The sequence below is a fragment of the Lonsdalea populi genome, from assembly GCF_015999465.1.
GTDB lineage: Bacteria > Pseudomonadota > Gammaproteobacteria > Enterobacterales > Enterobacteriaceae > Lonsdalea > Lonsdalea populi.
In genome coordinates, this window is the sequence record NZ_CP065534.1 from 3,575,201 (window position 1) to 3,632,871 (window position 57,671).

General features: G+C 53.8%; 42 protein-coding genes, 7 tRNA genes, 6 rRNA genes and 1 riboswitch (2 of these 56 running past the window's edge). Of the genes, 20 read left to right on the forward strand and 35 right to left on the reverse strand.

Translation table 11 applies throughout. From position 1 onward, the window contains the following. Positions 1-256 carry the 3' portion of a DNA-binding transcriptional regulator Fis gene (gene fis, locus I6N93_RS15835; RefSeq protein ID WP_012883002.1) on the forward strand. 41 nt of this gene lie to the left of the window's left edge, so only the last 256 of its 297 coding nucleotides appear in the window; its start codon lies off the left edge, out of view; the stop codon is at positions 254-256. Between the two features lie 153 nt (positions 257-409). On the opposite strand, the gene I6N93_RS15840 is transcribed toward fis, so the two are convergent. Further along, positions 410-718, reverse strand: a complete 309-nt coding sequence (locus I6N93_RS15840) for a DUF3892 domain-containing protein (RefSeq protein ID WP_085685899.1) — start codon at positions 716-718, stop codon at positions 410-412. Between the two features lie 340 nt (positions 719-1,058). Then, on the reverse strand, positions 1,059-1,508 hold the full coding sequence (locus I6N93_RS15845; protein ID WP_085685901.1) for an RcnB family protein: 450 nt from the start codon (positions 1,506-1,508) through the stop codon (positions 1,059-1,061). Positions 1,509-1,854: 346 nt separating this feature from the next. Here I6N93_RS15845 and I6N93_RS15850 point away from each other — a divergent pair, with 346 nt between their 5' ends. The 7 genes from I6N93_RS15850 to I6N93_RS15880 all read left to right on the forward strand — a co-directional run bounded on the left by I6N93_RS15850 (position 1,855) and on the right by I6N93_RS15880 (position 9,355). Beyond that, complete coding sequence (locus tag I6N93_RS15850; protein ID WP_085685904.1) at positions 1,855-3,030, forward strand: uroporphyrinogen decarboxylase/cobalamine-independent methonine synthase family protein; 1,176 nt, start codon at positions 1,855-1,857, stop codon at positions 3,028-3,030. A 260-nt stretch (positions 3,031-3,290) separates the two neighbouring features. After that, on the forward strand, positions 3,291-4,061 hold the full coding sequence (locus tag I6N93_RS15855; protein WP_085685906.1) for an amino acid ABC transporter substrate-binding protein: 771 nt from the start codon (positions 3,291-3,293) through the stop codon (positions 4,059-4,061). Between the two features lie 25 nt (positions 4,062-4,086). Further along, positions 4,087-4,752: an amino acid ABC transporter permease gene (locus I6N93_RS15860; RefSeq protein ID WP_085685908.1), complete on the forward strand. Its 666-nt coding sequence runs from the start codon at positions 4,087-4,089 to the stop codon at positions 4,750-4,752. A 459-nt stretch (positions 4,753-5,211) separates the two neighbouring features. Beyond that, positions 5,212-6,237 carry an amino acid ABC transporter substrate-binding protein gene (locus tag I6N93_RS15865; protein ID WP_085685934.1) on the forward strand — a complete coding sequence of 342 codons (1,026 nt, stop codon included), beginning with the start codon at positions 5,212-5,214 and terminating at the stop codon, positions 6,235-6,237. 65 nt (positions 6,238-6,302) lie between these two features. Continuing rightward, positions 6,303-7,481, forward strand: a complete 1,179-nt coding sequence (locus tag I6N93_RS15870) for an amino acid ABC transporter permease (protein ID WP_085685909.1) — start codon at positions 6,303-6,305, stop codon at positions 7,479-7,481. A gap of 15 nt (positions 7,482-7,496) precedes the next feature. Then, positions 7,497-8,585: an amino acid ABC transporter permease gene (locus tag I6N93_RS15875; protein WP_085685911.1), complete on the forward strand. Its 1,089-nt coding sequence runs from the start codon at positions 7,497-7,499 to the stop codon at positions 8,583-8,585. An 8-nt stretch (positions 8,586-8,593) separates the two neighbouring features. Continuing rightward, positions 8,594-9,355 carry an amino acid ABC transporter ATP-binding protein gene (locus I6N93_RS15880; RefSeq protein WP_085685913.1) on the forward strand — a complete coding sequence of 254 codons (762 nt, stop codon included), beginning with the start codon at positions 8,594-8,596 and terminating at the stop codon, positions 9,353-9,355. A gap of 470 nt (positions 9,356-9,825) precedes the next feature. Here the strand turns inward: I6N93_RS15880 and rrf (I6N93_RS15885) are convergent. From rrf (I6N93_RS15885) to I6N93_RS15900, 4 genes are all read right to left on the reverse strand, one after another. After that, positions 9,826-9,941: ribosomal RNA gene (rrf, locus tag I6N93_RS15885) — 5S ribosomal RNA — on the reverse strand. A 110-nt stretch (positions 9,942-10,051) separates the two neighbouring features. Continuing rightward, positions 10,052-12,958: ribosomal RNA gene (locus I6N93_RS15890) — 23S ribosomal RNA — on the reverse strand. 224 nt (positions 12,959-13,182) lie between these two features. Further along, a tRNA-Glu gene (locus tag I6N93_RS15895) sits at positions 13,183-13,258 on the reverse strand. A 137-nt stretch (positions 13,259-13,395) separates the two neighbouring features. Continuing rightward, positions 13,396-14,938, reverse strand: a 16S ribosomal RNA gene (locus I6N93_RS15900). Together the 16S, 23S and 5S rRNA genes with 1 tRNA gene alongside form the textbook arrangement of a ribosomal RNA operon. Before the next feature lie 595 nt (positions 14,939-15,533). Between I6N93_RS15900 and purH the strand changes: the two genes are divergently transcribed. Continuing rightward, positions 15,534-17,123 (forward strand): bifunctional phosphoribosylaminoimidazolecarboxamide formyltransferase/IMP cyclohydrolase, encoded by a 1,590-nt coding sequence (purH, locus tag I6N93_RS15905; protein WP_085689844.1) that lies wholly within the window; start codon positions 15,534-15,536, stop codon positions 17,121-17,123. A gap of 18 nt (positions 17,124-17,141) precedes the next feature. Beyond that, positions 17,142-18,434 (forward strand): phosphoribosylamine--glycine ligase, encoded by a 1,293-nt coding sequence (gene purD, locus I6N93_RS15910; protein WP_085689846.1) that lies wholly within the window; start codon positions 17,142-17,144, stop codon positions 18,432-18,434. 66 nt (positions 18,435-18,500) lie between these two features. Here the strand turns inward: purD and I6N93_RS15915 are convergent, their stop codons facing one another. The 6 genes from I6N93_RS15915 to nudC all read right to left on the reverse strand — a co-directional run bounded on the left by I6N93_RS15915 (position 18,501) and on the right by nudC (position 22,982). After that, entirely contained in the window at positions 18,501-19,115 is a 615-nt protein-coding gene (locus I6N93_RS15915) for a DUF1481 domain-containing protein (protein WP_309251036.1), read from the reverse strand. Between the two features lie 91 nt (positions 19,116-19,206). Further along, positions 19,207-19,479 carry a nucleoid-associated protein HU-alpha gene (gene hupA, locus I6N93_RS15920; protein WP_012882985.1) on the reverse strand — a complete coding sequence of 91 codons (273 nt, stop codon included), beginning with the start codon at positions 19,477-19,479 and terminating at the stop codon, positions 19,207-19,209. 185 nt (positions 19,480-19,664) lie between these two features. Next, a complete protein-coding gene (locus I6N93_RS15925; protein ID WP_085689850.1) occupies positions 19,665-20,255 on the reverse strand; it encodes a YjaG family protein in 591 nt (196 codons plus the stop codon). A 90-nt stretch (positions 20,256-20,345) separates the two neighbouring features. Beyond that, the gene (nfi, locus tag I6N93_RS15930; RefSeq protein WP_085689852.1) at positions 20,346-21,023 is read right to left on the reverse strand and encodes a deoxyribonuclease V; all 678 of its coding nucleotides are present in this window, start codon (positions 21,021-21,023) and stop codon (positions 20,346-20,348) included. Further along, entirely contained in the window at positions 21,020-22,093 is a 1,074-nt protein-coding gene (hemE, locus tag I6N93_RS15935; RefSeq protein ID WP_085689853.1) for a uroporphyrinogen decarboxylase, read from the reverse strand. The genes nfi and hemE overlap by 4 nt, the downstream gene beginning before the upstream one ends. 115 nt (positions 22,094-22,208) lie before the next feature. Beyond that, positions 22,209-22,982 (reverse strand): NAD(+) diphosphatase, encoded by a 774-nt coding sequence (gene nudC / locus I6N93_RS15940; protein ID WP_085689855.1) that lies wholly within the window; start codon positions 22,980-22,982, stop codon positions 22,209-22,211. Positions 22,983-23,355: 373 nt separating this feature from the next. Continuing rightward, positions 23,356-23,472: riboswitch (TPP riboswitch) on the forward strand. Between the two features lie 108 nt (positions 23,473-23,580). Between nudC and thiC the strand changes: the two genes are divergently transcribed. The 6 genes from thiC to thiH are packed head-to-tail and all read left to right on the forward strand — an operon-like array spanning position 23,581 to position 29,017. Then, complete coding sequence (thiC, locus tag I6N93_RS15945; protein WP_085689857.1) at positions 23,581-25,497, forward strand: phosphomethylpyrimidine synthase ThiC; 1,917 nt, start codon at positions 23,581-23,583, stop codon at positions 25,495-25,497. Next, positions 25,497-26,141 (forward strand): thiamine phosphate synthase, encoded by a 645-nt coding sequence (gene thiE / locus I6N93_RS15950; protein ID WP_085689859.1) that lies wholly within the window; start codon positions 25,497-25,499, stop codon positions 26,139-26,141. Before thiC ends, thiE begins: the two co-directional genes overlap by 1 nt. Before the next feature lies 1 nt (position 26,142). Further along, the gene (locus I6N93_RS15955; protein ID WP_085689861.1) at positions 26,143-26,892 is read left to right on the forward strand and encodes a HesA/MoeB/ThiF family protein; all 750 of its coding nucleotides are present in this window, start codon (positions 26,143-26,145) and stop codon (positions 26,890-26,892) included. Further along, positions 26,889-27,089, forward strand: a complete 201-nt coding sequence (gene thiS / locus I6N93_RS15960) for a sulfur carrier protein ThiS (protein ID WP_085689863.1) — start codon at positions 26,889-26,891, stop codon at positions 27,087-27,089. Before I6N93_RS15955 ends, thiS begins: the two co-directional genes overlap by 4 nt. Next, positions 27,090-27,875, forward strand: coding sequence for a thiazole synthase (locus tag I6N93_RS15965; protein WP_085689865.1), 786 nt, complete (start codon positions 27,090-27,092; stop codon positions 27,873-27,875). Next, the gene (thiH, locus tag I6N93_RS15970) at positions 27,872-29,017 is read left to right on the forward strand and encodes a 2-iminoacetate synthase ThiH (RefSeq protein ID WP_085689867.1); all 1,146 of its coding nucleotides are present in this window, start codon (positions 27,872-27,874) and stop codon (positions 29,015-29,017) included. Before I6N93_RS15965 ends, thiH begins: the two co-directional genes overlap by 4 nt. Positions 29,018-29,077: 60 nt before the next feature. Here thiH and I6N93_RS15975 read toward each other — a convergent pair whose 3' ends face one another. Beyond that, positions 29,078-30,505 (reverse strand): aminotransferase-like domain-containing protein, encoded by a 1,428-nt coding sequence (locus I6N93_RS15975; RefSeq protein ID WP_085689869.1) that lies wholly within the window; start codon positions 30,503-30,505, stop codon positions 29,078-29,080. Between the two features lie 175 nt (positions 30,506-30,680). Between I6N93_RS15975 and I6N93_RS15980 the strand changes: the two genes are divergently transcribed. After that, complete coding sequence (locus I6N93_RS15980; RefSeq protein ID WP_085689870.1) at positions 30,681-30,929, forward strand: DUF1127 domain-containing protein; 249 nt, start codon at positions 30,681-30,683, stop codon at positions 30,927-30,929. A 194-nt stretch (positions 30,930-31,123) separates the two neighbouring features. Here the strand turns inward: I6N93_RS15980 and I6N93_RS15985 are convergent, their stop codons facing one another. The 14 genes from I6N93_RS15985 to I6N93_RS16050 form a co-directional block, all read right to left on the reverse strand. After that, positions 31,124-32,194, reverse strand: a complete 1,071-nt coding sequence (locus I6N93_RS15985; RefSeq protein WP_085689872.1) for a DUF1176 domain-containing protein — start codon at positions 32,192-32,194, stop codon at positions 31,124-31,126. Between the two features lie 98 nt (positions 32,195-32,292). Continuing rightward, positions 32,293-36,516 (reverse strand): DNA-directed RNA polymerase subunit beta', encoded by a 4,224-nt coding sequence (rpoC, locus tag I6N93_RS15990; RefSeq protein ID WP_085689874.1) that lies wholly within the window; start codon positions 36,514-36,516, stop codon positions 32,293-32,295. Positions 36,517-36,608: 92 nt separating this feature from the next. Next, a complete protein-coding gene (gene rpoB / locus I6N93_RS15995) occupies positions 36,609-40,637 on the reverse strand; it encodes a DNA-directed RNA polymerase subunit beta (protein WP_197669174.1) in 4,029 nt (1,342 codons plus the stop codon). Between the two features lie 331 nt (positions 40,638-40,968). Beyond that, complete coding sequence (gene rplL, locus I6N93_RS16000) at positions 40,969-41,337, reverse strand: 50S ribosomal protein L7/L12 (RefSeq protein ID WP_026740922.1); 369 nt, start codon at positions 41,335-41,337, stop codon at positions 40,969-40,971. Positions 41,338-41,405: 68 nt separating this feature from the next. After that, the gene (gene rplJ / locus I6N93_RS16005) at positions 41,406-41,903 is read right to left on the reverse strand and encodes a 50S ribosomal protein L10 (RefSeq protein ID WP_085689878.1); all 498 of its coding nucleotides are present in this window, start codon (positions 41,901-41,903) and stop codon (positions 41,406-41,408) included. Positions 41,904-42,205: 302 nt separating this feature from the next. Beyond that, on the reverse strand, positions 42,206-42,910 hold the full coding sequence (gene rplA / locus I6N93_RS16010; protein ID WP_026740924.1) for a 50S ribosomal protein L1: 705 nt from the start codon (positions 42,908-42,910) through the stop codon (positions 42,206-42,208). 3 nt (positions 42,911-42,913) lie between these two features. Continuing rightward, the gene (gene rplK, locus I6N93_RS16015; RefSeq protein ID WP_004929911.1) at positions 42,914-43,342 is read right to left on the reverse strand and encodes a 50S ribosomal protein L11; all 429 of its coding nucleotides are present in this window, start codon (positions 43,340-43,342) and stop codon (positions 42,914-42,916) included. Between the two features lie 159 nt (positions 43,343-43,501). After that, on the reverse strand, positions 43,502-44,047 hold the full coding sequence (gene nusG / locus I6N93_RS16020) for a transcription termination/antitermination protein NusG (RefSeq protein WP_085689879.1): 546 nt from the start codon (positions 44,045-44,047) through the stop codon (positions 43,502-43,504). Position 44,048: 1 nt separating this feature from the next. Then, positions 44,049-44,432, reverse strand: a complete 384-nt coding sequence (secE, locus tag I6N93_RS16025; RefSeq protein WP_026744200.1) for a preprotein translocase subunit SecE — start codon at positions 44,430-44,432, stop codon at positions 44,049-44,051. 233 nt (positions 44,433-44,665) lie between these two features. Next, a complete protein-coding gene (gene tuf / locus I6N93_RS16030; RefSeq protein ID WP_197669175.1) occupies positions 44,666-45,850 on the reverse strand; it encodes an elongation factor Tu in 1,185 nt (394 codons plus the stop codon). A 104-nt stretch (positions 45,851-45,954) separates the two neighbouring features. Further along, positions 45,955-46,030: transfer RNA gene (locus tag I6N93_RS16035), tRNA-Thr, on the reverse strand. Between the two features lie 10 nt (positions 46,031-46,040). Further along, positions 46,041-46,115 (reverse strand) — tRNA-Gly (locus I6N93_RS16040). Between the two features lie 231 nt (positions 46,116-46,346). After that, positions 46,347-46,431, reverse strand: a tRNA-Tyr gene (locus I6N93_RS16045). A gap of 15 nt (positions 46,432-46,446) precedes the next feature. Next, a tRNA-Thr gene (locus I6N93_RS16050) sits at positions 46,447-46,522 on the reverse strand. Positions 46,523-46,872: 350 nt separating this feature from the next. Here I6N93_RS16050 and I6N93_RS16055 point away from each other — a divergent pair. Both I6N93_RS16055 and coaA read left to right on the forward strand, forming a co-directional pair. After that, the gene (locus I6N93_RS16055; protein WP_085690254.1) at positions 46,873-47,145 is read left to right on the forward strand and encodes a hypothetical protein; all 273 of its coding nucleotides are present in this window, start codon (positions 46,873-46,875) and stop codon (positions 47,143-47,145) included. A gap of 220 nt (positions 47,146-47,365) precedes the next feature. Further along, on the forward strand, positions 47,366-48,316 hold the full coding sequence (gene coaA, locus I6N93_RS16060; RefSeq protein WP_085690256.1) for a type I pantothenate kinase: 951 nt from the start codon (positions 47,366-47,368) through the stop codon (positions 48,314-48,316). 27 nt (positions 48,317-48,343) lie between these two features. On the opposite strand, the gene birA is transcribed toward coaA, so the two are convergent. From birA to murI, 8 genes are all read right to left on the reverse strand, one after another. Further along, complete coding sequence (birA, locus tag I6N93_RS16065; protein WP_085690258.1) at positions 48,344-49,309, reverse strand: bifunctional biotin--[acetyl-CoA-carboxylase] ligase/biotin operon repressor BirA; 966 nt, start codon at positions 49,307-49,309, stop codon at positions 48,344-48,346. Further along, entirely contained in the window at positions 49,306-50,355 is a 1,050-nt protein-coding gene (gene murB, locus I6N93_RS16070) for a UDP-N-acetylmuramate dehydrogenase (protein WP_085690260.1), read from the reverse strand. The genes birA and murB overlap by 4 nt, the downstream gene beginning before the upstream one ends. A 166-nt stretch (positions 50,356-50,521) precedes the next feature. Beyond that, positions 50,522-50,637, reverse strand: a 5S ribosomal RNA gene (gene rrf / locus I6N93_RS16075). 110 nt (positions 50,638-50,747) lie between these two features. Next, positions 50,748-53,654: ribosomal RNA gene (locus I6N93_RS16080) — 23S ribosomal RNA — on the reverse strand. Between the two features lie 198 nt (positions 53,655-53,852). Further along, a tRNA-Ala gene (locus I6N93_RS16085) sits at positions 53,853-53,928 on the reverse strand. A 127-nt stretch (positions 53,929-54,055) separates the two neighbouring features. After that, positions 54,056-54,132: transfer RNA gene (locus I6N93_RS16090), tRNA-Ile, on the reverse strand. A gap of 71 nt (positions 54,133-54,203) precedes the next feature. Beyond that, a 16S ribosomal RNA gene (locus tag I6N93_RS16095) occupies positions 54,204-55,746 on the reverse strand. 356 nt (positions 55,747-56,102) lie between these two features. Further along, positions 56,103-56,972, reverse strand: coding sequence for a glutamate racemase (murI, locus tag I6N93_RS16100; RefSeq protein ID WP_085689922.1), 870 nt, complete (start codon positions 56,970-56,972; stop codon positions 56,103-56,105). A 191-nt stretch (positions 56,973-57,163) separates the two neighbouring features. On the opposite strand from murI, the gene trmA reads away from it, so the two are divergent. Next, positions 57,164-57,671, forward strand: partial view of a tRNA (uridine(54)-C5)-methyltransferase TrmA gene (gene trmA, locus I6N93_RS16105; RefSeq protein WP_085689924.1) — the beginning only. Its footprint extends 596 nt past the window's final position; the window shows 508 of its 1,104 coding nt (coding positions 1-508); the start codon lies at positions 57,164-57,166; the stop codon falls past the right edge of the window.

The following is a 57,671-nucleotide window of genomic DNA, read 5'->3' on the forward strand; positions in this document are numbered from 1 at the left end:
CACCGTAAACTCTCAGGCTCAGGTAACCCAAAAACCCCTGCGCGACTCGGTTAAACAGGCACTGAAGAACTATTTTGCTCAACTGAACGGTCAGGATGTGAATGACTTGTATGAGCTGGTACTGGCTGAAGTTGAGCAACCACTGTTGGACATGGTGATGCAATATACTCGCGGTAACCAGACCCGTGCAGCACTGATGATGGGTATCAACCGCGGCACTTTGCGTAAGAAACTGAAAAAATACGGCATGAACTGATACAATTCAGCTATGTCATTGAATAAAAAGGCGCTACTCAGCATGGGGGAGCGCCTTTTTTATTATTTATACAGATGGTTATACATCTTTGGCTGAACATACAAAAAAGCACCAGAACAATTCTGATGCTTTGTATTTTAGTTATCAAAGTGTCTAGTACTCAGGAAGGTTTTCCAAGTTATCCTTGGATGTGCCGTTAGGTCTGGTCGTAATGTAATCAGTGCCGTTAACACGGTCCTTGACCACTTTTTGCCCTTTCTTCCACTTACCGTCATCACCTTTGAAAATGGTGTAAAACGTATAACCGCTATCGATTTTATTCACTACCCACTGCCGTGTTTCTGACGTCCCTCCTCCCACGGTGTCTCCATTATCGACGTACGCATACACATGTGTAATGTGAGTGTGTTTATCGTTATATCGGACTTTTGAAATAAGGTAGTCAGCCCATTTATCAGTCATATTTCACCAGAGTTTGAACAGTAAAAGCCCTGCAATATTTTTATAGACAACAAAACGGACTCTTCCTATGACACCAGTTCGATACATTGATTAAGAGCAATTTATCATGCTGGACTGCCCCTGCTTACGGTAGATAATCCAAGAGCAATCCAGGCGCTCTAGACACCGTCAGCCTGTATATTAACGACGAGGTCAAACAGCAGACGCGCGATAAACTCGCCGATTGGGTCAATTGATCATCGGACCCAACTTGTTCGGATTCACGAAAAACCATGATGAAGGCGGTAAAGAAAAAGGAAAGGTAATGCGTGCCGGAGACCCGCTCCGGCACGCGCCAGCATCAATGTTGCAGAGCGCTGTTGAGAATAATAGAGGTGATGATGCCCGTTGCGGCTGCAATCAGCACGTAGTTGCCATCAATGTAAGCCCAATGCTGGCCTGATGGCGGCTGTCTCAAACCGCGAGCGCGCCAGTCGTTGACACGATAATCATTGCCGCGGTAACGGCTCGGAGCCGGTTTGCCCCTTCGGAAGTCGTGACCATTGGAAACGAAGTGGTCACGGTCGCCGCCACGCTGTATGTGAGCCTGCTGCCGACCTGGCTCGCCATGACCGCCTCGATTAGGCTGACCGCCAGAATTACCATCGCGTCCGCCATGCTGTTGGCTTCCCGGCCTCTGCTGCCATTGCTTCCCGTCCTGTTGATCCGGACCCGCTGCAAAAGAGACTGTTGAGAGCAGGCTACTTGCGGTAAACACCGTCATTACGATTGCCAATGTAATTTTTTTCATAACTGAATTCCTCAAATGGCCCTGCCTTATAGTAAGCAGATTGCACAGCACTATCGTCCACACTACGGCAGTCTTAAATAACGAAATGTCTTAATTCGTGCTTTCTTAACTAGTTTTACCCTGCTTATCGAATTCTTAACAGAACGGCACATCGACGCGTCATTCTCTCCTTTCCGCACCACTCAAAGTTCATATTGACAGTGTCGTCGGTGATTGTTTCGTGCGAGATCCGCACGCCTGCCAACGTGAAATTATCTCAATGATGGTGAGGGAATTTCATCTAATGGGAGGATTAGTTTCATGATAATCTCTGCGCACTAATATAATTAAGAATGGACTTATTTTGATGACAGCTATTAAGACACAACGACCCCCATTCCGTGCCGACGTCGTAGGGAGCTATCTTCGTCCTCAGTATCTGCATGATGCCAGGGCAAAATTTACCCAGGGTAACCTTTCTGCGGCAGAGCTGCAGGCCATTGAAGACAAGGCCATCACCGAGCTGGTTGAGAAACAGAAAGCGGCCGGTTTACAGGTGATTACCGACGGCGAATTCCGTCGTAGCTGGTGGCACCTCGATTTCATGTGGGGCCTGAACGGCGTGGAAAAAACCCTCATCGCCAAAGGCTACGCGTTTGCGGACAAGGAAACCCGTCCGGAAACTGCGCGCCTTTCCGGTAAGATTTCCGGTGAGAACCATCCGTTCATCGAACATTTCAAATTCCTACTTCAATTCGCAGAACCGGGCGTTACGCCGCGACTGACCGTCCCTTCTGCGGCGCAGTTCCTGGCCGAGCTACAGCGCCCCGATAACAAAGCTAAGACGCTGGAGTTTTACCCAACTGAAGAGGCGCTGGTGCAGGATATCGCCAACGCCTATCGTACCTTCATCAAAGCGCTGTATGCTGCGGGTTGCCGCAACCTACAGTTGGATGACTGCACTTGGGGCATGCTGGTCGATCCGAAATTTGCCGGCGGCGGCGGCGCCGATACGCCGAACTCGACGAGCTGTGGCTGTGGTCATCACGCAGAACCGGCTGAAGGCGGCAAAGTACACACGCTGGCCGAGCTGTATCTGAAGGTCAATAACGCAAGCGTAGAAGGCGCGCCGGAAGATCTGGTGCTGACGACGCACGTATGCCGCGGCAACTATGCCTCTTCCTGGGCCGCCAGCGGCGGTTACCAACCGGTCGCAAGCGTGCTGTTCGCCCGTGAAAATGTCTCTGCTTACTATCTGGAATTCGATACTGAACGCGCCGGCGACTTCTCTCCGTTGGCTCAGGTATCAGGCGATAAGCAGGTTGTTTTGGGGCTGATCTCTTCCAAGTTCGGCGAACTGGAAGACAAACAGGCGGTGATTGATCGCATCAAGGAAGCTACCCAATTCGTACCGCTGGAACGCCTGTGCCTCAGTACTCAGTGCGGCTTCGCCTCAACGGAAGAAGGCAATGAGATAACCGAAGCGCAGCAGTGGGCTAAAATTGCATTGGTCAAAGCGATCGCTGACGCCGTCTGGGGTTAATGAGCAGCACATCGCCATGACACCAAGATCGAAGGGACGGGGCTATCCGTCCCTTTTTCTCTATTTCTCCGCCCACACGCTCCGACGTCAATTCCGCCCAGTGTGGAAAAAACCGCCACGGACCACTATATTATTTATGCTTTGTCGCTATAAACCATCACCTTATGTGATTAGCAATGCGTGGTGATATCACGTAGATTTTCGCCGCTCGGCCTCATAAGCATATAGGTTGTTATCTCCCCGTCTTTGTAGGAACCACGATGAAGAAAATCAGCGTTGCATTACTGACTGGCGCGTTACTTGTCACCAGTGCTCTGGTACAGGCACAGGACGATCTCAGCATCATCAAGGCTGCGGGCGTCATCAAATTCGGCACGGAAGGGACCTACGCTCCCTACACGTATCACGATAAATCGGGAAAACTGGTCGGTTTTGATGTGGAAATAGGCCGTGCGGTGGCTGAGAAAATCGGCGTTAAGGCCGAGTTCATCGAAGGACGTTGGGATGGATTGATCGCCGGGCTAAGCGCAGGCCGCTATGACGCCGTTGTTAACCAGGTCGGCATTACGCCCGAACGTCAGGTGAAGTTCGATTTCTCCAAACCCTATATTGATGCGAAGTCGGTGCTGGTTGTTCGCAACGACAACACCACCATCAAGACATTTGAAGATCTTGAAGGTCACAAATCTGCACAGAGCCTGACCAGCAATTATTCGAAGCTGGCGACGCGATATGGCGCCGACATCGTGCCTACCGACGGGTTTAACCAGTCGCTGGATCTGGTGCTGAGCGGCCGTGCCGATGCGACGCTGAACGACAATCTGTCATTCCTCGACTTCAAAAAACAAAAGCCGGATGCGAAAGTCAAAGTTGCCGCCACGGCGGAAAGCGGCGATCCTTCCGCCATTCTGGTGCGCAAGGGACAAGCCCCGCTGATCGGGGCAATCAACCACGCGCTGGACCAGATCAAAGCGGATGGCACGTATAAAACGATTTCTATGCGATACTTCGGGGAAGATGTTTCCCAGTAACCGCAAAGATACCGGAGTTTTTTAGATGCCACCCTGGCTACAACTCATGGCAGACTCCTTCTGGAGTCTGCTTTCTGCTGGACTGAAGTTCACCGTTCCTCTGGCTATTATTTCCTTCGTGCTTGGGCTTGCCGTCGGGATCGTCGTCGCCTTGATCCGGCTTTATGGACCCCGCACGCTGAAATGGATTGCCGATTTTTATGTCTGGGTGATTCGCGGCACGCCACTGCTGGTGCAGCTGTTTCTGATATTTTACGGACTCCCCAGCGCCGGCATCACCCTGGATGCGTTTCCTGCCGCGCTGATTGGTTTTACCCTGAATGTAGGGGCCTATAGCTCTGAGATCGTCCGCGGAGCCATATTGTCTGTCCCCCAGGGACAGTGGAACGCCGCCTATTCGCTGGGAATGAAAGGGGCTCAGGCCATTCGGTGGGTCATTTTTCCTCAATCGGTATTCGTGTCCTTGCCCCCGCTATCGAACACCTTTATCTCTCTGATCAAAGATACGTCGTTGGCGGCCGTCATCACCGTGCCGGAAATGTTTCTTGCGGCTCAGCGCATCGTCTCCGTCACCTATGAACCGCTTATTCTTTATGTCGAAGCCGCCGTTATCTATCTTCTGTTCTGTACCATTTTGAGCAAAGCTCAGGCACGGTTGGAAAGCTTCTATCAACGGCATAATGTTCGTTAGTTCAATATCTGGCCTTCCGCAGAGCGGGAGGCAAAGTAACTCATTCATTTTGTTAATCTTAATATCTTCTTCCGGCCCCATATAGGCCTGCCTCGCTGCCCTAATCCTGCCAAATTATCTAGCAACTTGATAACAGGTTGCACTAAAAAAGACAACATACGCCATCCTTATGCACTGGTTAAGATCGCAATGTTCTGCCAAATTCGCCAATCAGGTCTCCCAGCACCAAAACAAGGCAATTTTTTGAGTTACGTGACTATATTGGTGCAATACATATCAAACTTTGTGTGTTCCCTCACAAAACTCTCCGCCATTAGGCGCGAAAGGGACCGTCACGGATTGGCATTAGTTTTGCTTAATCACGCCACGGCACAATGTCCAACGACGGCGCCGGCAGACAGGGCGTAGGCAATGCTACGTCCATTACCACAGCACATAACTCATTAGGCACATAAGATGATGAAAAAACTGATCATGTCTACGCTGGTCGCGGGCGCGTCTCTCTTTACGGCGACGCAACAGGCCCATGCTGGCACCACGCTAGATGCTATCCAGAAAAAAGGTTTTGTCCAATGCGGTATCAGTGATGGTTTGCCGGGTTTTTCCTATGCCGATGCCAGCGGCAAATATGCCGGTATTGACGTGGATGTTTGCAAGGGCGTCGCGGCTGCCGTCTTCGGAGATGCCAATAAGGTAAAATTTACTCCGCTGACCGCCAAAGAACGCTTTACGGCGCTGCAGTCAGGCGAAGTGGACCTGCTGTCCCGTAATACAACATGGACCTCTTCGCGTGACGCGGGCATGGGCATGCTGTTCACCGGCGTCACCTACTACGATGGCATTGGTTTCCTGACCCACAACAAGGCCGGGCTGAAAAGCGCGAAGGAGCTGGACGGCGCTACCGTCTGTATTCAGGCGGGAACCGATACCGAACTGAATGTCGCAGACTATTTCAAAACTCACGGCATGAAGTACACGCCGGTCACTTTCGACCGCTCCGATGAGAGCGCCAAAGCGCTGGAGTCCGGCCGCTGCGACACGCTGTCTTCCGACCAGTCTCAGCTGTATGCACTGCGCATTAAATTGGCCAATCCCAACGAATACATCGTGCTGCCTGAAGTCATCTCCAAGGAACCCCTGGGACCAGTCGTTCGCCGTGGCGACGAAGAGTGGTTCTCCATCGTGCGCTGGAGCTTGTTCGCCATGCTGAACGCGGAAGAAATGGGTATCACCTCTCAGAATGTCGACCAGATGCAGGCCAAACCTGCAACGCCGGATATGGCTCACCTGCTCGGCAAAGAAGGTAATTACGGCAAAGACCTCAAATTACCCGCCGATTGGGCCTACAAGATTATTAAACAGGTCGGTAACTACGGCGAAGTCTTTGAGCGTAACGTGGGTATGGGCAGCGAGTTGAAAATCAAACGCGGGCTGAATGAATTGTGGACCAAAGGCGGTATCCAATACGCGCCTGCCGTTCGCTAATCTCTCAAGTAAACCGGGCACGGCTTTATCGCCGTGCTCTCGTTTGACGCTATCGAGGCTTCATCATGCTGCAACGCCCAACCGTAAAAGGTGATTTATCACTGACTAATCCTGCGGTGCGCGCCTGGCTGTACCAAATCGTCGCTGTCATCGTCGTACTGGCTTTAGCTACATATCTGTTGCACAACACCATCAGCAATCTGGCACAGCGCGGAATTACTTCCGGCTTTGCTTTTCTGGATAACTCCGCCGGGTTTGGTATTGTCCAGCATCTCATTGACTATCAGCAGGGAGATACCTACGCCCGCGTCTTCATCGTCGGCTTGCTGAATACGCTTTTGGTATCGGCCATCTGTATTATCTGTGCCTCCTTATTGGGGTTTATGGTCGGCCTTGCCCGGCTGTCTGACAACTGGCTGCTCCGTAAGCTATCCACCTTCTATATCGAAACGTTCCGCAATATTCCGCCTCTGCTGCAGATCTTCTTCTGGTACTTTGCCGTACTTCGCAATCTACCGGGGCCTCGCCAGGCGGTCAGCGCGCTGGATGCCGTGTTTTTGAGTAACCGCGGATTGTATATCCCGGCAGCAGATTTCGGCCCCGGCGCCCTTCCGGCCCTACTCGCCGTGGTGATTACAGTAGTCGTGACCGTTCTTATCGTCCGTAGAAATCAGCGCTATCACCGTGAAACCGGCATCTATCGTCGAAACTGGCCGTGGCCGTTACTGGTCCTTTCGTTACTGCTGGGTCTGACGCACATCACCTTTGGCCGTGCATTGAACTGGGAGCTCCCGGTATTAAGAGGGTTTAACTTTACCGGCGGTATGGTGATGATCCCTGAACTCGCCGCGCTGGCGCTGGCGCTTTCGGTCTATACCTCATCTTTCATCGCCGAGATCATCCGTTCCGGTATTCAATCAGTTTCTCACGGACAGCATGAAGCGGCGCTCTCACTTGGCCTACCAAAAGCGATCACGCTGCGCAAAGTCATCTTGCCGCAGGCGTTGCGCGTCATCATTCCTCCGCTAACCAGCCAGTACCTGAATATTGTGAAGAACTCTTCTCTCGCCGCTGCGATTGGATATCCGGATATGGTGTCGTTGTTTGCCGGTACGGTCCTCAATCAGACCGGTCAGGCGATTGAAACGATTGCTATGACGATGTCGGTTTACCTGATTATCAGCCTGCTGATCTCGCTACTGATGAATATCTATAACCGTAAAATCGCCTTAATTGAGCGCTAAAGGAGCTGGGTGAACATGATTTCACATACACCAAATCGCCCGACGCCTGTTAGCGGCGCCATCGCATGGGCTCGACGTAACCTGTTTTCCAGCATCCCCAACAGCCTGCTGACCCTGCTCTGTCTGTGGCTGCTGTGGAAAGGACTTCCCCCGCTTCTGAGCTGGGCGGTCTTTGACGCCAACTGGCTAGGCGCAACGCGCAATGACTGTACGCGCGAAGGGGCCTGCTGGGTGTTTATTCACGCTCGCTTCGGCCACTTTATGTACGGGCTATACCCTACAGAAGAGATCTGGCGCATCAATTTCGCGCTCGTGCTGGCGCTATTGAGCATTTTCCCCATGTTCTGGAAAGCGATGCCGCATCGCGGTCGTTATATCGCAGGATGGTGCATCGTTTATCCACTTATCGCCTGGGGGCTGCTGTCCGGGGGATTCGGCGGAATGCCCTACGTAGAAACACGCCAATGGGGCGGGCTCACGCTTACCCTCATTATCGCCGCCGTGGGGATTGCGGGCGCTTTGCCGCTCGGGATCCTGCTGGCGCTGGGCCGACGCTCGGAAATGCCTATCGTCCGTATGCTATGCATAGGATTTATTGAATTCTGGCGTGGCGTGCCGCTGATCACCGTTCTATTTATGTCTTCCGTAATGCTTCCGCTGTTCCTGACGGAGGGGACCAGCATAGACAAACTGTTACGCGCCTTGGTGGGCGTCATTCTGTTCCAATCCGCCTATGTGGCGGAAGTGGTACGCGGTGGACTGCAGGCTTTGCCGAAAGGGCAGTACGAAGCTGCACAGTCGCTGGCATTAGGCTATTGGCGGATGCAGTGTCTGGTCATTTTGCCCCAGGCGCTAAAAATGGTTATCCCCGGTCTGGTCAACACCATCATTTCACTGTTTAAAGATACCAGTCTGGTGATTATCATCGGGTTGTTCGATCTTTTCAGCAGTATCCAGCAGGCCACGGTAGACCCCGCCTGGCTGGGAATGTCTACCGAAGGCTACGTCTTCGCCGCGCTGATCTATTGGATCTTCTGTTTCAGCATGTCGCGTTATAGCCAACATTTAGAAAAACGGTTTGATACCGGACATAAGTCTCATTGAGGTCATCCATGAATCAGAATGCGTCAATAAAACCAGATAACCATATGATAACGTTGGAAAATGTGAATAAGTGGTACGGTCAATTTCACGTATTGAAAGACATTAACCTCCAGGTGAAACAAGGTGAGCGTATTGTCCTGTGTGGCCCATCAGGCTCGGGAAAATCAACGACGATCCGCTGTATCAACCATCTGGAGGAACATCAAAAGGGACGCATTGTTGTCGATGGCATTGAGCTGAACAGCGACAGCCGCAACGTTGAGAAAATCAGAACTGAAGTCGGTATGGTGTTTCAACATTTCAATCTTTTCCCGCATCTCACGGTTTTACAAAACTGTACGCTGGCGCCTAGCTGGGTACATCGTATGCCAAAAAAAGAGGCCGACGCGCTGGCGATGCATTATCTGGAGCGCGTTCGCATTGCGGCCCATGCGCATAAATATCCCGGGCAGCTTTCTGGAGGTCAGCAGCAGCGTGTCGCCATCGCGCGTTCGCTGTGTATGAGGCCTAAGATCATGCTGTTTGATGAGCCTACCTCGGCGTTAGATCCTGAAATGGTCAAAGAGGTACTGGATACCATGCTGGGTTTGGCCGAAGACGGTATGACTATGCTGTGCGTAACCCATGAAATGGGATTTGCGCGCACGGTCGCCAACCGGGTGATCTTTATGGATCAGGGCGAGATCGTCGAACAGGCACCGCCAGATATCTTCTTCTCCAGCCCGCGTTCAGAACGTACCCAATCTTTCCTAGCGCAGATTCTGCATTAGTCCCTTTTACCGAGGCTTATTCAGCGAATAAGCCTCGCTTTATCGAGATTCCAGCCAACGGGTAGCTTAAACTTCCTCTCAATCGACCACACTTATCCCCTGCCCTCACGCGCGATGTGATCCGATTTTTTGGCATATACACGGTGAGCCAAGGCATATTTATTCACCCTAGTGAGCACCAGGGGCTTCAATATTGATGCGGCTAAAAATTTTAGCTCAACCCTGTTGATACTACACCGCTGTGGGGACGATTCAGTCAAGGCTCATACAGAGGTCCATTGGAGGCGTAGCATTCAGGTAAGGGGCAGCGTGGTTAGGTTGTTCCGGTGTGGATGATACCGGCAGGATGAATACAGGGGCAAACTCAGGAGAACGCGAGGGCGGGGCTTGGATAAGTTACACGGTGGCCGTTTTCACCGCCCCAACGCAAAAACCCCCAGCTCTCGCTGAGGGTCTCTACTTTAATTAATGCCTGGCAGTTCCCTACTCTCGCATGGGGAGACCCCACACTACCATCGGCGCTACGGCGTTTCACTGCTGAGTTCGGCATGGGGTCAGGTGGGACCACCGCGCTATCGCCGCCAGGCAAATTCTGTTTCATTCCAATCGTTACACACGCTCTCCGTGCAACCACCAGAACCAATCTGCAAACAAGCTGAACTTCTTCTCGTCTCTCTAAAACACCTTCGGTGTTGTAAGGTTAAGCCTCTCGGGTCATTAGTACTGGTTAGCTCAACGTATCGCTACGCTTACACACCCAGCCTATCTACGTCGTCGTCTTCAACGGCCCTTCAGGGGACTCGAAGTCCCAGGGAAGACTCATCTCGGGGCAAGTTTCCCGCTTAGATGCTTTCAGCGGTTATCTCTTCCGCACTTAGCTACCGGGCAATGCAATTGGCATCACAACCCGAACACCAGTGGTGCGTTCACTCCGGTCCTCTCGTACTAGGAGCAACCCCCCTCAATCTTCCAACGCCCACGGCAGATAGGGACCGAACTGTCTCACGACGTTCTAAACCCAGCTCGCGTACCACTTTAAACGGCGAACAGCCGTACCCTTGGGACCTACTTCAGCCCCAGGATGTGATGAGCCGACATCGAGGTGCCAAACACCGCCGTCGATATGAACTCTTGGGCGGTATCAGCCTGTTATCCCCGGAGTACCTTTTATCCGTTGAGCGATGGCCCTTCCATTCAGAACCACCGGATCACTAAGACCTGCTTTCGCACCTGCTCGAGCCGTCACTCTCGCAGTCAAGCTAGCTTATGCCTTTGCACTAACCTCCTGATGTCCGACCAGGATTAGCTAACCTTCGTGCTCCTCCGTTACTCTTTGGGAGGAGACCGCCCCAGTCAAACTACCCACCAGACACTGTCCGCAACCCCGTTCAGGGGCCCACGTTAGAACATCAAACATTAAAGGGTGGTATTTCAAGGTCGGCTCCATGCAGACTGGCGTCCACACTTCAAAGCCTCCCACCTATCCTACACATCAAGGCTCAAGGTTCAGTGTCAAGCTATAGTAAAGGTTCACGGGGTCTTTCCGTCTTGCCGCGGGTACACTGCATCTTCACAGCGAGTTCAATTTCACTGAGTCTCGGGTGGAGACAGCCTGGCCATCATTACGCCATTCGTGCAGGTCGGAACTTACCCGACAAGGAATTTCGCTACCTTAGGACCGTTATAGTTACGGCCGCCGTTTACCGGGGCTTCGATCAAGAGCTTCGCCTTGCGGCTGACCCCATCAATTAACCTTCCGGCACCGGGCAGGCGTCACACCGTATACGTCCACTTTCGTGTTTGCACAGTGCTGTGTTTTTATTAAACAGTTGCAGCCAGCTGGTATCTGCGACTGGTATCAGCTCCGGGAGCCAGTCCCTTCACCAACGCCAGCGTGCCTTCTCCCGAAGTTACGGCACCATTTTGCCTAGTTCCTTCACCCGAGTTCTCTCAAGCGCCTGGGTATTCTCTACCTGACCACCTGTGTCGGTTTGGGGTACGATTTCGTGTTACCTGGAGCTTAGAGGCTTTTCCTGGAAGCTTGGCATCGGTTACTTCATCACCGTAGTGACTCGTCGTCACGCCTCAGTGTTAACGGTGTTCCGGATTTACCAAAAACACCCACCTACACGCTTAAACCGGGACAACCGTCGCCCGGATAACCCAGCCTTCTCCGTCCCCCCTTCGCAGTAACACCAAGTACAGGAATATTAACCTGTTTCCCATCGACTACGCCTTTCGGCCTCGCCTTAGGGGTCGACTCACCCTGCCCCGATTAACGTTGGACAGGAACCCTTGGTCTTCCGGCGTGCGGGTTTTTCACCCGCATTATCGTTACTTATGTCAGCATTCGCACTTCTGATACCTCCAGCAGCCCTCACAGGCCACCTTCGCAGGCTTACAGAACGCTCCCCTACCCAACAACGCCTAAGCGTCGCTGCCGCAGCTTCGGTGCATGGTTTAGCCCCGTTACATCTTCCGCGCAGGCCGACTCGACCAGTGAGCTATTACGCTTTCTTTAAATGATGGCTGCTTCTAAGCCAACATCCTGGCTGTCTGGGCCTTCCCACATCGTTTCCCACTTAACCATGACTTTGGGACCTTAGCTGGCGGTCTGGGTTGTTTCCCTCTTCACGACGGACGTTAGCACCCGCCGTGTGTCTCCCGTGATAACATTCTTCGGTATTCGCAGTTTGCATCGAGTTGGTAAGCCGGGATGGCCCCCTAGTCGAAACAGTGCTCTACCCCCGAAGATGACTTCACGAGGCGCTACCTAAATAGCTTTCGGGGAGAACCAGCTATCTCCCGGTTTGATTGGCCTTTCACCCCCAGCCACAAGTCATCCGCTAATTTTTCAACATTAGTCGGTTCGGTCCTCCAGTTAGTGTTACCCAACCTTCAACCTGCCCATGGCTAGATCACCGGGTTTCGGGTCTATACCCTGCAACTTAACGCCCAGTTAAGACTCGGTTTCCCTGCGGCTCCCCTATGCGGTTAACCTTGCTACAGAATATAAGTCGCTGACCCATTATACAAAAGGTACGCAGTCACACCCCGAAGGATGCTCCCACTGCTTGTACGTACACGGTTTCAGGTTCTATTTCACTCCCCTCGCCGGGGTTCTTTTCGCCTTTCCCTCACGGTACTGGTTCACTATCGGTCAGTCAGGAGTATTTAGCCTTGGAGGATGGTCCCCCCATATTCAGACAGGATAACACGTGTCCCGCCCTACTCGTCGAACTCACAGCTCATGCCTCTTCGTGTACGGGACTATCACCCTCTGTCGTGCGACTTTCCAGACGCTTCCACTAAGACTCAAACTGATTCAGGTTCTGGGCTCCTCCCCGTTCGCTCGCCGCTACTGGGGGAATCTCGGTTGATTTCTTTTCCTCGGGGTACTGAGATGTTTCAGTTCCCCCGGTTCGCCTCATGCCACTATGTATTCATGACATGATAGTGCAACGGATTGCACTGGGTTTCCCCATTCGGGTATCGTCGGGTATAACGGTTCATATCACCTTGCCGACGCTTTTCGCAGATTAGCACGCCCTTCATCGCCTCTGACTGCCTAGGCATCCACCGTGTACGCTTAGTCACTTAACCTCACAACCCGAAGGTGTCTCGTAAGACACCCTTCACGCTGCGATTATTTGAGAGACTCTGACGCAACCAAATCACCGCTCAATACTGCACGCAGAGAGATGTTCAGCCGCATCGTTTCAAATTTCAGCTTGTTCCAGATTGTTAAAGAGCAATATCTTAAACACGACTCGTTAAAGTCATCTTTAAGATATTCAGGTGATAATGCCTTTCACTCATTATCGGTATGGCGTCCCCAAGGGGATTCGAACCCCTGTTACCGCCGTGAAAGGGCGGTGTCCTAGGCCTCTAGACGATGGGGACACGAAATCCGACTCAACCCTCAGGCTCAATCGTTCCGCATCAGCATGAGTCAGAGACTCATCATCAACAGGTGCGCTTTTGCTCTTGCTTCTTCATCAGACAATCTGTGTGAGCACTTCACTAGCACTTCACTTCGGTAAGGAGGTGATCCAACCGCAGGTTCCCCTACGGTTACCTTGTTACGACTTCACCCCAGTCATGAATCACAAAGTGGTAAGCGCCCTCCCGAAGGTTAAGCTACCTACTTCTTTTGCAACCCACTCCCATGGTGTGACGGGCGGTGTGTACAAGGCCCGGGAACGTATTCACCGTAGCATTCTGATCTACGATTACTAGCGATTCCGACTTCATGGAGTCGAGTTGCAGACTCCAATCCGGACTACGACGCACTTTATGAGGTCCGCTTACTCTCGCAAGTTCGCTTCTCTTTGTATGCGCCATTGTAGCACGTGTGTAGCCCTACTCGTAAGGGCCATGATGACTTGACGTCATCCCCACCTTCCTCCGGTTTATCACCGGCAGTCTCCTTTGAGTTCCCACCATTACGTGCTGGCAACAAAGGATAAGGGTTGCGCTCGTTGCGGGACTTAACCCAACATTTCACAACACGAGCTGACGACAGCCATGCAGCACCTGTCTCAGAGCTCCCGAAGGCACCAAGGCATCTCTGCCAAGTTCTCTGGATGTCAAGAGTAGGTAAGGTTCTTCGCGTTGCATCGAATTAAACCACATGCTCCACCGCTTGTGCGGGCCCCCGTCAATTCATTTGAGTTTTAACCTTGCGGCCGTACTCCCCAGGCGGTCGACTTAACGCGTTAGCTCCGGAAGCCACAGTTCAAGACCGCAACCTCCAAGTCGACATCGTTTACAGCGTGGACTACCAGGGTATCTAATCCTGTTTGCTCCCCACGCTTTCGCACCTGAGCGTCAGTCTTTGTCCAGGGGGCCGCCTTCGCCACCGGTATTCCTCCAGATCTCTACGCATTTCACCGCTACACCTGGAATTCTACCCCCCTCTACAAGACTCTAGCCTGCCAGTTTCAAATGCAGTTCCCAAGTTAAGCTCGGGGATTTCACATCTGACTTAACAAACCGCCTGCGTGCGCTTTACGCCCAGTCATTCCGATTAACGCTTGCACCCTCCGTATTACCGCGGCTGCTGGCACGGAGTTAGCCGGTGCTTCTTCTGCGGGTAACGTCAATCAGCGAACGTATTAAGTTCACTGCCTTCCTCCCCGCTGAAAGTACTTTACAACCCGAAGGCCTTCTTCATACACGCGGCATGGCTGCATCAGGGTTTCCCCCATTGTGCAATATTCCCCACTGCTGCCTCCCGTAGGAGTCTGGACCGTGTCTCAGTTCCAGTGTGGCTGGTCATCCTCTCAGACCAGCTAGAGATCGTCGCCTAGGTGGGCTCTTACCCCGCCTACTAGCTAATCCCATCTGGGTTCATCCGATGGTGTGAGGCCCTGAGGTCCCCCACTTTGGTCTTGCGACGTTATGCGGTATTAGCTACCGTTTCCAGTAGTTATCCCCCTCCATCGGGCAGATCCCCAGACATTACTCACCCGTCCGCCGCTCGCCGGCAAGGGAGCAAGCTCCCTTCCGCTGCCGCTCGACTTGCATGTGTTAGGCCTGCCGCCAGCGTTCAATCTGAGCCATGATCAAACTCTTCAATTAAAAGCTTGATTTGCTAACTTAATAGCGATGCTCAAAGAATTTTACTGTTGATTCGTAATGAATTAACTGTTGTTCACTCTTCAAGACTTTTTCGTATCTTTTGCGATAGTGTCTTGTGAGTGCCCACACAGATTGTCTGATTATATTGTTAAAGAGCGTTTCGTTTCCGCCTAAGCGGCTAACGTGAGGCCGCGTATATTACGCTTACCTCGTTCAGAGTCAACGACTTTCTTCGTCTTTCTCCGACTGTCACCGCGCCGCGTTGTCCGCTTCGCCGTGTCAGTGGGAGCGCATTATAGGGATTTCCTTTCAGCCTGCAACCGATATTTATCACAAATTTTATCGTTTGCTGCATTCCACAGCAAAAGGTCGACTTATACCCTTTTTTGCACAGAATTATCCACAGATATGTCAAACCCTGAAATTTGACAAGCATCACGCAAACGTTTTCGCTACAATTTCCCCCTTGAAAACCGGACCCCGGTTGCGGGGGCATTAGCTGAATATTCATCTCAAGGCCCTGACTTAAGCTTTTAATCAGCCATATTCACACAACGCTCTCTGAATACGAACCTAGCCAAGGGATCACATCACCATGCAACAACATCGTCCTCTCCGCCGTGCTTTGCTCAGCGTGTCTGACAAATCCGGTATTGTTGAATTCGCTCAAGCGCTGTCCGAACGCGGCGTGGAGCTACTCTCTACGGGCGGCACCGCGCGGCTGCTGGCCGACGCCGGACTGCCCGTGACGGAAGTGTCGGATTACACTGAATTTCCGGAGATGATGGACGGACGAGTCAAAACGCTTCACCCCAAAGTTCACGGTGGGATTCTTGGCCGCCGGGGTCAAGACGACGCCGTCATGGCGCAACACAATATCCAGCCTATTGATATGGTTGTTGTTAACCTTTACCCGTTCGCCCAAACGGTCGCAAAAGAGAACTGCACGCTGGCCGACGCCGTTGAAAACATCGATATCGGCGGACCCACCATGGTGCGCTCCGCCGCTAAGAACCATAACGATGTCGCCATTGTGGTAAAAAGCAGCGACTATGCCTCTATTATTAACGAGCTGGATTCGCACGAAGGCTCGCTGACCTACGAAACCCGTTTCGATCTCGCCATCAAAGCGTTTGAACATACGGCCGCGTACGACAGCATGATCGCCAACTACTTCGGCACCCAGGTTCCTGCCTACCACGGGGACACTTCTCGCCCCGCTGGCCACTTCCCCCGCACGCTTAACCTAAACTTTATTAAAAAGCAGGATATGCGCTATGGCGAGAACGGCCACCAGCAGGCCGCTTTCTATATAGAAGAAGAGGTGAGGGAAGCTTCAGTCGCTACCGCAACCCAATTGCAAGGCAAAGCGCTGTCATACAACAACATCGCCGATACCGACGCAGCGCTGGAGTGCGTGAAAGAGTTCGCCGAACCTGCCTGCGTCATTTTGAAACATGCTAATCCCTGCGGCGTGGCTATCGGCGACTCGATTCTCGACGCCTATGAACGCGCCTACAAAACCGACCCGACATCAGCCTTCGGCGGCATCATCGCATTTAACCGCGAGTTAGACGAAGCCACGGCGCAGGCCATCGTTAGCCGTCAGTTCGTCGAAGTGATTATCGCACCGTCGGTCAGCGACTCTGCGCTGCGGGTTACCGCCGCCAAACAGAACGTCCGGGTGCTCACCTGCGGACAATGGCAGCAACATATTCCCAGCCTTGACTTCAAGCGCGTCAACGGCGGTTTGCTGGTACAGGATCGCGACCTCGGTATGGTCGAAGCTTCACAGCTGCGGGTGGTCACGGAACGTCAGCCCACCGAAGCGGAGCTACGCGATGCGCTGTTCTGCTGGAAGGTGGCGAAATTCGTCAAATCCAACGCCATCGTCTATGCCCGCGACAATATGACCATCGGTATCGGCGCAGGACAGATGAGCCGCGTTTATTCCGCCAAGATCGCCGGCATCAAAGCCGAGGATGAAGGATTGGTGGTCGAAGGCTCCGTCATGGCGTCCGATGCCTTCTTCCCGTTCCGTGACGGCATTGATGCCGCTGCTGCCGTAGGCATTACCTGTGTCATTCAGCCGGGCGGCTCCATTCGCGACGACGAAGTGATCGCCGCCGCCAATGAACACAGCATTGCTATGCTATTTACCGACATGCGTCATTTCCGCCATTAATCCGGAGCGAGACTCACCATGAATATTTTAATTATCGGCAACGGCGGGCGCGAACATGCGCTGGCCTGGAAAGCAGCGCAATCTCCCCTGGCGGATAAAGTGTTCGTCGCGCCCGGCAATGCGGGCACCGCGTTGGAACCGCCGCTGGAGAATGTCGACATCGCCGCAACAGATATTCCGGCGCTGCTCGACTTTGCGAAGAAAAACGACATTGGTCTGACTATCGTCGGGCCGGAAGCACCGTTGGTCATCGGCATCGTCGATGCTTTCCGTGCAGCGCAACTCCCCATCTTCGGCCCAACTCAGGCCGCAGCGCAGCTTGAAGGCTCTAAAGCGTTCACTAAAGACTTCCTGGCGCGTCATCATATTCCCACAGCGGAATACCAGAACTTTACCGACATCGAACCGGCTATCGCCTATATCCGCGAGAAAGGCGCTCCTATCGTCATTAAGGCCGATGGGCTGGCCGCAGGAAAAGGCGTCATCGTCGCCATGACGTTGGAAGAAGCCGAAAATGCCGTGACGGATATGTTGGCAGGCAACGCATTTGGTGATGCCGGTCACCGCGTCGTCGTCGAAGAGTTTTTGGATGGCGAAGAAGCCAGCTTTATCGTCATGGTCGACGGCAAGCACGTGCTGCCGATGGCCACCAGCCAGGATCATAAGCGCGTGGGTGACGGCGACTCCGGCCCCAATACCGGCGGCATGGGCGCTTATTCTCCGGCCCCAGTGGTGACCGACGAGATTCACCAGCGCGTGATGGACCAGATTATTTGGCCAACCGTGCGCGGCATGGCGGCGGAAGGGAACGTCTACACCGGCTTTCTTTATGCGGGACTGATGATCTCCGCCGACGGTCAACCCAAGGTCATCGAATTCAACTGCCGCTTCGGCGATCCGGAAACGCAGCCGATTATGCTGCGTATGCGCTCCGATTTGGTCGCGCTTTGCCTAGCGGCCTGTGATGGCAAGCTGGATGAACAGCGTTCCGAATGGGATGAACGTCCTTCTCTGGGTGTGGTTCTCGCCGCCGGCGGTTATCCGGCTGACTATCGCAAAGGCGATACCATTTCCGGCCTGAGAACGTCCGAAACGGCAGATGGCAAAGTCTTCCATGCCGGCACCGCCCTGAAGGGCAATGACGTGGTGACCGACGGTGGACGAGTCCTGTGCGTAACGGCACTGGGCGCAAGCGTGAAAGACGCTCAGCGTAATGCCTATGCGCTGGCGAAAGGGATTCGTTGGGAAGGGGCTTTCTGCCGTACCGACATTGGTTACCGCGCTATCGACCGGGAACAGCCGCACTCCTGATGTCTTAGCATAATGAGTGAGCCTTCTTGCGGGGGCTCACTTTAACTCGCACCGCGTTGAGTCGCTCTACAGTGAATCCTCCGTGGGCTCCCAACGACAAAAATCTTCATTGGCGACCAGCAGAAGCTGCGTCCCTTCAGGAGACTCCAGCCAGGCGATGCTTAGCGGAATGGAAGATCGCTGCTGACGCTGCGCTATACGTTGCGAGGCGCTGCGGTCCAGACTCGGACGAAGGCGTTGACCGTCGCAAGTCACCACCCCCCCGTCCTGCCACTGTCCCTGCTTCAATTGAACGTTCCCCGTGCGCATGACGTCGCTCATTTCCAGAAGCCTTCCCGCATCAAACTGATACAGCGCGATATCATCATCAGATAAGGGCTCGCGGCGGTCGGGTAGCTGACGCTGCATGTAGCTGACGGCGCCTTTGGCGTCAAAACGCAGATGCACGTCCTCTTTGTCAGGCGCGCTCCTGCTTTGCGTGATTTCACGCACGGCGTTTTGCTGGAAGTGGTATCGAGTGATGTGGGTGCTGTGGCCATTAAACGGGCTGAAGACCGTCACCAGTGCCGTTTGCTGCTGAGCCGGGTCGTCTTTGCGCCACACGCGCACTACGCCGCGGTCAGAGAGATATCCCCCGGCATACAATGCGGAGGGCGGCGAGTGGGAGCTGCAGGAAACCACCAGGGCGGCTACGCTCCCAACCGCAGTGCGCTTAAGAAAAAGCAAAAGGGGCGAAATCGCCCCTCTGTTCAAACTTTTTCTTAGCATGCGCTTATTTTACAGCGTCTTTCAGTGCTTTACCGGAAACAAATGCAGGCACGTTGGCAGCTGCGATTTTGATTTCTTTACCCGTCTGCGGGTTGCGGCCAGTGCGCTCATTACGATGATTGACTTTGAAAGTACCAAAACCAACTAATTGTACTGCATCACCTTCTTTCAGAGACTCAGTAATTGCCGCCAGAGTAGCTTCCAATGCAGCTTTAGCCTGGGTCTTGGAAAGGTCAGCCTTGTCAGCAATTACATCAATCAGTTGAGTCTTATTCATAAGTTATCCTTACAGTGTGTTTATCGCTTGCTAAGCATCGAGTGCGACGGAAATGCCATTAAAGCACTCTCCTGCATACACGCACCGACAGCCACTTTTTTTACGCCCCCCAAATGTAGACCAGACAGGGTGCGGTGTGAAGCCCTTGGAGCGGCCATTTAAGACCTTAAATCACGTTTTACCGGTTATTGATATAAATTTATCCCAATATTGCTGCTTCCCGCCTCGCGCAGATCCGCACGAAGACCTTTGATCAGCTCGATATCACGTTCTTCACAGGCCGCCAACAGGCGGAAGATCTCCCACTGGAGATCCCATTCCTCTTCAATGGCAGGAATAACATTGAGTTCTTCATCCGTCATTTCTCTGCCAGCCTGAGTCATCTCCAGCATCGCTACCGTCCTAATGGAGGTTTCACTAATCGCGATAGCATGCGATAGCGTTTCACCGCTCAGGCGAGAGTGAACTAACTCGCCCAAAGCGATACAGGCATCGATCGCTGGATAGACCCCGTAAAGATCATAGTCGTCAGCGGATGGAACCGCATCTTCAAGCTTTTCCAACTGAAGATCAAAGTTAACCTTAGCATCTTTGACCACCAGTGTTTCCCAAATCAGATCGAGAATGCGGCGGTATACCTGCGCATCGCCAAATTCCGTCTGGCGGCAGAACTCATGATAGTTGGGATACATACGTTCACAGAGGCTCGCCATGAAAGTGACGTGCTGCCAGCTTTCCAGTTTCTCCAGACGCAAATGAATGGGATTACGTAACATGTTTTATCTCTAACGTGACAGACTGCAGTGTAGCCAAAAACGCCCCGCGGCCCTATTCCTGAATTCCTAAAAAAACGCTGGCGCGATTATCTACAGTGTTTGCCGATGTTGCCAGCGCTGAAATGCAATTCGGTTTGACGCCGCCGCGTCGGCCCAGCGCGTGGGCTCCGGCAACCGGTAGCCGCGCGTGCAGCGTTTTACCCACAACAACGCCGTTTCCAAACCGACCCGGTGCCCGGTTGAAACAAACAGCGGATTGCAGCGTAATTTACTTCGCCATACCCAGCCAATCTGTTCGCCCTTGTCCACTAGCGGCTGCTGACTGCCGATGTCGGCATCCAGCGCAGCATAGTGGCCACATAGGCGGCTTTTGGCCACGCCGATGGTAGGCACATCGACCATCAGCCCAAAATGGCTGGCGACGCCCAGGCGGCGAGGATGGGAAATACCATGACCGTCCACAAACAGCAGATCCGGCGGGTGACGCAGTGATCCCCACGCGGCCATCAGCGCGGGAGCCTCGCGAAAAGAGAGCAGTCCCGGAATATAAGGCATCGTCGTCGGGATACGCGCTATCTGATACTCCACCAGCGCCAGCGACGGATACGCCAATACGGCAATCGCCGCCCGGGTCACCGTGCCCTCCTGCTCAAACCCGACGTCCGCGCCGGCAATCAACGCCGGCTGTTTGAACGGGAGCGCATCATGACGGATGACCTGAGCCGCCTTGATTAACTGTTCCGCCCGTAGAGACTGAGTGTCGATCATGCCTTCTCCTGGTGATAAGGCCGGGACAGGCGATGCACCGCGTCCACGAACGCCCCGGCGTGTTCCGGCGGCACATCCTGATGGATGCCGTGACCAAGGTTGAACACGTGGCCGTTGCCCGGACCAAAACCGTCCAGAATGGCGGCGACTTCCTGTTCGATACGCGCAGGGGGAGCATAAAGCATGGACGGATCCATATTGCCCTGCAGAGCAACCTTATCGCCCACGCGACGACGGGCGTCGGCGATATCCGTTGTCCAGTCCAGACCCAACGCGTCGCAGCCTGTTTCCACCATCGCCTCCAGCCACTGCCCGCCGCCTTTGGTGAACAGCGTCACCGGTACACGGCGGCCCTCATGCTCACGCAGCAGGCCATCGACGATCTTATGCATGTAATGCAGCGAAAATTCGCGATAATCGCGACCGCTGAGCGCGCCGCCCCAGGTATCGAAAATCATGACCGCCTGAGCGCCCGCTTTGATTTGTGCGTTCAGGTAAAGGATGACGCTGCCCGCCAGTTTGTCCAACAACAGATGCAGCGTGCGGGGTTCGGCGAACAGCATTTTTTTGATAATGGTAAACGCCTTGCTGCTACCACCTTCGACCATATAGGTGGCCAACGTCCACGGGCTGCCCGAGAAGCCGATCAGCGGTACTTCGCCCGCCAGATTGCGACGGATGGTTCGTACGGCGTTCATCACGTAGCCCAGTTCCTGTTCCGGATCGGGGATCGGCAACGCCGCGACGTCGGCATGGCTTCTGAGCGGATGACGAAAACGCGGACCTTCGCCCGCTTCAAAATAAAGTCCCAATCCCATCGCATCCGGGATCGTCAGAATATCGGAGAACAGAATGGCCGCGTCCAGCGCATAGCGGCGCAGCGGCTGCAGCGTTACTTCGCAGGCCAGCTCGGCATTCTTGCACAACGACATAAAATCTCCGGCCTGAGCGCGCGTCGCTTTATATTCCGGCAGATAACGACCAGCCTGACGCATCATCCAAACAGGCGTGACATCAACAGGCTGACGTAACAGAGCGCGTAAATAGCGATCGTTTTTAAGGTCGGTCATGATCTTTTCCTTTTGGCGCCTGAACGGCAGGCGCGCAGGTCGCTGTGGTCTGGGTATTTCAGGCGGCAGTGTAGCGGGTTGATTCCCCTCAGGCTACACGCATGACGCAGACGGATTAGCCGTCGGCTTCACGGCACATCACCACCGTATCTTCTATCAGGCGGCGCGCCACGGTTCCCGGCGGCGGCAGGATTGGCAGTTTGTCGTAACGGAACCAGGCGGCATCGCGGAGCTCGGAGGGATCGTGACGCAGTTCGCCGTCGGCATACTCCGCAATATAGGCCATCATCAGAGAATGGGGGAACGGCCAGGGCTGAGAACTCACATATTGGAGATTTTTAATGCGAATATTGCTCTCTTCCATGACTTCTCGGGCTACGGCCTGTTCAAGCGTTTCACCCAGCTCGACGAACCCGGCCAGCGCGGTGTACATATTGCCCCGGTGGCGGACATGCTGCGCCAGTAAAATTTCGCTGCCGCGGCGGATCGCGACGATGACGCAGGGCGCAATCTGCGGATAGTAGCGCTCCCGGCAGTGGCCGCACAGGCAGGCCAGCTCGGTTTTGCTGTGGTGCATCTCATGACCGCAGTAGCCGCAGAAACGGTGGGCGCGATAAAACTCGGCCAGCTGAACTCCCCGGCCGGCCAACTGAAACAGCCCGCCCTCCACGTCCAGCAGTTGGCGCAGCGATCCCATCTCTTCAGGCATCGTCTGGCGCACCAGCCAGACAGGCTCGCCCTGCCATTCACCGATTCGGCGTGCGGGACACGTTTTCAGTCCCCATTGGGTGGAACAACCTTGCGGTAATCTCCCCTGAGGCAGCCAAATCTGATGGTTCTCGCTGACAACCCACCAGCCGTGCTCTTCACCTGTTAACGTTACTTCCATCTTTTCTTTCGCCCTCTGTCACCGAGTCTATGGCTATGATGTGTAGATATAGACAACATTAATGCATATAAATCAGACGCTCTACGCTTTAGCACAATACCACGCCATGGAAACTCGTTCCGTCGTTCTCTCTCCTCGCCGCTTTCAATCCGCAATCATGTATTTCGGTGACATTGCCCGCAAGAAGGATGATTTATCGCATATTTTGCGAAAAATAAGGCCACTGTCAGCAACAGGCATTTTCTATCGTTCTGACGCTGGCTGTCCTGCCGAAGACCTGCCCGTTGACCTCGCCCGTCGCCGATCCCGCCTTTGACAGCGACGTGTTGCCAGCATAAAGTGTAGGCGATTGACTTCGCCCAACTCACCGGGCGTCATCTTGTCGGAGTGCCCAGCGTTGCGGTAACGTGTGCGGGCTGAGACCGTTAATTCGGGATCCGCGGAACCTGATCAGGTTAAAACCTGCGAAGGGAACAAGAGTAATTTTTATCCTTTTCCCCAGACAAAATCGTCAGCCCCGGGGAAAAAGAAACGTCTCCATTACTCCATCCGAACTCCAGACAAGCAATGTTTCCTTTTAGCCAAACAGGAATTTGCTATGTCTACAGAAAAGAAATCGTCAGGACGCCGCGAGCAACGCGCCTCCGCACAACGTTTTATCGACGAGGTGCGGGGCACCGCCTTTCCGCAATCACGGCGCATTTATCTGACCGGCTCACGGCCGGATATTCGCGTCCCTCTGCGCGAAATTCAACTCAGTCCTACGCTGCTCGGGGGAAACAGGGAAGCGCCTCGCTACGAACCGAATGAACCCATACCGGTCTACGACACCGCCGGACCTTATGGCGATCCCGAAGCCGTCCCCGATGTTCGCCGCGGACTGGCTCGTATGAGAACCTCCTGGATCGAAGAGCGCGGCGACACCGAACAATTAGCCCAGCTCAGTTCCGGATTTACCCAACAACGTCTGGCCGATGCCGGTCTGGACCACCTGCGCTTCGAACATCTTCCCCAGCCCCGCCGTGCCCAACCCGGTCAACGGGTGTCCCAGTTGCACTACGCCCGCCGGGGGATCATCACGCCGGAAATGGAGTTCGTCGCCCTACGGGAAAACATGGGCCGCGAGCGGGTGTCGAGTCAAACGCTGCGTCGCCAGCATCCCGGCCAGAGTTTCGGCGCCCATCTGCCGCAGGTCATCACGCCCGAGTTTGTTCGTCAGGAAGTGGCCGCCGGGCGCGCAATCATCCCCGCCAATATTAACCATCCAGAATCCGAGCCCATGATTATCGGCCGCAATTTTCTGGTGAAGGTGAACGCCAATATCGGCAATTCGGCGGTCACCTCCTCGATTGAGGAGGAGGTCGAAAAGCTGGTGTGGTCCACCCGCTGGGGAGCCGATACCGTAATGGACCTTTCTACCGGCCGCTATATCCATGAAACGCGCGAGTGGATCTTGCGCAATAGTCCGGTGCCTATTGGGACAGTGCCGATTTATCAGGCGCTGGAGAAGGTCAACGGCGTCGCGGAAAACCTGACCTGGGAGATGTTCCGCGACACTCTGCTGGAGCAGGCCGAACAGGGCGTCGATTACTTCACCATCCACGCCGGCGTGCTGCTGCGCTATGTGCCGATGACCGCGAAACGCCTGACCGGCATCGTCTCACGCGGCGGCTCCATCATGGCGAAATGGTGTCTGTCGCATCACAAAGAGAGCTTCCTGTACGAGCACTTCCGCGAGATATGTGAAATATGCAGCGCTTACGATATCGCGCTTTCGCTGGGCGACGGCCTGCGCCCCGGCTCGATTCAGGACGCCAACGACGAGGCGCAGTTCGCCGAACTGCATACCCTGGGCGAACTGACCCACATCGCCTGGGAGTACGACGTTCAGGTGATGATTGAAGGTCCCGGTCATGTGCCGATGCAGATGATCCGCCGCAATATGACCGAAGAGCTGGAGCACTGCCACGAAGCGCCTTTTTATACTCTCGGCCCGCTCACCACGGATATCGCGCCGGGCTATGACCACTTCACCTCCGGCATCGGCGCCGCCATGATCGGCTGGTTCGGTTGCGCGATGTTGTGTTACGTGACGCCGAAAGAGCATCTTGGGCTGCCGAACAAAGAGGATGTCAAACAGGGGCTGATTACCTACAAGATCGCCGCGCACGCCGCAGATCTGGCGAAAGGCCATCCAGGAGCGCAGATCCGCGACAACGCGATGTCGAAAGCCCGCTTCGAATTTCGCTGGGAGGACCAATTCAATCTGGCCTTGGATCCGGAAACGGCGCGGGCCTATCACGACGAAACGCTGCCGCAGGAATCCGGCAAGGTGGCCCACTTCTGCTCCATGTGCGGCCCGAAGTTCTGCTCCATGAAAATTTCTCAGGAGGTACGGGACTACGCCGCGAGACAACAGGTGGACGCCCAGCCGATTGAGGTCGGCATGGCGCAGATGTCGGCCGAATTCCGCGCTCACGGCGGCGAACTGTATGTCCCGCAGGAGGAGGCCTGATGAGCGCCCCCCTGCTTTCGTTTCCCAGCGAGGAATCACGGCTGGGGCTCTACCCTGTCGTCGACAGCGTGCAGTGGATCGAGCGATTGCTCAGTGTGGGCGTGAAGACCCTGCAACTGAGGATCAAAGACCAGCCTGAATCTCAAATGGAGCCAGAGGTGATCAAGGCGATCGCCCTCGCCCGCCGCTATCAGGCGCGTCTGTTTATCAACGATGACTGGCAACTGGCCATCAAGCACCAGGCCTACGGCGTCCATCTCGGTCAGGAGGATCTGGATAACGCCGATCTGAGCGCCATCCGGCGCGCCGGACTGCGGCTGGGTGTCTCAACCCATGATGATAACGAGCTGGCGCGCGCCGTCGCTATCGCGCCTTCCTACATCGCGCTGGGGCATATTTTCCCGACGCAGACCAAAGCGATGCCGTCGGCGCCGCAGGGACTGGCCGAACTGGCGCGTCATATCAGTGAACTGGCGGGACGCTTCCCCACGGTCGCTATCGGCGGCATCAGCATCGAACGGGTGCCTTCCGTGCTGGCGACAGGCGTCGGCAGCATCGCCGTCGTGAGCGCCATCACTCAGGCGGCGGACTGGCGACAGGCGACCGCGACCTTGCTGCGCCTGATCGAAAAGCGGGAGGCGTAACATGCTGAACGATCAGGCCTTTATGCGTTACAGCCGCCAGCTGTTGCTGGAAGATATCGGTCCCGTTGGTCAGCAGCGGCTGGCTGACGCCACCGTGTTGCAAGTCGGTCTCGGCGGTCTGGGCGCGCCTTGTGCGCTCTATCTGGCGGCCGCAGGCGTCGGCAGGCTGCTGCTGGCGGATCATGACACGCTGCATATCTCCAACCTGCAACGCCAGGTGCTCTATCGCACTGAGGATATCGCGCAACCTAAAGCGATTCTGGCTCAGAGTCAGCTGTTGGCGCTGAACCCGGACATCGCGATCGAAGCGTTACAGTCGCGATTGGAAGGCGAAGCGCTGGCTGAAGCGGTCAGCCGCGTCGACCTGGTGCTGGACTGTAGCGACAACATGGCGACGCGCCATGCCGTCAACGCCGCCTGCGTCCGGGCTGAAAAACCGTTAGTCAGCGCCAGCGCCGTCGGCTTCGGCGGCCAATTGCTCGTGCTGACGCCCCCCTATCTTCACGGCTGCTACGCCTGCCTTTATCCGGATGCGACCGAGCCTGTGCGCAACTGCCGCACCGCCGGCGTATTGGGGCCGGTTGCCGGGGTCATGGGGACTTTACAGGCCTTGGAGGCCATCAAACTGCTGTGCGGACTGCCCTCCATGCTGGACGGCAAGCTGAGGCTGTTCGACGCCCGCCAGCAGCAGTGGAATACGCTCCAGCTCTCCCCCGCTGCGGGCTGCCCGGTCTGCCGGAGCGCCGTATGAAAATTTTTATCAATGAGGAAGCCATCACGCTGGAGGAGCCGATCAGCGTGGAGCAGCTGTTGCAACGGTTGGATCGTCTGCAACCGGGCACCGCGCTGGCGATCAATCAGATCGTCATCCCCCGCCCCGACTGGAGCGCCTGTCGGGTGCAGGACGGGGACGACATTTTGCTTTTTCAGGCGATAGCAGGAGGATAAATGCTCACCATCGCAGAAACCACATTTACATCCCGGCTGCTGGCAGGCACCGGCAAGTTCGCCAGCGCAGAGATCATGAGCGCGGCGCTGCAGGCGGCAGGCTCCCAACTGGTCACGCTGGCGATGAAACGCGTTAGCCTTTCCGGCGGCAGCGACGCGCTTCTGGCGCCGCTACAGCGTCTGGGGGTACAGCTGTTACCGAATACCTCGGGGGCCAAAACGGCGGAGGAAGCGGTCTTCGCCGCCCATCTGGCTCGGGAAGCGTTGGGGACTCGCTGGATTAAGCTCGAGATTCATCCCGATATGAAATACCTGCTGCCCGACCCGGTGGAAACGCTGAAGGCAGCGGCCCAGCTGGTGAAAGAAGGATTTATCGTGCTGCCCTACTGCGGCGCCGATCCGGTGCTGTGCAAACGGCTGGAGGCCGTCGGCTGTGCTGCGGTCATGCCGCTGGGAGCGCCGATCGGCTCTAATCAGGGCCTGCAAACGCGCGATTTTCTGCGCATCATCATCGAACAGGCGCAGGTTCCGGTCGTGGTCGACGCCGGGATCGGCGCGCCCAGCCAGGCCGCCGAGGCTATCGAGATGGGGGCCGATGCCGTACTGGTCAACACGGCGATGGCCGTCGCCCGTGACCCGGTCGGTATGGCCCGCGCCTTTCGGCTAGCGGTTGAGGCGGGCGCGCTGGCGACGGAGTCGGGCTTGGGTACGCGTCAATCCCACGCCACCGCCACCAGCCCTCTGACCGATTTTCTACATCAAAATCCAACGGGAGCAAACTCATGAGCGAAGGATTTTATCGCCGCTGGGAGACGCTCGACTGGGACGATCTCCGTTTTCGCATCAACGGTAAAACGTCTGCCGACGTCCTGCGGGCGCTCGATGCGCCCCGACTCGACCTCGACGACTTCATGGCGTTGATTTCGCCCGCCGCGGCAGGCTACCTCGAACCGCTGGCCCAGCGCGCGCAGCGTCTTACCCGCCAGCGCTTCGGCAATACGGTGGGATTTTATGTTCCGCTGTATTTGTCCAACCTCTGCGCCAACGACTGCACCTACTGCGGGTTTTCGATGAGCAATCGGATTAAGCGCAAGATCCTGAATGACGATGAGATCCAGCGGGAGTGCCGTGCAATCCGCCAGCTAGGGTTCGACCAACTGTTGCTGGTCGCCGGCGAGCATCAGGGCAAGGTGGGGATGGACTACTTTCGACGGGTGCTGCCGCTGATCAGACCGCACTTCAGCTCGCTGATGATGGAAGTGCAGCCGCTGGCGACGGAGGAGTATGCCGAGCTAAAGGCGCTGGGACTAGATGGCGTCATGGTCTACCAGGAAACCTATCACGCGCCGACCTACGCGCGGCACCACCTGCGCGGCCGCAAACAGGATTTCCCCTGGCGGCTGGCCACGCCGGATCGTCTCGGCGCGGCGGGGATCGACAAGATCGGCCTCGGCGCGTTGATCGGCCTGTCGGACAGCTGGCGCATGGACTGCTACATGGTGGCGGAACACCTGCTGGACCTGCAGCGACGTTACTGGCAAAGCCGCTTTTCTCTCTCGTTTCCACGCCTGCGCCCGTGTGCGGGTGGTATTGAACCGGCTTCGCTGATGGATGAAGCACAGCTGATGCAGACGATTTGCGCATTTCGGCTGCTGGCGCCGGACGTGGAGCTGTCGTTGTCGACGCGCGAGTCGCCTTTCTTTCGCGATCATATGGTGTCCATCGCCATCAACAGCGTGAGCGCCTTCTCCAAAACGCAGCCGGGTGGCTACGCCGACAACCACCCGGAGCTGGAACAGTTCGCTCCCCATGATGCCCGGCGGCCGGAGGCGGTGGCAGACGCGATAATCCGTGCCGGCCTACAGCCCGTGTGGAAAGACTGGGACGGCTATCTGGGAAGATCGCGCATTTCATCGCACCACGACTGAACGTACCGCGATGTCTTGAACGCCGGACATCGCGGTCCTTCGTCCTCGCGCCTGAGGGGCTCAGGCCTTGCACGCGAGCGTCATCTCCCGCTCGATTTCTTCCCCAATCATCTTCAACGCCCTTTCCGTTTTCTCTGTGCAGGGTAACGCATAGTTGAGACGCAGACAGTTGCGGTATTTGCCCGATGCCGAAAACAGAGAACCTACGGCGACCTGCGTATCGCGTTCAGCCAGACGGCGATTCAACCGGATGCCGTCGAAGGCTTCCGGCAGTTCTATCCACATCAAAAAGCCGCCCTGCGGTCGGCTAACGCAGATCCCCTCGGGGAAATAATGGCGGACGAAGCTGGTGAAGCGACACTGATTACGCTGGTATTGCGCACGCATTCGCCTCAGGTGCGGCAGGTAATGGCCCTGACGGATAAACTCGGCGACCGCCGATTGCGTCAGGATGACGCCGCCTCCGCTGTTCACGTATTTCATATGCAGCACGCGATCGAGATACCGTCCCGGCGCGACCCAACCCACTCTCAGGCCCGGCCCCATAACTTTGGAAAAGGAGCTGCACAACAGCACGCGCCCATCGTCATCCAACGACTTCAAGGTCATCGGCCGCGGGTATTCATAGGCCAGCTCGCCATAGACGTCGTCCTCGATTACGGCGATATCGAAACGCTGCGCGAGCGTCATCAATCCCCGCTTACGCGCCTCCGGCATGATAAAACCCAGCGGGTTATTGCAGTTCGGCACCACAAACACGGCCTTAATAGGCCACTGGTCCAGCGCTAACTCTAGCGCCTCCAAACTGAGTCCGTTGACAAAATCCGTCGGAATTTCAATGACCTTTACCCTGTAACTCCGCAGCGTCTGCATCATCCCATAAAACGTCGGGGATTCGACAGCGATGATATCGCCCGGCTGACAGACAGCCCGAAGGCAAAGAAACAGCGCTTCCTGACACCCCGTCGTGGTGACGATCTCATCAGCGGTCAGCCTGCACCCGCTGTCGACCGCCAGGCGTGCAATTTGCTCCCGCAGTGTCGTTACGCCGCGCAAGCCGCCGTATTGCAAAAGCGAGGCGTCCGACTTCATACCCTGTCGACTGATGATTTTCCACAACGGTTTGATGGTGGCCGACGTCACATCCGGCATGCCGTTGCCCAGATGCATGACCTCGCTTTCCCTACGCATGTCTAACAACCCACGCACCGCATCCCAATGGGTAATTTCAACCGGCCGCTGCGCCGGGCGCGTAATCGCAGGAATAGGCGGCGCGGCATAACGTGCAGAGACAAAGTAGCCCGAGCGCGGCTGCGGAGAAATCAGCATCTGCTCTTCCAGCAGATGGTAAGCCTGCTGGACCGTACTGATGCTCACGCCATGCTCCTGCGAGAGGATTCTGACCGAGGGCAGCCGTTCTCCCGGCTGATAAAGCCCTTGTTGAATGCGCTGCGCCAACAAGGTGGCCAGATGCTGATAGCGAGTCATGAAAGTATCCTTCATTGGAACATTATCGTCAGAAACCAGTACAGATTGACACGAAAAGTCCCATTCAGAGTCATACAATTCTCTTCTGTATGGTAAATAAAGCGCATTTGTGAATCTGTATTGTTTTCTCACTCTCTTTCATGATGGTGCCACACTACACGGGGAGGGACTGAAAATGGCACGACACGGTCAACATTCGCAAACATTCTCGCTGCGCGCGCTATTTATCGAAGTCTGCGGGCATTGGCAGCGACGACGTCTGCGCACCAGAACGCGCAAACTACTGCATATGATGAGCGACGAACGCCTCAAGGATATCGGCCTGTCGCGTGCGGACATTGACCAGTGCTACCGGGCCGATGCCTTCGGCAAAGACGGTTGGCTTCAGTGCCGGAATGATGCTCACAGGAAAAATGAGAGGTAAGCGATGTCGCTAATTTTTTTTCGCGACGGTTTCCATATCAGTGCGGCTGCGGTCGCGGGGAAAACCGGGCAACGTTAAAGTGCGCATGCCGGTACACTTGCCGGCCGCAGGCTGACTGTGAATCCTCGAGCCTGCGCCTCTTATGTCGCCGTCGGTCTGGTTCTGGCCGACTGCGGCCCTTCCTACGCTTAGCGCTATTTGCCTTCGTTATACCCCGGCGTTTCCCACAGCGAAGGCCATTCGCCAGGCCAACCGCCGTTACATCCCCTCTGGCTGTGATAAGTCACTAGCCGGAACTGTTGACCGTCGTAACGCCACTGGGCGCTTTCACCGCAGTCGGCAAAGCCGCGGCCTTTCACCAGATGGAACAGATCGCCAGTCTGGGGATCATAGTCAGCGTTGGTAAACCAATCTACCTGCTGAGGACGTCCGTTTTCATCCGGCAGCGGCAACGGCAGCACCAGTTGACGCGCGGCCGACGGATTATCGCGCGGCGTGATAAACACCAGGCTCGATGATTGATAAGCGCCCATGCCGCAGTTGATCATGACCAGCGCATTGCGTTGGTCCAGCGGCTGAACCTGATTAATCGCTTTATCCTGCTCGTTGATATCGCAAGTCTCTCTCACCAGCAGCACATGCTGCGCCTTGATGACGGCCTCGACCAACGTTTGCGGATTGCTGACCGCAGGCACGTTTGTCAGCGCGGGCGGCAGTCCGGGTTGACTCAACCTCGCCGGGACGTCGGAAGCCGGTTTACTACCGCGCTGCCGCAGCGCCCCTTGTGTGCCAATTCGTCCCTGACGTTCATCCACCAGCAGGAGCGCCGCGTTCAATCCACGTAAGGAGCTGCCCTGTTGCGGATCGTCACCGACGGAAAGCGTCAGCGCATCTTTAGCCTGCTGTAAAAAATGTTGTATCACGGGCAAATTTTCCGTGGCGACAATCGCGTCGTCGTCGTTAAGCGCAGGCGTTAAATTCAACCCTTCCGCCGGGTCTTCATCCAGCCACAATGTGGGATGGGCTTCCTGAGAAAAAGGCACGATCGTCAATGACGTTACGCCGGTCGCGCCGGACTGCCGCGTGAGCGTGATACGCAGATTTTCATCAATATTACGCACGTCGCAGTCGTTCAGGTTGTTGCACGTCACCTGCCAGTTAGAGAAAATTTTTTGCACCGGCGGCGCAAACGGCATTCCGGCAGCAAAAGCCGGCACGGCGGACAATACCGCCAGACTGGCTGCAACCACGCTTGCTTTCAGCATAATGTGTCTCTCATTGCTCTGTTTTCTGTCTCATCACTCGCTTTTTATGCATAAAAAAACCGCTCCGGGGAGCGGTTTTTTATCATGCAGCGTCGACGTTACTTGTCGTCACTGTTGCCGAAACCGGCGTTCAGCAGCTCAGCCAGGTTAGCGGAAGCTTCATCCGCGCTGACCTGAGGTGCAACGACGGGTTCACTCGCCTGACGGCGACGCATACGATCCTGATGGTATGCATAACCGGTACCGGCCGGGATCAGACGACCCACGATCACGTTCTCTTTCAGGCCGCGCAGTTCATCACGCTTGCCAGCCACTGCCGCTTCGGTCAGTACGCGGGTCGTTTCCTGGAACGAGGCCGCAGAGATGAAGGACTCGGTCGCCAGAGACGCTTTAGTGATACCCAGCAAATCGCGGCTGTAGGTTGCCGGCAGCTTGCCGTCGGCTTCCAACTGACGGTTAGCAATCTTGACGCGGGATACTTCAGCCTGTTCGCCTTCCAGGAACTCAGTGCCACCCGCGCTTTCGATGGTGCCTTTACGCAACATCTGACGAACGATAACTTCGATGTGCTTATCGTTAATCTTAACGCCCTGCAGGCGGTAAACTTCCTGCACTTCGTTGGTGATGTAACGCGTAACCGCATGCACGCCACGCAGACGCAGAATGTCGTGCGGAGACTCAGGACCATCGGAGATCACGTCACCACGTTCAACACGCTCACCTTCGAACACGTTGAGCTGACGCCATTTCGGGATCATCTCTTCGTAAGGATCGCTACCGTCAACCGGCGTGATCACCAGACGGCGCTTCCCTTTGGTTTCTTTACCGAAGGAAATAATACCGCTGATTTCAGCCAGGATTGCCGGCTCTTTCGGGCGACGGGCTTCGAACAGGTCAGCAACGCGCGGCAGACCACCGGTGATATCCTTGGTACCGCCGGATTCCTGCGGAATACGGGCCAGGGTGTCACCAGAACCGATTTTCACGCCGTCTTCCAGCTGGACAATCGCTTTACCCGGCAGGAAGTACTGAGCCGGCATATCGGTGCCAGGGATCAGAACGTCTTCGCCGTTGTCATCAACGATTTTCAGCGCCGGACGCAGTTCTTTACCACCACCGGTACGTTCTGCACTGTCCAGAACCACGATGGAGGACAAACCGGTCAGTTCATCAGTCTGACGCGTAATGGTCTGGCCGTCGATCATGTCGGTGAAGCGAATGTTACCGCTCACTTCCGTGATGACCGGCATGGTGTGCGGATCCCAGTTTGCTACAGTTTCACCACCCGCTACGGCTTCGCCGTCGCCTTTCGCCATCACAGCACCGTAAGGCACTTTATAGCTTTCTTTAGTACGACCAAATTCGTCGATCAGCGTCAGCTCGGTGTTACGTGAAGTAATCACCAGTTTGTCAGCGCTGTTCGTTACGTACTTGGCGTTACTCAGTTTCAGCGTACCCTTGTTTTTCACCTGGATACTGGATTCCGCTGCCGCACGAGATGCCGCGCCACCGATGTGGAAGGTACGCATGGTCAGCTGGGTGCCCGGTTCACCGATGGACTGCGCCGCGATAACCCCGATGGCTTCACCCTTGTTGATGATATGACCACGGGCCAGGTCGCGACCGTAACATTTGGCGCACACGCCAAAGTCGGTTTCACAGCTTACGACAGAGCGTACTTTCAGCGAATCGACGGAGTTTTCTTCCAGCAGGTCACACCACTGTTCGTTCAACAGCGTGTTACGCGGAACCAGAATATCAGCCGTACCCGGTTTGATGACGTCTTCAGCCGTGACACGGCCCAGAACACGCTCACGCAGCGGTTCTTTAACATCACCACCTTCGATAACCGGCGTCATCATGATGCCTTCGTGCGTGCCGCAATCGTCTTCCGTCACCACCAGATCCTGCGCCACGTCGACTAGACGACGTGTCAGGTAACCGGAGTTCGCGGTTTTCAATGCGGTATCCGCCAGACCTTTACGAGCACCGTGGGTTGAGATGAAGTACTGGAGTACGTTCAGACCTTCACGGAAGTTCGCGGTGATCGGCGTTTCGATGATGGAGCCATCCGGCTTCGCCATCAGACCACGCATACCCGCCAACTGACGAATCTGCGCCGCTGAACCACGCGCACCGGAGTCGGCCATCATAAAGATGCTGTTGAAGGAAACCTGCTGCTCGACAACGCCATCGCGGTTAACCACGTCTTCTACAGACAGGTTTTCCATCATCGCCTTGGCAACACGTTCGTTCGCCGCCGCCCAGATATCGATAACTTTGTTGTAGCGCTCGCCCGCGGTGACCAGACCAGATTGGAACTGCTCCTGGATCTCGGCGACTTCGGTTTCGGCTTCTTCGATGATCTCGGCTTTCTTCGCTGGGATAACCATGTCGTCGATACCTACGGACGCACCAGAGCGCGCAGCGTAAGCAAAACCGGTGTACATGATTTGGTCAGCAAAGATAACGGTCGGCTTCAGACCCAGAATGCGGTAACAGGTGTTCAGCATTTTGGAGATCGCTTTCTTGCCCAGAGGCTGGTTAACGATCGAGTACGGCAGACCTTTCGGCACGATCATCCACAGAATCGCACGACCAACGGTCGTATCGATGATGCTGGTCTGATGCGTGGTTTCGCCTTCAATATTCTTGATCTCTTCCGTAATACGCACTTTGACGCGCGCATGAAGAGAAGCCAGACCGGCACGATAGACGCGTTCAGCTTCTTTCGGCCCGGTCAGAACCATGCCTTCGCCCTTGGCGTTAACACAGTCGCGGGTCATGTAATACAGACCCAATACCACGTCCTGAGACGGAACGATAATAGGTTCGCCGTTCGCCGGTGACAGAATGTTGTTGGTAGACATCATCAGCGCACGCGCTTCCAGCTGGGCTTCCAGCGTCAGCGGTACGTGAACGGCCATCTGGTCACCATCGAAGTCGGCGTTATACGCAGCACATACCAGCGGGTGCAGCTGAATGGCTTTACCTTCGATCAGAACCGGTTCAAATGCCTGAATACCCAGACGGTGCAGGGTGGGCGCACGGTTCAGCAGCACCGGGTGTTCGCGGATCACTTCATCCAGGATATCCCATACGACCGCTTCTTCGCGTTCAACCATTTTCTTGGCGGCTTTGATCGTCGTGGCCAGGCCACGCAGCTCCAGCTTGCCGTAGATGAACGGTTTGAACAGTTCCAGCGCCATTTTCTTCGGCAGACCGCACTGATGCAGACGCAGGTACGGACCTACGGTGATAACGGAACGACCGGAGTAGTCGACGCGTTTACCCAGCAGGTTCTGACGGAAACGACCCTGTTTACCTTTGATCATATCGGCCAAAGATTTCAGCGGACGCTTGTTGGAACCGGTGATGGCACGACCGCGACGGCCGTTATCCAGCAGCGCATCCACCGCTTCCTGCAGCATACGTTTTTCGTTGCGCACGATAATGTCCGGCGCAGCCAGATCCAGCAGACGTTTCAGACGGTTGTTACGGTTGATCACGCGACGGTACAGATCGTTCAGATCCGACGTAGCGAAACGACCGCCGTCCAGCGGAACCAGCGGACGCAGGTCCGGCGGCAGCACAGGCAACACGGTCAGGATCATCCACTCCGGCTTGTTGCCGGACTGCACGAACGCTTCCAGCAGCTTGATGCGCTTGGTCAGCTTTTTACGTTTGGTTTCGGAGTTGGTTTCGTTCAGCTCTTCACGCAGCTGTTCGCACTCCTGCTCCAGATCCATGTTTTTCAACAGGGCCTGGACAGCTTCAGCGCCCATCTTGGCGTCGAATTCGTCGCCAAACTCTTCCAGCGCATCCAGATACTGCTCTTCAGTCAGGATCTGACGCTTTTCAAGGTTGGTCATCCCGCCCTCGATAACCACATAGGATTCGAAGTACAGGACGCGTTCGATATCACGCAGCGGCATATCCAGCAGCAAACCGATGCGGGAAGGCAGCGATTTCAGGAACCAGATGTGCGCGGTCGGAGAAGCCAGCTCGATGTGGCCCATACGCTCACGGCGCACTTTGGTCTGGGTGACTTCAACACCACACTTCTCACAGATAACACCACGGTGCTTCAGGCGTTTGTACTTACCGCACAGGCACTCGTAATCTTTTACCGGCCCGAAGATGCGGGCGCAGAACAGACCGTCACGTTCTGGTTTGAACGTACGGTAATTAATGGTTTCCGGCTTTTTAACTTCACCAAAAGACCACGAACGGATCATGTCTGGCGATGCCAGAGCAATTTTGATCGCATCAAACTCTTCGGTCTTAGTTTGCGCTTTCAGAAACTTTAATAAGTCTTTCACGGATTGGCTCCTGTCGGAGTTAGACCTGTAAGGCACCTGAGTCAAACTCAGGTGCCCCTGTAACGAATGTCAGCAACGCAATCGGGCTGGTATTACTTTTCTTCCAGCTCGATGTTGATACCCAGCGAGCGGATTTCTTTCAACAGTACGTTGAAGGATTCCGGCATGCCTGGTTCCATCCGGTGATCGCCATCCACGATGTTTTTATACATCTTGGTACGGCCGTTCACGTCATCGGATTTCACCGTCAGCATTTCCTGCAGGGTATAAGCTGCACCGTAAGCTTCCAGCGCCCAGACTTCCATCTCACCGAAACGCTGACCACCGAACTGCGCCTTGCCACCCAGCGGCTGCTGAGTCACCAGGCTGTAGGAACCGGTAGAACGTGCATGCATCTTGTCATCAACCAAGTGGTTCAGTTTCAGCATGTACATATAGCCCACAGTGACCGGACGTTCGAACTGCTCGCCGGTACGGCCGTCAAACAGCGTAATCTGACCGGAAGTCGGCAGATCGCCCAGCTGTAGCAGCGCTTTGATTTCGCTCTCTTTGGCACCGTCGAAGACCGGCGTCGCGATGGGCATACCCTTCTTCAGGTTTTCTGCCAGGCGCAACACTTCTTCATCGGAGAACGTGTTCAAATCCACTTTCTGACGAACGTCGTTACCCAGGTCGTATGCTTTCTGGATGAACTCACGCAGTTTGTCCGCTTCTTCGCGCTGTTTCAGCATGGTGTTGATCTTGTCACCAATACCTTTAGCAGCCATACCCAGATGGGTTTCCAGAATCTGACCGATGTTCATACGTGATGGTACGCCCAGCGGGTTCAGTACGATGTCTACCGGCGTACCGTTTTCATCGTAAGGCATATCTTCGATCGGGTTGATCTTGGAGATAACACCCTTGTTACCGTGACGACCCGCCATCTTATCACCAGGCTGGATCTGACGTTTCACGGCCAGGTACACCTTGACGATTTTCAGCACGCCCGGCGCCAGATCATCACCCTGGGTGATTTTGCGGCGTTTAGCTTCGAGTTTCTTCTCAAACTCGTGCTTCAGCTCGTCGTACTGCTCGGCCAGCTGTTCCAACTGATTCTGTTTTTCTTCATCAGTCAGGCCCAGTTCCAACCAGCGCTCACGCGGCAGCTGATCCAGCTTCGCGGCTTCAAGGCCACCGCTAACCAGCACGTCGTGAATACGGGCAAACAGACCGGCTTCGAGGATCTGCAGTTCTTCAGTCAGGTCTTTTTTGGCCTGCTTCAGCTGCATCTCTTCAATTTCCAGAGCACGTTTGTCTTTTTCAACGCCGTCACGGGTGAAGACCTGAACATCGATAACCGTACCGGAAACGCTGTTAGGCACGCGCAGAGACGAGTCTTTCACGTCAGAGGCTTTTTCACCAAAGATGGCGCGCAGCAGTTTCTCTTCCGGAGTCAACTGAGTTTCGCCTTTCGGCGTCACTTTACCGACCAGGATGTCGCCGCCGGTCACTTCCGCACCGATATAGACGATACCGGACTCATCCAGTTTTGAGAGCGCGGCTTCACCCACGTTCGGGATATCGGCGGTGATCTCTTCAGGCCCCAGTTTGGTATCACGAGATACGCAAGCCAGTTCCTGGATATGGATAGTCGTAAAGCGATCTTCCTGCACCACGCGTTCGGAGACCAAGATGGAGTCTTCGAAGTTGTAGCCATTCCACGGCATGAACGCTACACGCATGTTCTGACCCAGCGCCAGTTCACCCAAATCGGTGGACGGCCCATCGGCCAGCACGTCGCCGCGCTCAATCGGCTCGCCCAGAGACACACATGGCATCTGACTGATGCAGGTGTTCTGGTTGGAACGGGTATATTTGGTCAGGTTGTAGATGTCAATGCCGGCTTCCCCAGGATACATTTCATCCGGGTTAACGTTGATGACAATACGTGATGCATCGACGTACTGAACCGTACCGCCGCGTTTCGCCACTGCGGTCACACCGGAGTCGACCGCTACCGCGCGTTCCATACCGGTGCCTACCAGCGGCTTGTCGGCGCGCAGAGTAGGAACGGCCTGGCGTTGCATGTTCGCACCCATCAAGGCACGGTTGGCATCATCGTGTTCCAGGAACGGGATAAGGGATGCACCGACGGAAACCACCTGCTGGGTGGAAACGTCCATGTATTCAACCTGATCGCGGCTGAACAAGCTGGACTCGCCTTTGTTACGGCAGGTCACCAGCTCATCAATGAAGTGGCCTTCCTCGTCCAAATTGGTGTTCGCCTGAGCGATGACGAAGTTGCCTTCTTCAATCGCAGACAGGTAATGAATCTCATCGGTCACAACGCCGTCGCGAACCAAACGATAAGGGGTTTCCAGGAAACCATATTCGTTGGTCTGCGCATAAACGGACAAGAAGTTGATCAGACCGATGTTCGGACCTTCCGGCGTTTCGATAGGACATACGCGACCATAGTGAGTCGGATGTACGTCTCGAACTTCAAAGCCGGCGCGTTCACGGGTCAAACCGCCTGGGCCCAATGCGGAAATACGACGTTTATGCGTAATTTCAGACAGCGGGTTGTTCTGGTCCATAAACTGGGACAGCTGGCTGGAACCGAAGAACTCTTTCACCGCAGCCGAAATCGGCTTGGCGTTGATCATGTCCTGCGGCATCAGCGTGTCGAGGTCGCCCAGAGAAAGGCGTTCTTTAACAGCACGTTCGACACGGACCAGACCTACGCGGAACTGGTTTTCAGCCATTTCACCGACGGAACGAATACGACGGTTGCCCAGGTGGTCGATGTCATCCACTTCGCCTTTACCATTACGGATATCGATGAGTTTCTTCATCACATCAATAATGTCTTCTTTGCTCAGGATACCGGAACCTTCGATTTCCTCACGCAGCAAAGAGCGGTTGAACTTCATTCGACCAACTGCGGACAAATCATAACGATCTTCGGAGAAGAACAGATTTTCAAAAAGGCTTTCAGCCGCTTCGCGTGTCGGTGGCTCACCCGGACGCATCATGCGGTAGATCTCAACCAACGCGCTCAAGCGATCGTGAGTTGGATCGACGCGTACGGTCTCGGAGATGTAAGGACCGTGGTCCAGATCGTTGGTGAACAGCGTTTCGATTTGCTTGTGACCGGACTGGCTAAGTTTGGCCAGCAGATCCAGTGACAGCTCCATGTTCGCATTCGCGAGCACTTCACCCGTGCTTTCATCAACGTAATCTTTCGCCAGCACTTTTCCGGCAATGTATTCCACCGGAACTTCAATGCTTTCAATGCCGTCTTTTTCCAACTGACGGATGTGACGAGCCGTAATACGACGACCTTTCTCGACGTATACCTTGCCATTGGCTTCGATATCGAAGGAAGCCGTGTCACCACGCAGACGTTCTGGAACCAACTCCATCAATAGCTTGTTACCATTGATTTCATAGACAATTTTGTCAAAGAACAGGCCCAAAATGTCTTCGGTAGAGAAGTTTAGTGCACGTAGGATAATCGTCGCAGGCAATTTACGACGACGGTCGATACGGACAAACAGGTTATCTTTCGGATCGAATTCGAAATCCAGCCAAGAACCGCGATAGGGAATAATACGCGCGTTATACAGCACCTTACCTGATGAGTGGGTTTTGCCCTTGTCGCTGTCAAAGAATACGCCCGGGCTACGATGCAGCTGAGAAACGATAACGCGCTCAGTACCGTTTATCACGAAGGTACCGTTGTCGGTCATGAGCGGAATTTCGCCCATGTACACTTCTTGTTCTTTAATATCTTTAACGGTGCCTTCTGGCGCTTCACGCTCGTAGATCACCAGACGCAGCTTAACGCGTAACGGCGCAGAGAATGTGACGCCGCGGATCTGGCATTCTTTGACGTCAAATACCGGCTCGCCAAGGCGATAGCTCACATACTGCAGCTCGGAATTACCGCTATAGCTTTTGATAGGAAATACAGAACGGAATGCGGCTTCCAGACCGTACTGACCTTCCGGATCTTGCTCGATGAATTTCTGGAACGAGTCAAGCTGGATAGAAAGGAGATAAGGCACGTCCAGAACTTGCGGACGCTTACCAAAGTCCTTACGAATACGTTTTTTCTCGGTATAGGAGTAAACCATAGGGTTCCTCAGCTCGCTGAAAAGTAGAACCTCTCTGTCCGTCCTAAAATAAAGGACAGTTCATGCAACACCATTTATATCGATCGAAAAGTGGAACACTTTTCGCAATACTTGTTTCTATCACTCTTAAATCATTTCGCTGCATTTGCTTCGACGGCCAAAGCGGCTGGCGATGCAGTATATTAAGTCGTCGATAGAAAAAAATATTGTGGGTTAATCAATGGTCAAATAGTGTGAAACACCAATGATTCCCTACAGCGCAAAAAGGCTGGTGACTAAAAAGCCACCAGCCATCAGCCTGATTAATCAGGCTGCAACCTGTAAGTTAAATTTATTTAACTTCAACAGAAGCACCAGCTTCTTCCAGGGCTTTCTTCAGAGCTTCAGCGTCGTCTTTGCTGATGGCTTCTTTCAGAACTGCCGGAGCAGATTCTACCAGGTCTTTAGCTTCTTTCAGACCCAGGCCAGTCGCGCTACGAACTGCTTTGATAACTGCAACTTTGTTGCCGCCAACTGCAGACAGAACAACGTCGAACTCAGTTTTCTCTTCAGCGGCTTCAGCCGGGCCAGCAGCAGCAACAGCTACGGCGGCAGCAGCAGAAACACCGAATTTTTCTTCCATTGCGGAAACCAGTTCAACAACGTCCATTACAGACATAGCTGCTACTGCTTCCAGAATTTGATCTTTAGTGATAGACATAACAATTGTTCCTAAGAATCAGAAATAGTTTATACGTTAGCAAACACGATGCCAGTAAAAAGGGACGATTAAGCCGCTTCTTTCTGATCGCGTACGGCAGCCAGTGTGCGAACCAGTTTGCCGGCAGCGGCTTCTTTCATGGTCGACATCAGACGTGCCAGTGCTTCTTCGTAAGTCGGCAAGGTTGCCAGACGGTCAATTTGAGCCGCCGGAATCAACTCGCCGTTAAAGGCTGCAGCTTTGACCTCGAATTTTGCATTCGCTTTCGCAAACTCTTTGAACAGACGAGCGGCAGCGCCCGGGTGTTCCATTGAGTATGCAATCAGGGTCGGACCGACAAACGTGTCTTTCAGGCACTCAAATTCAGTACCTTCAACTGAGCGACGCAGCAGCGTGTTACGAACAACACGCATGTATACGCCAGCTTCACGACCTGCTTTACGCAGTTCAGTCATTTTATCTACGGTAACGCCACGAGAATCCGCAACAACCGCAGACTGCGCGCCTTTGGCTACTTCGCTGACTTCAGCAACAATCGCTTGTTTGTCTTGAAGATTTAATGCCATTAGCTTTTGCTCCTGGATTTAGCCGGAGAAATCTCCGGAACTCACTTCACCTGTAGCCAAAACGACCAACAGGCGTAACACACGGTGAGCAGAATCCAGCAAAGACAAGTCAAACTTTTCTTCAGGCTCTGTCACCGTCTACGCAGGAAAATTAAGTCTCTCTCGAAACACCTGCGGTCTTGGACGGAGGCCTGGATCAGGCCAGGCTCCAACCGAAAATTCTTCTTTCGTCCCACAAGTGGAACAATGCGGCGTGGGATTATAAAGAAATCCAGCACCGCAGTAAAGAGGAACAAAAGCTATCAGTTAGCTACAGCGTTCAAACCGCTCTGATCGACAGCCAAGCCAGCACCCATGGTGGTGGACAGGCTAACTTTTTTGATGTACACGCCTTTAGCCTGAGACGGTTTGGCTTTTTTCAGCGCAACCAGCAGAGACTCCAGGTTTTCTTTCAGTTTGTCAGCGTCGAAATCAACCTTACCGATAGTGGTATGGATGATGCCGTTTTTGTCGTTACGGTAACGAATCTGACCTGCTTTAGCATTTTTAACTGCTTCAGCAACGTTAGGCGTTACAGTACCCACTTTCGGGTTCGGCATCAGGCCACGCGGCCCCAGGATCTGGCCGAGTTGACCAACTACGCGCATTGCATCCGGAGAAGCAATAACAACGTCGAAGTTCATTTCGCCTTTTTTGATCTGGTCAGCCAGGTCGTCCATACCTACCAGGTCAGCGCCAGCAGCTTTAGCCGCTTCAGCGTTTGCACCCTGAGTAAACACAGCAACGCGTACGCTGCGGCCAGTACCGTGCGGCAACACAGTCGCGCCACGTACGTTCTGGTCAGATTTACGTGCGTCGATGCCCAGATTTACGGCAACGTCAACGCTTTCTACGAATTTCGCAGTGGCCAGCTCTTTGAGCAGAGCAACGGCTTCGTTGATGTCGTACTGTTTAGTTGCATCAACTTTGTCACGGATCACGCGCATGCGCTTGGTCAGCTTAGCCATTTCTTAGTCCTCCACTACCAGGCCCATGGAACGAGCGGTACCTTCAATGGAGCGAGTCATCGCTTCCACATCAGAACCAGTCATGTCCGCAGCTTTGGTTTCTGCGATTTCACGTACCTGAGCACGGGTTACTTTACCTACTTTGTCTTTGTTCGGCTTGCCAGAACCAGACTTGATACCAGCCGCTTTCTTCAGCAGAACTGCTGCCGGCGGAGTTTTGGTAACGAAGGTGAAAGAACGGTCAGAGTAAACGGTAATAACAACCGGAATCGGCAGACCTTTTTCAATGCTGTCAGTCTTAGCATTGAACGCCTTACAGAATTCCATGATGTTAACGCCCTGCTGACCCAGAGCCGGTCCAACCGGAGGGCTCGGGTTAGCCATACCGGCTGCAACCTGCAGCTTGACGTAGGCTTGTACTTTCTTGGCCATTTAACTTTCCTCGAATGGGTGATAGCGCTTCGGTTAGCGAAGCTCCCCGCAGTGATAAAAACGTTTTACACGTCAACAGACGCATAAAATAAAGGCGCGAAATAGTAGTCTATTTTTGCGCCATATACAAGCAGAAATTCTTAGCGGTAAACGCTCAAATCAGCCTTTTTCTACCTGTGCGAAATCCAGTTCAACTGGAGTCGCGCGGCCGAAGATAGAGACGGACACTTTCAGGCGGCTTTTCTCGTAATCCACTTCTTCAACAACGCCGTTGAAGTCTGCGAATGGACCATCGTTGACGCGGACCATTTCACCCGGCTCAAACAGGGTTTTCGGACGCGGTTTGTCACCCACCTGCTGCAGGCGGTTCATGATGGCATCAGCTTCTTTATCGCTAATCGGCGCCGGACGGTCAGAAGTACCGCCGATGAAGCCCATTACGCGTGGGACGCTACGGACCAAATGCCAGCTGGCATCTTCCATTACCATCTGCACTAGCACATAGCCCGGAAAGAATTTGCGTTCGCTTTTGCGACGCTGTCCGCCACGGATCTCCACTACTTCTTCAGTAGGGACCATCACTTCACCAAACAGATCTTCCATGTTGTGAAGTTTAATGTGTTCACGCAGCGACTGAGCGACGCGACCTTCAAAGCCAGAAAACGCCTGAACGACGTACCAACGTTTCTTTGGAGCTTCAGACATCTTAAAACCTCAGGCCAGTAATAAACGATACTAAACGGACCAGAATACCATCCAGTCCCCACAAAATCAGTGACATGACGGCAGTTACCGCAGCAACGATCAGCGTGGTATGTAGCGTTTCCTGACGAGTCGGCCATATGACTTTTCGAACCTCAGTACGAGCTTCACGCGCAAACAGAACGGTCGCTTTACCTTTCGTCGTCAATAACGCTATGCCACCCGCAACAGCGATCAGGATAACAACAGCCAATGCTCGCAGAGGCAGGCTCAACTCACGGTAATAATAATTACCGACAACCGCCGCAACCAGTAAAACAGCGACGATCAGCCATTTCAGCATCTCAAGGCCACGTCCACTACCCTGAGCTTCGGTATTCGCACTCATAAACCAACCTGTCACAATGATTCAGACAAATAATTTTGCCCAGCATGAAGGGCAAACCAAACCGAATGCTACCTATAAAGGGAAAATTCGGGATTACGCCGTTTATACAGAGCCTATCTCACCAATGATTATACTTCACAATCGCTGATGAGATAGGTTCTACCCTGACAGCGTAGAAAAAGGGCATCAAATGATGCCCTTTTATCGCGTGTTGCGTCAAATCTTATCAGCAATTAAGCGATAACTTTAGCAACCACGCCTGCGCCTACTGTACGGCCACCTTCACGGATGGCGAAACGCAGACCGTCGTCCATTGCAATCGGAGCAATCAGGTTAACAACCATTTTGATGTTGTCGCCCGGCATGACCATTTCTACGCCTTCCGGCAGTTCGATGGTGCCCGTTACGTCAGTTGTACGGAAGTAGAACTGCGGACGGTAGCCTTTGAAGAACGGAGTATGACGGCCGCCTTCGTCTTTGCTCAGAATATAAACTTCTGATTCGAACTGGGTGTGCGGCTTGATTGAACCCGGTTTAGCCAGTACCTGACCACGTTCAACTTCGTCACGCTTAGTACCACGCAGCAGAACACCAACGTTCTCACCTGCACGGCCTTCGTCCAGCAGTTTGCGGAACATTTCAACACCGGTGCACGTCGTTTTAGTCGTGTCTTTGATACCCACGATTTCAACTTCTTCACCCACTTTGATGATGCCGCGCTCTACACGACCGGTAACTACAGTACCACGGCCAGAGATAGAGAATACGTCTTCGATCGGCAGCAGGAACGGCTTGTCGATAGCACGTTCTGGTTCCGGGATGTAGCTGTCCAGTGCTTCGGCCAGTTCTACAATCTTCGCTTCCCACTCAGCTTCGCCTTCCAGCGCTTTCAGAGCAGAACCACGGATTACCGGAGTATCGTCGCCCGGGAAGTCGTACTGAGACAGCAGCTCACGAACTTCCATTTCAACCAGTTCCAGCAGCTCTTCGTCATCAACCATGTCGCATTTGTTCAGGAACACGATGATGAACGGAACGCCTACCTGACGACCCAGCAGGATGTGCTCACGAGTCTGCGGCATCGGGCCGTCAGTCGCTGCAACGACCAGGATCGCGCCGTCCATCTGGGCAGCACCGGTGATCATGTTTTTCACGTAGTCGGCATGCCCTGGGCAGTCAACGTGCGCGTAGTGGCGAGTCGGGGTATCGTATTCAACGTGAGACGTGTTGATGGTGATACCACGTGCTTTTTCTTCCGGTGCGTTATCGATCTGGTCGAATGCGCGAGCAGAACCGCCGTAGGTTTTAGCCAGTACGGTAGTGATAGCAGCGGTCAGCGTTGTTTTACCATGGTCAACGTGGCCGATAGTACCGACGTTAACGTGCGGTTTAGTACGTTCAAATTTTTCTTTAGACATCGATTGTCCCTCTAAGACACGGATAAATCGGTGATATCACCACATCAACCAAGCAATTACTTGCTGAGCTTAACAAAAGGAAATCAGGAGGAATATAAAAGGAGTGGTGCTGATAGGCAGATTCGAACTGCCGACCTCACCCTTACCAAGGGTGCGCTCTACCAACTGAGCTATATCAGCACATCTAATATGGAGCGGGCAGTGGGAATCGAACCCACATCATCAGCTTGGAAGGCTGAGGTAATAGCCATTATACGATGCCCGCATCCTGGAACTCGGCTACCTGATTTCTTTATAGGGTCAAAAACCCCAGCATATATTACATCCATGCCGTGATTTTTCCGATCCGATTTTTGATACACAGATCGTTTTGATCCTGTTTACAGGATTGAATTAATGGTGGGAGATGGAAGATTTGCCACGCAACTCCTCACCTTCACCAACATGATACTTGCTGCTTTATCACGTTGATTCAACCATTTCTCATGGCTTGAATTGGTGGTGGGGGAAGGATTCGAACCTTCGAAGTCTGTGACGGCAGATTTACAGTCTGCTCCCTTTGGCCGCTCGGGAACCCCACCAGGTTGTGTACTTGATGGTGCCGGCTGCCGGAGTCGAACTGGCGACCTACTGATTACAAGTCAGTTGCTCTACCAACTGAGCTAAGCCGGCATCAAGTGCTGCGCATTCTAGGTAGAGTGGCCGGTCTATGCAACAAAAAAATTGCTTAAAATGCACTACCGCTTAGATTTTGCACATTTTTGGACATTCTTTTGCATAAGCGTTAGCAATTCGTGCAAATATGCATCACGCTACCGGCGTCAGCCGTATTTTCCTCAAGGCTAAATCAGACCTTCTCCCATCACTTCGTCTTCATTAGACCAGCAAGCCACGGTCATCCAAGGCACTTTCGTTATATCACTTACTCAAAACCCAATAGATTATGACGACAGTGGTATGTTTTTTGCTCATTAATGGTTAATAGGCTATCCGCCGCCGCTTGCTTTCGCAGGAGATGCTTCGTGAAAACCGTTTTACTTACCACAGCGACCCTTCCTTTATATCGATATGCATTGGCAGGATTACTCATTAATGCTGTCAAGCACGGCAGCTCCGTCGGACATCGGCCCCCTTTGTCCTATGAAGACGCCGAAGGTTACTTCAACGGACTGAGGCATGCCATTGCGAAAGGAGAGCGTCTCCTTTGGATCGCGCTCTATGAAAGTGAGGTTGTAGGAACCGTGCAACTGGAGCTTTGCCAGAAATCGCCATTTATTACAAACGCCTCTTTATAATGAAATGAGGCTAGCTGGTAGCGGCTTACTGAAATAAAGCTAGTGCCTTCATAAGGCATCCGCGCTGTAATGGATTTCTTCTTCTTTTCTTTACCCGCATGGTGGTAATCTGCCCGTCGTCATTTAATTCCCCCCCATAAAAGGTGAGTGGTCTTTTATCCAACGGTTCAAGACTGGCATGACGCCTTTTAACGCTGTACTGACATAAAGAAACGTATTTATGAGAGATAGAGAGCAATCCTTGGTCACACCATATCTGCAATTTGATCGTCAGCAGTGGGCGACGTTGCGGGATTCGATCCCGTTAACGCTGACCGAGAATGAAATATTAAAACTCAAAGGTATCAATGAGGATCTATCCCTGGACGAAGTTGCAGAAATTTATCTGCCACTCTCGCGTTTATTGAACTTTTATATCAGCTCTAATGTGCGACGCCAGGCAGTTCTGGAGCAGTTTTTAGGCACTGGCGGACAAAAAATCCCCTACATTATCGGGGTCGCCGGTAGCGTGGCGGTTGGGAAAAGTACGACTGCGCGCGTATTGCAAGCCTTGCTCAGCCGATGGCCAGAACATCGTACCGTTGAGTTGATTACCACAGACGGCTTCTTACATCCCAATAAGGTTTTAAAAGAAAGAAACCTGATGAAGAAAAAAGGATTTCCCCAGTCATACGATATGCACAGTCTGGTGAAATTCGTTTCTGAGGTGAAGTCAGGGGCTCCCAGAGTCGTCGCGCCAACCTACTCCCATTTGACATACGACATCGTCCCTGACCAACAGCAGGTCATCGAACAGCCCGATATTCTTATATTGGAAGGATTGAATGTTTTACAAAGCGGCATGGACTATCCTCATGATCCACATCGGGTCTTCGTATCCGACTTTGTGGATTTCTCCATCTATGTCGATGCGCCGGAAGAGTTGCTGAAAAGCTGGTACATCAACCGCTTTCTGAAATTCAGACAGGGCGCATTTGCCAACCCGGACTCCTATTTCCACAACTATGCAAAAATTACGGAAGAAGAAGCCGTGGAATTTGCGTCTCAGGTATGGTGTGAAATCAACGGATTAAACCTGAAAAAAAATATTCTGCCTACCCGTGAAAGAGCCAGTTTGATTATGACGAAAAGCGCCAATCATGCTGTCGAGCGCGTAACTCTGCGTAAATAATAATTCCAGGGGATGTTCATCCCCTGATTATTTTGATGCTCCGCGCAACGAAATTTCTCCGCCGATGTAGGGTATCAACACGCCGTTTTGCTCCAGTAACAATGCCCCTTGATTGTCGATGCCTTTATCGACCCCGACAATCTCTTTATCACCCATCAAAAGTTTTACCGGCCGATTATAAAAGTTATCCAGAGATTTCCAGCGAGGAATTAACGGAGCCAAACCATGCTGTTCGAAAGAGACCAGCGCCGCACGTAATTCTGTAATCAAGCGGGCCGCCAACGTGTTGCGATCGATAGCCACACCCGCTTCCTGCAAGTTGATCCAGCCTTGGTTGATCATTTCGGCTCCCGGCTCCCGCATTTGCAGATTAATACCAACGCCAATGACGAGGTGAGCCGCATCACCGGTTCTGCCGTTCAGCTCAACCAGGATTCCAGCCAGCTTGCGATCGTTCAAATAAAGATCGTTAGGCCACTTAACCCGTACTCCATCCGCTCCCAGACTGTGCAGCACTTCTGCCATGATGATACCAATGACCAGGCTCACTCCAATCGCGGCCGCAGGCCCTTGCTCTAAACGCCAATAGAGTGATAAGTAGAGATTCGCACCGAAAGGAGAGAACCATCGCCGCCCTCTGCGACCACGTCCCGCCTGCTGATATTCGGAGATGCAGACATCTCCAGATGAAATTTTATCGAGACGATTTAGTAGATACTGATTGGTAGAATCGATGACGGGCAACACATAGATATTTCCGCCGCTAGTTGGTGCTCGGATTTTTTCAGCATCCAGTAGCTCTATCGGAGCAGGTAATGCGTAACCTTTACCTGTAACGGTAAAAACATCAAGACCCCATTCACGAATGGTATTAATGTGCTTATTGATCGCAGAGCGGCTCATTCCCAGACGCTCGCCGAGCGCTTCTCCTGAATAAAATTCGCCGTCGGACAGAAAGGAAATCAACTTCAGAGGAACGGTATTGTCTCTCATGCCAGCACCTCGACTGCATTGACTTCCCCCTGACGGGTAATGAATCTCACCTCGGGCTCTAACCACACACCAAACTTTTCAGCTACCTGGTGACGAACGTAACGCGCCAGACTGACGACCTCCGCGCTTGTCGCGTGTCCGACGTTAACGAGAACCAAAGCCTGATTGGCGTGTACCGCAGCATCACCGATACGGTGGCCTTTAAGCTCACACTGGTCGATTAACCATCCGGCGGCAAATTTAACTTCGCCGTTAGCCTGAGGATAATGCGGTACCAGAGGGAATCGCCGTAATAGCTCATTCGCGAGGGCTGCAGGAAGTACCGGATTCTTAAAAAAGCTGCCTGCATTCCCATTCACGGCAGGATCGGGCAGCTTGCTCTTGCGCATAGCACACACTGAATTGAAAACGTCCTGGGGCGTCACAGTCTGAGGATCGCATCGCGTCAGATCGCCATAATCAAGCACAGGCTGCCAGAGTTTGGGCAACGTGAGTCCAACCGCCGTAATCGCATAGCCATCACGGTATTGATGCTTGAAAACGCTTTCACGGTAGCCAAACTGGCAACTCTCGTGCACCAACCGCGTTTGTTCGCCGGTGTTGAGGTTCAAAACATCTACATAGACACACACGTCTTTCAGCTCAACACCATATGCACCTATATTCTGGATGGGGGCCGAACCGACACAGCCAGGGATCAACGCCAGATTCTCTAATCCGGGAATATTACGATTCAAGGTGAATTCGACCAGGTCATGCCAGACTTCGCCAGCGCCCACATGAAGATGCCAACTCGCGTCCGTCTCTTTGATCTCAATCCCTCTCAGACGATTTAATACGACACACCCATTAAAATCTTCAAGGAAAAGGACATTACTTCCACCGCCTAGAATTAATACTGGCTGTTTTGATATGGTCGCGTTTTTCCAGGCGCTAAGAAGATCTTCAGCTGATTTAGCTGTAATCACTTCTTTCGCTAAAACAGTTAGGGAAAATGAGTTGTAGGGTTGTAATGATGCGGCGGCACTCGTCATAGTCGTTTTCATGCTCGATGTATTTATATCGCTGTAGTTTACTCGATCCAGAAACATTATTGAGCGACGTTTTCTGAGGGAAGCTTTCGCTGCATACACCAGACGGGCCTGCCGGCCGTTTTCACCGCCCCAACGCAAAAACCCCCAGCTCTCGCTGAGGGTCTCTACTTAAATTAATGCCTGGCAGTTCCCTACTCTCGCATGGGGAGACCCCACACTACCATCGGCGCTACGGCGTTTCACTGCTGAGTTCGGCATGGGGTCAGGTGGGACCACCGCGCTATCGCCGCCAGGCAAATTCTGTTTCATTCCAATCGTTACACACGCTCTCCGTGCAACCACCAGAACCAATCTGCAAACAAGCTGAACTTCTTCTCGTCTCTCTAAAACACCTTCGGTGTTGTAAGGTTAAGCCTCTCGGGTCATTAGTACTGGTTAGCTCAACGTATCGCTACGCTTACACACCCAGCCTATCTACGTCGTCGTCTTCAACGGCCCTTCAGGGGACTCGAAGTCCCAGGGAAGACTCATCTCGGGGCAAGTTTCCCGCTTAGATGCTTTCAGCGGTTATCTCTTCCGCACTTAGCTACCGGGCAATGCAATTGGCATCACAACCCGAACACCAGTGGTGCGTTCACTCCGGTCCTCTCGTACTAGGAGCAACCCCCCTCAATCTTCCAACGCCCACGGCAGATAGGGACCGAACTGTCTCACGACGTTCTAAACCCAGCTCGCGTACCACTTTAAACGGCGAACAGCCGTACCCTTGGGACCTACTTCAGCCCCAGGATGTGATGAGCCGACATCGAGGTGCCAAACACCGCCGTCGATATGAACTCTTGGGCGGTATCAGCCTGTTATCCCCGGAGTACCTTTTATCCGTTGAGCGATGGCCCTTCCATTCAGAACCACCGGATCACTAAGACCTGCTTTCGCACCTGCTCGAGCCGTCACTCTCGCAGTCAAGCTAGCTTATGCCTTTGCACTAACCTCCTGATGTCCGACCAGGATTAGCTAACCTTCGTGCTCCTCCGTTACTCTTTGGGAGGAGACCGCCCCAGTCAAACTACCCACCAGACACTGTCCGCAACCCCGTTCAGGGGCCCACGTTAGAACATCAAACATTAAAGGGTGGTATTTCAAGGTCGGCTCCATGCAGACTGGCGTCCACACTTCAAAGCCTCCCACCTATCCTACACATCAAGGCTCAAGGTTCAGTGTCAAGCTATAGTAAAGGTTCACGGGGTCTTTCCGTCTTGCCGCGGGTACACTGCATCTTCACAGCGAGTTCAATTTCACTGAGTCTCGGGTGGAGACAGCCTGGCCATCATTACGCCATTCGTGCAGGTCGGAACTTACCCGACAAGGAATTTCGCTACCTTAGGACCGTTATAGTTACGGCCGCCGTTTACCGGGGCTTCGATCAAGAGCTTCGCCTTGCGGCTGACCCCATCAATTAACCTTCCGGCACCGGGCAGGCGTCACACCGTATACGTCCACTTTCGTGTTTGCACAGTGCTGTGTTTTTATTAAACAGTTGCAGCCAGCTGGTATCTGCGACTGGTATCAGCTCCGGGAGCCAGTCCCTTCACCAACGCCAGCGTGCCTTCTCCCGAAGTTACGGCACCATTTTGCCTAGTTCCTTCACCCGAGTTCTCTCAAGCGCCTGGGTATTCTCTACCTGACCACCTGTGTCGGTTTGGGGTACGATTTCGTGTTACCTGGAGCTTAGAGGCTTTTCCTGGAAGCTTGGCATCGGTTACTTCATCACCGTAGTGACTCGTCGTCACGCCTCAGTGTTAACGGTGTTCCGGATTTACCAAAAACACCCACCTACACGCTTAAACCGGGACAACCGTCGCCCGGATAACCCAGCCTTCTCCGTCCCCCCTTCGCAGTAACACCAAGTACAGGAATATTAACCTGTTTCCCATCGACTACGCCTTTCGGCCTCGCCTTAGGGGTCGACTCACCCTGCCCCGATTAACGTTGGACAGGAACCCTTGGTCTTCCGGCGTGCGGGTTTTTCACCCGCATTATCGTTACTTATGTCAGCATTCGCACTTCTGATACCTCCAGCAGCCCTCACAGGCCACCTTCGCAGGCTTACAGAACGCTCCCCTACCCAACAACGCCTAAGCGTCGCTGCCGCAGCTTCGGTGCATGGTTTAGCCCCGTTACATCTTCCGCGCAGGCCGACTCGACCAGTGAGCTATTACGCTTTCTTTAAATGATGGCTGCTTCTAAGCCAACATCCTGGCTGTCTGGGCCTTCCCACATCGTTTCCCACTTAACCATGACTTTGGGACCTTAGCTGGCGGTCTGGGTTGTTTCCCTCTTCACGACGGACGTTAGCACCCGCCGTGTGTCTCCCGTGATAACATTCTTCGGTATTCGCAGTTTGCATCGAGTTGGTAAGCCGGGATGGCCCCCTAGTCGAAACAGTGCTCTACCCCCGAAGATGACTTCACGAGGCGCTACCTAAATAGCTTTCGGGGAGAACCAGCTATCTCCCGGTTTGATTGGCCTTTCACCCCCAGCCACAAGTCATCCGCTAATTTTTCAACATTAGTCGGTTCGGTCCTCCAGTTAGTGTTACCCAACCTTCAACCTGCCCATGGCTAGATCACCGGGTTTCGGGTCTATACCCTGCAACTTAACGCCCAGTTAAGACTCGGTTTCCCTGCGGCTCCCCTATGCGGTTAACCTTGCTACAGAATATAAGTCGCTGACCCATTATACAAAAGGTACGCAGTCACACCCCGAAGGATGCTCCCACTGCTTGTACGTACACGGTTTCAGGTTCTATTTCACTCCCCTCGCCGGGGTTCTTTTCGCCTTTCCCTCACGGTACTGGTTCACTATCGGTCAGTCAGGAGTATTTAGCCTTGGAGGATGGTCCCCCCATATTCAGACAGGATAACACGTGTCCCGCCCTACTCGTCGAACTCACAGCTCATGCCTCTTCGTGTACGGGACTATCACCCTCTGTCGTGCGACTTTCCAGACGCTTCCACTAAGACTCAAACTGATTCAGGTTCTGGGCTCCTCCCCGTTCGCTCGCCGCTACTGGGGGAATCTCGGTTGATTTCTTTTCCTCGGGGTACTGAGATGTTTCAGTTCCCCCGGTTCGCCTCATGCCACTATGTATTCATGACATGATAGTGCAACGGATTGCACTGGGTTTCCCCATTCGGGTATCGTCGGGTATAACGGTTCATATCACCTTGCCGACGCTTTTCGCAGATTAGCACGCCCTTCATCGCCTCTGACTGCCTAGGCATCCACCGTGTACGCTTAGTCACTTAACCTCACAACCCGAAGGTGTCTCGTAAGACACCCTTCACGCTGCGATTATTTGAGAGACTCTGACGCAACCAAATCACCGCTCAATACTGCACGCAGAGAGATGTTCAGCCGCATCGTTTCAAATTTCAGCTTGTTCCAGATTGTTAAAGAGCAAAATACTTCACAGCATACTGTCGCCAATACGCTCTGAAGTCTTTGTATGGTGGAGCTATGCGGGATCGAACCGCAGACCTCCTGCGTGCAAAGCAGGCGCTCTCCCAGCTGAGCTATAGCCCCAAACGTCACTTACAGTTACCTTTAGATACCACTCATGGAAGAGTTAATTTTTTCTTAGGCAAGGCGTGCGAGGGCGGCGTTTACTCTTGTAAACAAGCCTGAGCATAACGCAGCATAAGAGAAAATTTGGTAGGCCTGAGTGGACTTGAACCACCGACCTCACCCTTATCAGGGGTGCGCTCTAACCACCTGAGCTACAAGCCTATAAAGGTATTTCTGCTCGTTCTTCTTCATCAGACAATCTGTGTGAGCACTTCACTAGCACTTCACTTCGGTAAGGAGGTGATCCAACCGCAGGTTCCCCTACGGTTACCTTGTTACGACTTCACCCCAGTCATGAATCACAAAGTGGTAAGCGCCCTCCCGAAGGTTAAGCTACCTACTTCTTTTGCAACCCACTCCCATGGTGTGACGGGCGGTGTGTACAAGGCCCGGGAACGTATTCACCGTAGCATTCTGATCTACGATTACTAGCGATTCCGACTTCATGGAGTCGAGTTGCAGACTCCAATCCGGACTACGACGCACTTTATGAGGTCCGCTTACTCTCGCAAGTTCGCTTCTCTTTGTATGCGCCATTGTAGCACGTGTGTAGCCCTACTCGTAAGGGCCATGATGACTTGACGTCATCCCCACCTTCCTCCGGTTTATCACCGGCAGTCTCCTTTGAGTTCCCACCATTACGTGCTGGCAACAAAGGATAAGGGTTGCGCTCGTTGCGGGACTTAACCCAACATTTCACAACACGAGCTGACGACAGCCATGCAGCACCTGTCTCAGAGCTCCCGAAGGCACCAAGGCATCTCTGCCAAGTTCTCTGGATGTCAAGAGTAGGTAAGGTTCTTCGCGTTGCATCGAATTAAACCACATGCTCCACCGCTTGTGCGGGCCCCCGTCAATTCATTTGAGTTTTAACCTTGCGGCCGTACTCCCCAGGCGGTCGACTTAACGCGTTAGCTCCGGAAGCCACAGTTCAAGACCGCAACCTCCAAGTCGACATCGTTTACAGCGTGGACTACCAGGGTATCTAATCCTGTTTGCTCCCCACGCTTTCGCACCTGAGCGTCAGTCTTTGTCCAGGGGGCCGCCTTCGCCACCGGTATTCCTCCAGATCTCTACGCATTTCACCGCTACACCTGGAATTCTACCCCCCTCTACAAGACTCTAGCCTGCCAGTTTCAAATGCAGTTCCCAAGTTAAGCTCGGGGATTTCACATCTGACTTAACAAACCGCCTGCGTGCGCTTTACGCCCAGTCATTCCGATTAACGCTTGCACCCTCCGTATTACCGCGGCTGCTGGCACGGAGTTAGCCGGTGCTTCTTCTGCGGGTAACGTCAATCAGCGAACGTATTAAGTTCACTGCCTTCCTCCCCGCTGAAAGTACTTTACAACCCGAAGGCCTTCTTCATACACGCGGCATGGCTGCATCAGGGTTTCCCCCATTGTGCAATATTCCCCACTGCTGCCTCCCGTAGGAGTCTGGACCGTGTCTCAGTTCCAGTGTGGCTGGTCATCCTCTCAGACCAGCTAGAGATCGTCGCCTAGGTGGGCTCTTACCCCGCCTACTAGCTAATCCCATCTGGGTTCATCCGATGGTGTGAGGCCCTGAGGTCCCCCACTTTGGTCTTGCGACGTTATGCGGTATTAGCTACCGTTTCCAGTAGTTATCCCCCTCCATCGGGCAGATCCCCAGACATTACTCACCCGTCCGCCGCTCGCCGGCAAGGGAGCAAGCTCCCTTCCGCTGCCGCTCGACTTGCATGTGTTAGGCCTGCCGCCAGCGTTCAATCTGAGCCATGATCAAACTCTTCAATTAAAAGCTTGATTTGCTAACTTAATAGCGATGCTCAAAGAATTTTACTGTTGATTCGTAATGAATTAACTGTTGTTCACTCTTCAAGACTTTTTCGTATCTTTTGCGATAGTGTCTTGTGAGTGCCCACACAGATTGTCTGATTATATTGTTAAAGAGCGTTTCGTTTCCGCCTAAGCGGCTAACGTGAGGCCGCGTATATTACGCTTACCTCGTTCAGAGTCAACGACTTTCTTCGTCTTTCTCCGACTGTCACCGCGCCGCGTTGTCCGCTTCGCCGTGTCAGTGGGAGCGCATTATAGGGCGTTATTTCGGGCTGACAAGCGTTAAATACAAAAACATTTCCGACCGCTCATAATTCACTCAAAAACTGGGTAGAGCAGTAATTTTTCCAGCGAATCGAAGCCATAGCGAGTTAATATCGGCTGTAGCATAACAACCTGCGGCGTCATGTTAAGACAAAAGGCCACGTTTTTCTTAATAGACAGCACCGGTGTTTCCATATGTTCAATCAGCCATAATGCTCTTCGCGCAATCGCTGCCCCGGAATCCACCAGCCGAGTCCCATCCGGCAGGACCTGCTGCAGTTCCTCCGCCAGTAAAGGAAAGTGAGTGCACCCCAGAACGACGGTGTCTGGCGGTTCAGATAGTTTGAGCCAGGGTTTTAATATATGCAGCAACGCTTCGGTTGAAACACGCTCTCCTCGCAGCTTAGCTTCACCCAGTTCCACCAGTTCCGACGATCCCAGCAGCAAAATCTTGCAATCATTAGCAAAGCGCGCAATAAGTTCACGCGTATAAGTGCGTTGCACTGTACCGCGAGTGGCAAGCAACCCGACCACGCCGTTGCGTGTGAGCCTTGCCGCCGGCTTGACGGCAGGCACGACACCCACAACAGGAAAGGAGAATCGTGCACGTAGGGCAGGAAGGGAAATCGTGCTCGCAGTGTTACAGGCTACTATAACCATCGAAAGCGAATATCGTTGCTGGACCGCTTCAACGATGGCGAGTACCCGCTGGATAATAAACTGCTCGGGTTTCTCGCCGTAGGGGAACGCTTCGTTATCGAACGCGTAGATATAGTGCAATTCCGGAAGCAACTTGCGAACTTCATCATAAACCGACAAACCGCCCACGCCGGAATCAAGGATCAGTACGGTAGGACGCCCGGAAACAGAAGGAACAGCTTCCGGCGAGACCGGATTCTCGCTCTGCCAATCGGTAGCCATATATTACTCTTCACCCAAATAAACAGATCGCGATTTTACCATGAACCGGGTTGTTCGAGAGGAGGTAATCTGTCGCCAGCGCACATCGCAACAAACAGGACGGCTCGCTATGACAAGGATGGACATCCCTTACAAATCCCCTACAATCGCCGCCTGTAAAGTCATCCTTGCCGCTTTTAAATGAGAACCTTATGACGCCAGAAATCCTGCCCATCGAAAACTACGACGCTCAGCTTGAAGAGAAGCGAATTCGTCTTACGACGATGATGGCGCCATTTTCCGCGCCGGATCCCGCCGTGTTTCGTTCTCCGGTCAGCCACTACCGGATGCGGGCCGAGTTTCGCGTCTGGCACGACGGTGACGATCTTTACCACATCATGTTCGATCAACTGACCAAACAGCGTATTCGCGTCGATAAATTCCCCGCGGCTAGCGAGCTGATCAACGCATTAATGCCGCGGCTGCTGTCCGCCATCCGTCCACAACCTGTGTTACGCCGCAAGCTATTCCAGATTGATTATCTTTCCACGGTGAGCGGCGAGATTGTCGTCTCGCTGCTGTACCACCGTCCGTTGGATGAGGAGTGGCAGCAACAGGCTTGCGAACTACGCGATCAACTGCGTGCCCAGGGATTCAATCTGCAACTGATAGGACGAGCGACGAAAACTAAAATCTGTCTCGATCGGGATTATGTCGATG

Bases quoted from the DNA above. Each gene is read 5' to 3' on its own strand.
- thiS (WP_085689863.1), top strand. From the start codon at position 26,889: ATGAAAATTTTTATCAATGAGGAAGCCATCACGCTGGAGGAGCCGATC.
- rplK (WP_004929911.1), bottom strand. From the start codon at position 43,342: ATGGCCAAGAAAGTACAAGCCTACGTCAAGCTGCAGGTTGCAGCCGGT.
- coaA (WP_085690256.1), top strand. From the start codon at position 47,366: ATGAGAGATAGAGAGCAATCCTTGGTCACACCATATCTGCAATTTGAT.
- I6N93_RS15845 (WP_085685901.1), bottom strand. From the start codon at position 1,508: ATGAAAAAAATTACATTGGCAATCGTAATGACGGTGTTTACCGCAAGT.
- I6N93_RS15975 (WP_085689869.1), bottom strand. From the start codon at position 30,505: ATGACTCGCTATCAGCATCTGGCCACCTTGTTGGCGCAGCGCATTCAA.
- purD (WP_085689846.1), top strand. From the start codon at position 17,142: ATGAATATTTTAATTATCGGCAACGGCGGGCGCGAACATGCGCTGGCC.
- thiE (WP_085689859.1), top strand. From the start codon at position 25,497: ATGAGCGCCCCCCTGCTTTCGTTTCCCAGCGAGGAATCACGGCTGGGG.
- birA (WP_085690258.1), bottom strand. From the start codon at position 49,309: ATGAGAGACAATACCGTTCCTCTGAAGTTGATTTCCTTTCTGTCCGAC.
- murB (WP_085690260.1), bottom strand. From the start codon at position 50,355: ATGAAAACGACTATGACGAGTGCCGCCGCATCATTACAACCCTACAAC.
- tuf (WP_197669175.1), bottom strand. From the start codon at position 45,850: ATGTCTAAAGAAAAATTTGAACGTACTAAACCGCACGTTAACGTCGGT.
- I6N93_RS15955 (WP_085689861.1), top strand. From the start codon at position 26,143: ATGCTGAACGATCAGGCCTTTATGCGTTACAGCCGCCAGCTGTTGCTG.
- thiH (WP_085689867.1), top strand. From the start codon at position 27,872: ATGAGCGAAGGATTTTATCGCCGCTGGGAGACGCTCGACTGGGACGAT.
- I6N93_RS15865 (WP_085685934.1), top strand. From the start codon at position 5,212: ATGAAAAAACTGATCATGTCTACGCTGGTCGCGGGCGCGTCTCTCTTT.
- I6N93_RS15840 (WP_085685899.1), bottom strand. From the start codon at position 718: ATGACTGATAAATGGGCTGACTACCTTATTTCAAAAGTCCGATATAAC.
- rplA (WP_026740924.1), bottom strand. From the start codon at position 42,910: ATGGCTAAGCTGACCAAGCGCATGCGCGTGATCCGTGACAAAGTTGAT.
- I6N93_RS15985 (WP_085689872.1), bottom strand. From the start codon at position 32,194: ATGCTGAAAGCAAGCGTGGTTGCAGCCAGTCTGGCGGTATTGTCCGCC.
- I6N93_RS15880 (WP_085685913.1), top strand. From the start codon at position 8,594: ATGAATCAGAATGCGTCAATAAAACCAGATAACCATATGATAACGTTG.
- nusG (WP_085689879.1), bottom strand. From the start codon at position 44,047: ATGTCTGAAGCTCCAAAGAAACGTTGGTACGTCGTTCAGGCGTTTTCT.
- secE (WP_026744200.1), bottom strand. From the start codon at position 44,432: ATGAGTGCGAATACCGAAGCTCAGGGTAGTGGACGTGGCCTTGAGATG.
- nudC (WP_085689855.1), bottom strand. From the start codon at position 22,982: ATGGAAGTAACGTTAACAGGTGAAGAGCACGGCTGGTGGGTTGTCAGC.
- I6N93_RS15870 (WP_085685909.1), top strand. From the start codon at position 6,303: ATGCTGCAACGCCCAACCGTAAAAGGTGATTTATCACTGACTAATCCT.
- I6N93_RS15850 (WP_085685904.1), top strand. From the start codon at position 1,855: ATGACAGCTATTAAGACACAACGACCCCCATTCCGTGCCGACGTCGTA.
- nfi (WP_085689852.1), bottom strand. From the start codon at position 21,023: ATGATCGACACTCAGTCTCTACGGGCGGAACAGTTAATCAAGGCGGCT.
- hupA (WP_012882985.1), bottom strand. From the start codon at position 19,479: ATGAATAAGACTCAACTGATTGATGTAATTGCTGACAAGGCTGACCTT.
- I6N93_RS15875 (WP_085685911.1), top strand. From the start codon at position 7,497: ATGATTTCACATACACCAAATCGCCCGACGCCTGTTAGCGGCGCCATC.
- I6N93_RS15980 (WP_085689870.1), top strand. From the start codon at position 30,681: ATGGCACGACACGGTCAACATTCGCAAACATTCTCGCTGCGCGCGCTA.
- thiC (WP_085689857.1), top strand. From the start codon at position 23,581: ATGTCTACAGAAAAGAAATCGTCAGGACGCCGCGAGCAACGCGCCTCC.
- rplL (WP_026740922.1), bottom strand. From the start codon at position 41,337: ATGTCTATCACTAAAGATCAAATTCTGGAAGCAGTAGCAGCTATGTCT.
- hemE (WP_085689853.1), bottom strand. From the start codon at position 22,093: ATGACCGACCTTAAAAACGATCGCTATTTACGCGCTCTGTTACGTCAG.
- I6N93_RS15925 (WP_085689850.1), bottom strand. From the start codon at position 20,255: ATGTTACGTAATCCCATTCATTTGCGTCTGGAGAAACTGGAAAGCTGG.
- I6N93_RS15965 (WP_085689865.1), top strand. From the start codon at position 27,090: ATGCTCACCATCGCAGAAACCACATTTACATCCCGGCTGCTGGCAGGC.
- murI (WP_085689922.1), bottom strand. From the start codon at position 56,972: ATGGCTACCGATTGGCAGAGCGAGAATCCGGTCTCGCCGGAAGCTGTT.
- purH (WP_085689844.1), top strand. From the start codon at position 15,534: ATGCAACAACATCGTCCTCTCCGCCGTGCTTTGCTCAGCGTGTCTGAC.
- rpoB (WP_197669174.1), bottom strand. From the start codon at position 40,637: ATGGTTTACTCCTATACCGAGAAAAAACGTATTCGTAAGGACTTTGGT.
- I6N93_RS15855 (WP_085685906.1), top strand. From the start codon at position 3,291: ATGAAGAAAATCAGCGTTGCATTACTGACTGGCGCGTTACTTGTCACC.
- I6N93_RS15860 (WP_085685908.1), top strand. From the start codon at position 4,087: ATGCCACCCTGGCTACAACTCATGGCAGACTCCTTCTGGAGTCTGCTT.
- rplJ (WP_085689878.1), bottom strand. From the start codon at position 41,903: ATGGCATTAAATCTTCAAGACAAACAAGCGATTGTTGCTGAAGTCAGC.